This window comes from Polynucleobacter sp., assembly GCF_044342855.1.
In the GTDB taxonomy this organism is placed as follows: Bacteria; Pseudomonadota; Gammaproteobacteria; order Burkholderiales; family Burkholderiaceae; genus Polynucleobacter.
This window is the reverse complement of record NZ_JBIIPA010000003.1, coordinates 57,390-109,784: the sequence shown is the minus strand read 5'-3', so window position 1 is coordinate 109,784 and position 52,395 is coordinate 57,390. Positions and strand designations below refer to the sequence as shown.

At 46.9% G+C, this 52,395-nt stretch carries 61 protein-coding genes, 1 tRNA gene and 1 pseudogene (1 of these 63 cut by a window edge); 37 read left to right on the top strand and 26 right to left on the bottom strand.

What is annotated here, in order from left to right; translation table 11 throughout:
- A pseudogene (locus tag ACIQZ3_RS02250) lies at positions 1 to 662 on the bottom strand (IS3 family transposase); the annotation flags it as partial.
- 268 nt (positions 663 to 930) lie between these two features.
- Here ACIQZ3_RS02250 and ACIQZ3_RS02245 point away from each other — a divergent pair.
- Entirely contained in the window at positions 931 to 1,572 is a 642-nt protein-coding gene (locus ACIQZ3_RS02245) for a hypothetical protein (RefSeq protein WP_397389947.1), read from the top strand.
- Positions 1,573 to 1,597: 25 nt separating this feature from the next.
- Here the strand turns inward: ACIQZ3_RS02245 and ACIQZ3_RS02240 are convergent, their stop codons facing one another.
- A complete protein-coding gene (locus tag ACIQZ3_RS02240) occupies positions 1,598 to 1,852 on the bottom strand; it encodes an accessory factor UbiK family protein (protein WP_015422110.1) in 255 nt (84 codons plus the stop codon).
- 259 nt (positions 1,853 to 2,111) lie between these two features.
- On the opposite strand from ACIQZ3_RS02240, the gene ACIQZ3_RS02235 reads away from it, so the two are divergent.
- From ACIQZ3_RS02235 to ptsP, 8 genes are all read left to right on the top strand, one after another.
- Positions 2,112 to 2,951, top strand: a complete 840-nt coding sequence (locus tag ACIQZ3_RS02235; RefSeq protein ID WP_397389946.1) for a TorF family putative porin — start codon at positions 2,112 to 2,114, stop codon at positions 2,949 to 2,951.
- A gap of 25 nt (positions 2,952 to 2,976) precedes the next feature.
- The gene (locus tag ACIQZ3_RS02230; RefSeq protein WP_011903792.1) at positions 2,977 to 3,315 is read left to right on the top strand and encodes a P-II family nitrogen regulator; all 339 of its coding nucleotides are present in this window, start codon (positions 2,977 to 2,979) and stop codon (positions 3,313 to 3,315) included.
- Positions 3,316 to 3,328: 13 nt separating this feature from the next.
- On the top strand, positions 3,329 to 4,792 hold the full coding sequence (locus tag ACIQZ3_RS02225; protein ID WP_397389945.1) for an ammonium transporter: 1,464 nt from the start codon (positions 3,329 to 3,331) through the stop codon (positions 4,790 to 4,792).
- A 105-nt stretch (positions 4,793 to 4,897) separates the two neighbouring features.
- Entirely contained in the window at positions 4,898 to 6,196 is a 1,299-nt protein-coding gene (gene gshA / locus ACIQZ3_RS02220) for a glutamate--cysteine ligase (protein WP_397389944.1), read from the top strand.
- A gap of 25 nt (positions 6,197 to 6,221) precedes the next feature.
- Positions 6,222 to 7,163, top strand: a complete 942-nt coding sequence (gshB, locus tag ACIQZ3_RS02215) for a glutathione synthase (protein ID WP_397389943.1) — start codon at positions 6,222 to 6,224, stop codon at positions 7,161 to 7,163.
- 2 nt (positions 7,164 to 7,165) lie between these two features.
- Complete coding sequence (locus ACIQZ3_RS02210; RefSeq protein WP_397389942.1) at positions 7,166 to 7,600, top strand: PTS sugar transporter subunit IIA; 435 nt, start codon at positions 7,166 to 7,168, stop codon at positions 7,598 to 7,600.
- Between the two features lie 8 nt (positions 7,601 to 7,608).
- The gene (locus tag ACIQZ3_RS02205; protein WP_015422104.1) at positions 7,609 to 7,878 is read left to right on the top strand and encodes an HPr family phosphocarrier protein; all 270 of its coding nucleotides are present in this window, start codon (positions 7,609 to 7,611) and stop codon (positions 7,876 to 7,878) included.
- 2 nt (positions 7,879 to 7,880) lie between these two features.
- Entirely contained in the window at positions 7,881 to 9,632 is a 1,752-nt protein-coding gene (gene ptsP, locus ACIQZ3_RS02200) for a phosphoenolpyruvate--protein phosphotransferase (protein ID WP_397389941.1), read from the top strand.
- 21 nt (positions 9,633 to 9,653) lie between these two features.
- On the opposite strand, the gene ACIQZ3_RS02195 is transcribed toward ptsP, so the two are convergent.
- The 3 genes from ACIQZ3_RS02195 to gpmA are packed head-to-tail and all read right to left on the bottom strand — an operon-like array spanning position 9,654 to position 12,566.
- Complete coding sequence (locus ACIQZ3_RS02195) at positions 9,654 to 10,406, bottom strand: HesA/MoeB/ThiF family protein (protein ID WP_397389940.1); 753 nt, start codon at positions 10,404 to 10,406, stop codon at positions 9,654 to 9,656.
- Between the two features lie 22 nt (positions 10,407 to 10,428).
- Complete coding sequence (locus ACIQZ3_RS02190; RefSeq protein WP_397389939.1) at positions 10,429 to 11,862, bottom strand: S41 family peptidase; 1,434 nt, start codon at positions 11,860 to 11,862, stop codon at positions 10,429 to 10,431.
- A 14-nt stretch (positions 11,863 to 11,876) separates the two neighbouring features.
- Positions 11,877 to 12,566, bottom strand: coding sequence for a 2,3-diphosphoglycerate-dependent phosphoglycerate mutase (gpmA, locus tag ACIQZ3_RS02185; protein ID WP_397389938.1), 690 nt, complete (start codon positions 12,564 to 12,566; stop codon positions 11,877 to 11,879).
- 22 nt (positions 12,567 to 12,588) lie between these two features.
- Here gpmA and ACIQZ3_RS02180 point away from each other — a divergent pair, with 22 nt between their 5' ends.
- The 4 genes from ACIQZ3_RS02180 to ACIQZ3_RS02165 are packed head-to-tail and all read left to right on the top strand — an operon-like array spanning position 12,589 to position 14,865.
- Positions 12,589 to 13,002: a rhodanese-like domain-containing protein gene (locus tag ACIQZ3_RS02180; protein WP_397389937.1), complete on the top strand. Its 414-nt coding sequence runs from the start codon at positions 12,589 to 12,591 to the stop codon at positions 13,000 to 13,002.
- A 17-nt stretch (positions 13,003 to 13,019) separates the two neighbouring features.
- Positions 13,020 to 13,274, top strand: coding sequence for a glutaredoxin 3 (grxC, locus tag ACIQZ3_RS02175; RefSeq protein WP_215376059.1), 255 nt, complete (start codon positions 13,020 to 13,022; stop codon positions 13,272 to 13,274).
- A 23-nt stretch (positions 13,275 to 13,297) separates the two neighbouring features.
- A complete protein-coding gene (gene secB / locus ACIQZ3_RS02170; protein WP_397389936.1) occupies positions 13,298 to 13,816 on the top strand; it encodes a protein-export chaperone SecB in 519 nt (172 codons plus the stop codon).
- Between the two features lie 26 nt (positions 13,817 to 13,842).
- Positions 13,843 to 14,865 carry an NAD(P)H-dependent glycerol-3-phosphate dehydrogenase gene (locus ACIQZ3_RS02165; RefSeq protein ID WP_397389935.1) on the top strand — a complete coding sequence of 341 codons (1,023 nt, stop codon included), beginning with the start codon at positions 13,843 to 13,845 and terminating at the stop codon, positions 14,863 to 14,865.
- Positions 14,866 to 14,870: 5 nt separating this feature from the next.
- Here the strand turns inward: ACIQZ3_RS02165 and trmL are convergent, their stop codons facing one another.
- Both trmL and ACIQZ3_RS02155 read right to left on the bottom strand, forming a co-directional pair.
- Entirely contained in the window at positions 14,871 to 15,341 is a 471-nt protein-coding gene (gene trmL / locus ACIQZ3_RS02160; RefSeq protein ID WP_397389934.1) for a tRNA (uridine(34)/cytosine(34)/5-carboxymethylaminomethyluridine(34)-2'-O)-methyltransferase TrmL, read from the bottom strand.
- The gene (locus ACIQZ3_RS02155; RefSeq protein ID WP_397389933.1) at positions 15,334 to 15,597 is read right to left on the bottom strand and encodes a ComF family protein; all 264 of its coding nucleotides are present in this window, start codon (positions 15,595 to 15,597) and stop codon (positions 15,334 to 15,336) included. Before ACIQZ3_RS02155 ends, trmL begins: the two co-directional genes overlap by 8 nt.
- A gap of 161 nt (positions 15,598 to 15,758) precedes the next feature.
- Here ACIQZ3_RS02155 and ACIQZ3_RS02150 point away from each other — a divergent pair, with 161 nt between their 5' ends.
- The 8 genes from ACIQZ3_RS02150 (at position 15,759) to ACIQZ3_RS02115 (ending at position 21,706) form a co-directional block, all read left to right on the top strand.
- On the top strand, positions 15,759 to 15,881 hold the full coding sequence (locus ACIQZ3_RS02150) for a hypothetical protein (protein WP_397389932.1): 123 nt from the start codon (positions 15,759 to 15,761) through the stop codon (positions 15,879 to 15,881).
- A 237-nt stretch (positions 15,882 to 16,118) separates the two neighbouring features.
- A complete protein-coding gene (locus ACIQZ3_RS02145; RefSeq protein WP_397389931.1) occupies positions 16,119 to 16,922 on the top strand; it encodes a class I SAM-dependent methyltransferase in 804 nt (267 codons plus the stop codon).
- Positions 16,923 to 17,186: 264 nt separating this feature from the next.
- Complete coding sequence (gene coxB / locus ACIQZ3_RS02140; RefSeq protein WP_397389949.1) at positions 17,187 to 18,260, top strand: cytochrome c oxidase subunit II; 1,074 nt, start codon at positions 17,187 to 17,189, stop codon at positions 18,258 to 18,260.
- A gap of 40 nt (positions 18,261 to 18,300) precedes the next feature.
- Positions 18,301 to 19,908 carry a cytochrome c oxidase subunit I gene (gene ctaD / locus ACIQZ3_RS02135; protein WP_397389930.1) on the top strand — a complete coding sequence of 536 codons (1,608 nt, stop codon included), beginning with the start codon at positions 18,301 to 18,303 and terminating at the stop codon, positions 19,906 to 19,908.
- Position 19,909: 1 nt separating this feature from the next.
- On the top strand, positions 19,910 to 20,023 hold the full coding sequence (locus ACIQZ3_RS02130; protein ID WP_397389929.1) for a cytochrome oxidase small assembly protein: 114 nt from the start codon (positions 19,910 to 19,912) through the stop codon (positions 20,021 to 20,023).
- A gap of 14 nt (positions 20,024 to 20,037) precedes the next feature.
- Positions 20,038 to 20,631 carry a cytochrome c oxidase assembly protein gene (locus tag ACIQZ3_RS02125; RefSeq protein WP_397389928.1) on the top strand — a complete coding sequence of 198 codons (594 nt, stop codon included), beginning with the start codon at positions 20,038 to 20,040 and terminating at the stop codon, positions 20,629 to 20,631.
- Positions 20,628 to 20,822, top strand: coding sequence for a DUF2970 domain-containing protein (locus tag ACIQZ3_RS02120; protein WP_216229745.1), 195 nt, complete (start codon positions 20,628 to 20,630; stop codon positions 20,820 to 20,822). Before ACIQZ3_RS02125 ends, ACIQZ3_RS02120 begins: the two co-directional genes overlap by 4 nt.
- 29 nt (positions 20,823 to 20,851) lie before the next feature.
- Positions 20,852 to 21,706: a cytochrome c oxidase subunit 3 gene (locus tag ACIQZ3_RS02115; RefSeq protein ID WP_397389927.1), complete on the top strand. Its 855-nt coding sequence runs from the start codon at positions 20,852 to 20,854 to the stop codon at positions 21,704 to 21,706.
- Positions 21,707 to 21,766: 60 nt separating this feature from the next.
- Here ACIQZ3_RS02115 and ACIQZ3_RS02110 read toward each other — a convergent pair whose 3' ends face one another.
- On the bottom strand, positions 21,767 to 21,979 hold the full coding sequence (locus ACIQZ3_RS02110; protein WP_397389926.1) for a twin transmembrane helix small protein: 213 nt from the start codon (positions 21,977 to 21,979) through the stop codon (positions 21,767 to 21,769).
- A 20-nt stretch (positions 21,980 to 21,999) separates the two neighbouring features.
- Here ACIQZ3_RS02110 and ACIQZ3_RS02105 point away from each other — a divergent pair, with 20 nt between their 5' ends.
- Genes ACIQZ3_RS02105 through ACIQZ3_RS02085 form a run of 5 tightly spaced genes read left to right on the top strand, consistent with a single transcriptional unit; the run spans position 22,000 to position 26,062 of the window.
- A complete protein-coding gene (locus ACIQZ3_RS02105) occupies positions 22,000 to 22,776 on the top strand; it encodes an SURF1 family protein (RefSeq protein WP_397389948.1) in 777 nt (258 codons plus the stop codon).
- Positions 22,773 to 23,432: a hypothetical protein gene (locus tag ACIQZ3_RS02100; protein ID WP_397389925.1), complete on the top strand. Its 660-nt coding sequence runs from the start codon at positions 22,773 to 22,775 to the stop codon at positions 23,430 to 23,432. The genes ACIQZ3_RS02105 and ACIQZ3_RS02100 overlap by 4 nt, the downstream gene beginning before the upstream one ends.
- A complete protein-coding gene (locus ACIQZ3_RS02095; RefSeq protein ID WP_397389924.1) occupies positions 23,429 to 24,559 on the top strand; it encodes a heme A synthase in 1,131 nt (376 codons plus the stop codon). The genes ACIQZ3_RS02100 and ACIQZ3_RS02095 overlap by 4 nt, the downstream gene beginning before the upstream one ends.
- Positions 24,556 to 25,449, top strand: a complete 894-nt coding sequence (gene cyoE / locus ACIQZ3_RS02090; RefSeq protein WP_397389923.1) for a heme o synthase — start codon at positions 24,556 to 24,558, stop codon at positions 25,447 to 25,449. Before ACIQZ3_RS02095 ends, cyoE begins: the two co-directional genes overlap by 4 nt.
- Positions 25,450 to 25,456: 7 nt before the next feature.
- Complete coding sequence (locus ACIQZ3_RS02085; protein WP_397389922.1) at positions 25,457 to 26,062, top strand: SCO family protein; 606 nt, start codon at positions 25,457 to 25,459, stop codon at positions 26,060 to 26,062.
- An 18-nt stretch (positions 26,063 to 26,080) separates the two neighbouring features.
- On the opposite strand, the gene rpoH is transcribed toward ACIQZ3_RS02085, so the two are convergent.
- Together rpoH and ftsY are read right to left on the bottom strand one after the other, a co-directional pair.
- Positions 26,081 to 27,022, bottom strand: coding sequence for an RNA polymerase sigma factor RpoH (rpoH, locus tag ACIQZ3_RS02080; protein ID WP_397389921.1), 942 nt, complete (start codon positions 27,020 to 27,022; stop codon positions 26,081 to 26,083).
- Positions 27,023 to 27,116: 94 nt separating this feature from the next.
- Positions 27,117 to 28,007, bottom strand: a complete 891-nt coding sequence (gene ftsY, locus ACIQZ3_RS02075; RefSeq protein WP_397389920.1) for a signal recognition particle-docking protein FtsY — start codon at positions 28,005 to 28,007, stop codon at positions 27,117 to 27,119.
- 62 nt (positions 28,008 to 28,069) lie between these two features.
- Between ftsY and ACIQZ3_RS02070 the strand changes: the two genes are divergently transcribed.
- The 5 genes from ACIQZ3_RS02070 to ACIQZ3_RS02050 are packed head-to-tail and all read left to right on the top strand — an operon-like array spanning position 28,070 to position 32,220.
- On the top strand, positions 28,070 to 29,455 hold the full coding sequence (locus ACIQZ3_RS02070; RefSeq protein WP_397389919.1) for a M16 family metallopeptidase: 1,386 nt from the start codon (positions 28,070 to 28,072) through the stop codon (positions 29,453 to 29,455).
- On the top strand, positions 29,442 to 30,788 hold the full coding sequence (locus ACIQZ3_RS02065) for a M16 family metallopeptidase (protein ID WP_397389918.1): 1,347 nt from the start codon (positions 29,442 to 29,444) through the stop codon (positions 30,786 to 30,788). Before ACIQZ3_RS02070 ends, ACIQZ3_RS02065 begins: the two co-directional genes overlap by 14 nt.
- Positions 30,760 to 31,401, top strand: coding sequence for a 16S rRNA (guanine(966)-N(2))-methyltransferase RsmD (gene rsmD, locus ACIQZ3_RS02060; RefSeq protein WP_397389917.1), 642 nt, complete (start codon positions 30,760 to 30,762; stop codon positions 31,399 to 31,401). Before ACIQZ3_RS02065 ends, rsmD begins: the two co-directional genes overlap by 29 nt.
- 36 nt (positions 31,402 to 31,437) lie before the next feature.
- A complete protein-coding gene (coaD, locus tag ACIQZ3_RS02055; RefSeq protein ID WP_216178594.1) occupies positions 31,438 to 31,932 on the top strand; it encodes a pantetheine-phosphate adenylyltransferase in 495 nt (164 codons plus the stop codon).
- An 18-nt stretch (positions 31,933 to 31,950) separates the two neighbouring features.
- Entirely contained in the window at positions 31,951 to 32,220 is a 270-nt protein-coding gene (locus ACIQZ3_RS02050) for a YfhL family 4Fe-4S dicluster ferredoxin (RefSeq protein ID WP_397389916.1), read from the top strand.
- Between the two features lie 4 nt (positions 32,221 to 32,224).
- Here ACIQZ3_RS02050 and pth read toward each other — a convergent pair whose 3' ends face one another.
- The 6 genes from pth to ACIQZ3_RS02020 all read right to left on the bottom strand — a co-directional run bounded on the left by pth (position 32,225) and on the right by ACIQZ3_RS02020 (position 37,157).
- Positions 32,225 to 32,821, bottom strand: coding sequence for an aminoacyl-tRNA hydrolase (gene pth / locus ACIQZ3_RS02045; protein ID WP_397389915.1), 597 nt, complete (start codon positions 32,819 to 32,821; stop codon positions 32,225 to 32,227).
- Between the two features lie 90 nt (positions 32,822 to 32,911).
- Positions 32,912 to 33,538 (bottom strand): 50S ribosomal protein L25/general stress protein Ctc, encoded by a 627-nt coding sequence (locus ACIQZ3_RS02040; protein WP_397389914.1) that lies wholly within the window; start codon positions 33,536 to 33,538, stop codon positions 32,912 to 32,914.
- A 136-nt stretch (positions 33,539 to 33,674) separates the two neighbouring features.
- Positions 33,675 to 34,631 carry a ribose-phosphate pyrophosphokinase gene (locus tag ACIQZ3_RS02035; RefSeq protein WP_397389913.1) on the bottom strand — a complete coding sequence of 319 codons (957 nt, stop codon included), beginning with the start codon at positions 34,629 to 34,631 and terminating at the stop codon, positions 33,675 to 33,677.
- Between the two features lie 73 nt (positions 34,632 to 34,704).
- Positions 34,705 to 34,781, bottom strand: a tRNA-Gln gene (locus tag ACIQZ3_RS02030).
- A 5-nt stretch (positions 34,782 to 34,786) separates the two neighbouring features.
- Positions 34,787 to 35,662, bottom strand: a complete 876-nt coding sequence (gene ispE, locus ACIQZ3_RS02025) for a 4-(cytidine 5'-diphospho)-2-C-methyl-D-erythritol kinase (protein WP_397389912.1) — start codon at positions 35,660 to 35,662, stop codon at positions 34,787 to 34,789.
- 7 nt (positions 35,663 to 35,669) lie between these two features.
- Complete coding sequence (locus ACIQZ3_RS02020) at positions 35,670 to 37,157, bottom strand: lipoprotein insertase outer membrane protein LolB (protein ID WP_397389911.1); 1,488 nt, start codon at positions 37,155 to 37,157, stop codon at positions 35,670 to 35,672.
- A 35-nt stretch (positions 37,158 to 37,192) separates the two neighbouring features.
- On the opposite strand from ACIQZ3_RS02020, the gene mutM reads away from it, so the two are divergent.
- Positions 37,193 to 38,029 carry a bifunctional DNA-formamidopyrimidine glycosylase/DNA-(apurinic or apyrimidinic site) lyase gene (mutM, locus tag ACIQZ3_RS02015; protein WP_397389910.1) on the top strand — a complete coding sequence of 279 codons (837 nt, stop codon included), beginning with the start codon at positions 37,193 to 37,195 and terminating at the stop codon, positions 38,027 to 38,029.
- Positions 38,014 to 39,174 (top strand): A/G-specific adenine glycosylase, encoded by a 1,161-nt coding sequence (gene mutY, locus ACIQZ3_RS02010; protein WP_397389909.1) that lies wholly within the window; start codon positions 38,014 to 38,016, stop codon positions 39,172 to 39,174. Before mutM ends, mutY begins: the two co-directional genes overlap by 16 nt.
- Here the strand turns inward: mutY and rapZ are convergent.
- The 9 genes from rapZ to ACIQZ3_RS01965 form a co-directional block, all read right to left on the bottom strand.
- On the bottom strand, positions 39,119 to 40,009 hold the full coding sequence (gene rapZ, locus ACIQZ3_RS02005; protein ID WP_397389908.1) for an RNase adapter RapZ: 891 nt from the start codon (positions 40,007 to 40,009) through the stop codon (positions 39,119 to 39,121). The genes mutY and rapZ overlap by 56 nt on opposite strands.
- Position 40,010: 1 nt before the next feature.
- Entirely contained in the window at positions 40,011 to 41,000 is a 990-nt protein-coding gene (gene hprK / locus ACIQZ3_RS02000; RefSeq protein ID WP_397389907.1) for an HPr(Ser) kinase/phosphatase, read from the bottom strand.
- Positions 40,997 to 41,455 carry a PTS sugar transporter subunit IIA gene (locus tag ACIQZ3_RS01995; protein WP_397389906.1) on the bottom strand — a complete coding sequence of 153 codons (459 nt, stop codon included), beginning with the start codon at positions 41,453 to 41,455 and terminating at the stop codon, positions 40,997 to 40,999. The genes hprK and ACIQZ3_RS01995 overlap by 4 nt, the downstream gene beginning before the upstream one ends.
- A 33-nt stretch (positions 41,456 to 41,488) precedes the next feature.
- Positions 41,489 to 41,812: a ribosome hibernation-promoting factor, HPF/YfiA family gene (hpf, locus tag ACIQZ3_RS01990; RefSeq protein ID WP_397389905.1), complete on the bottom strand. Its 324-nt coding sequence runs from the start codon at positions 41,810 to 41,812 to the stop codon at positions 41,489 to 41,491.
- 191 nt (positions 41,813 to 42,003) lie between these two features.
- The gene (lptB, locus tag ACIQZ3_RS01985; protein WP_397389904.1) at positions 42,004 to 42,771 is read right to left on the bottom strand and encodes an LPS export ABC transporter ATP-binding protein; all 768 of its coding nucleotides are present in this window, start codon (positions 42,769 to 42,771) and stop codon (positions 42,004 to 42,006) included.
- Positions 42,768 to 43,325, bottom strand: a complete 558-nt coding sequence (gene lptA / locus ACIQZ3_RS01980) for a lipopolysaccharide transport periplasmic protein LptA (RefSeq protein WP_397389903.1) — start codon at positions 43,323 to 43,325, stop codon at positions 42,768 to 42,770. Before lptA ends, lptB begins: the two co-directional genes overlap by 4 nt.
- Positions 43,322 to 43,966 carry an LPS export ABC transporter periplasmic protein LptC gene (gene lptC, locus ACIQZ3_RS01975; RefSeq protein ID WP_397389902.1) on the bottom strand — a complete coding sequence of 215 codons (645 nt, stop codon included), beginning with the start codon at positions 43,964 to 43,966 and terminating at the stop codon, positions 43,322 to 43,324. The genes lptA and lptC overlap by 4 nt, the downstream gene beginning before the upstream one ends.
- Before the next feature lie 11 nt (positions 43,967 to 43,977).
- Positions 43,978 to 44,550 carry a KdsC family phosphatase gene (locus tag ACIQZ3_RS01970; RefSeq protein ID WP_397389901.1) on the bottom strand — a complete coding sequence of 191 codons (573 nt, stop codon included), beginning with the start codon at positions 44,548 to 44,550 and terminating at the stop codon, positions 43,978 to 43,980.
- 35 nt (positions 44,551 to 44,585) lie between these two features.
- A complete protein-coding gene (locus ACIQZ3_RS01965; protein WP_397389900.1) occupies positions 44,586 to 45,578 on the bottom strand; it encodes an SIS domain-containing protein in 993 nt (330 codons plus the stop codon).
- A gap of 11 nt (positions 45,579 to 45,589) precedes the next feature.
- Here ACIQZ3_RS01965 and ACIQZ3_RS01960 point away from each other — a divergent pair, with 11 nt between their 5' ends.
- Positions 45,590 to 47,572, top strand: a complete 1,983-nt coding sequence (locus tag ACIQZ3_RS01960; protein ID WP_397389899.1) for a monovalent cation:proton antiporter-2 (CPA2) family protein — start codon at positions 45,590 to 45,592, stop codon at positions 47,570 to 47,572.
- Between the two features lie 25 nt (positions 47,573 to 47,597).
- Here ACIQZ3_RS01960 and uvrA read toward each other — a convergent pair whose 3' ends face one another.
- Positions 47,598 to 50,486, bottom strand: coding sequence for an excinuclease ABC subunit UvrA (gene uvrA / locus ACIQZ3_RS01955; protein ID WP_397389898.1), 2,889 nt, complete (start codon positions 50,484 to 50,486; stop codon positions 47,598 to 47,600).
- Positions 50,487 to 50,523: 37 nt separating this feature from the next.
- Here uvrA and ACIQZ3_RS01950 point away from each other — a divergent pair, with 37 nt between their 5' ends.
- The 3 genes from ACIQZ3_RS01950 to ACIQZ3_RS01940 form a co-directional block, all read left to right on the top strand.
- On the top strand, positions 50,524 to 51,708 hold the full coding sequence (locus tag ACIQZ3_RS01950; RefSeq protein ID WP_397389897.1) for an MFS transporter: 1,185 nt from the start codon (positions 50,524 to 50,526) through the stop codon (positions 51,706 to 51,708).
- Between the two features lie 80 nt (positions 51,709 to 51,788).
- Positions 51,789 to 52,244 (top strand): single-stranded DNA-binding protein, encoded by a 456-nt coding sequence (gene ssb / locus ACIQZ3_RS01945; protein ID WP_215333974.1) that lies wholly within the window; start codon positions 51,789 to 51,791, stop codon positions 52,242 to 52,244.
- A 127-nt stretch (positions 52,245 to 52,371) separates the two neighbouring features.
- A protein-coding gene (locus tag ACIQZ3_RS01940) for a hypothetical protein (RefSeq protein ID WP_397389896.1) crosses the window boundary here: on the top strand, positions 52,372 to 52,395 show its beginning. 1,212 nt of this gene lie beyond the right edge of the window; 24 of the gene's 1,236 nt are visible here — the first part of the coding sequence; it begins with the start codon at positions 52,372 to 52,374; its stop codon lies off the right edge, out of view.

The window sequence follows — 52,395 nt, the reverse complement described above, 5'->3', positions numbered from 1 at the left end:
ATCTGGATTGAAGTTACGATTCAAAAGATTGGGGGCTACAGGCAGGCGGTGTTTGGAGTCGGTTGTCACCTTGTATTTACGCTTATGTTTGCCATAAATGCCGTTCTCTTGCATCAGGCGCTCCACTCGATCTTTGCCAGCAGGCAAGCCTCTAGCGCGTAGCCCTTTGACCATCCTAGGACTGCCGTAGGCCTGCTTCACTTCTGCGTGGATCGCTTGGATGTGGAACAGCATTTGGCTATCGGTCAAACGCTTGCGGTGGGGCTTGCCGCCTTTGCGCCAAGCGCGATAACCCGCAATGCTGACATCCAATACGGCGCACATTTCAGCTAAAGCAAAGCTGGCTCGATGCTGATCAATCTAGGCGTACTTCACGCTAGTTCTCGCGCAAAGTACGCCGTGGCCTTTTTTAGGATTTCCGCCTCTCGCTTGAGGCGGATGTTCTCGGCGCGTAGGCGTGAGAGCTCCATCTGCTCTGGAGTGACGGTTTTGGTGCCAGCACCAATGAGTCTGCCTTCATTAGAAGCTCTTACCCAGTACCGTAGGGTCTGGCTAAACATTCCGAGTTCATTGGCTACAAGCTCATAGCCCTCGCCAGACTGAATGCGTTTGACTGCTAACTGCTTAAATTCGAGGGGGTACTGCTGTTTTGGGATCTTCATGTGTTTCTCCAATAGTTAGTAATTTAATACGAACTGATTGAGAGTGATTTATCGGGGGAAGGTCAACTAACGTTTCAACTAGTATTATCAAAATGAACAAATCACCAAAAATAAGAGTAATCAAGTTCAGAAATTTTTTTATGGCATAAGTGTTGATTACGAACATAGGACTTTGCCTTTTAAATAAAAATTGAATATGCGGTCTACAATTTCCTTTGCTACTGACACGGTCGCATTAACTACTGCACTTTTTCGCACTAACTTCTGAATGAAATTCATCAAAACTCCTGTATTAATCGCATTAACTTCTGATCTCTTACAATTGTCTAAACCGATGCTCAAAAAGTTTGGTGTAGTCCTCGCATTTGCATTTCTACTTTCCGCTTGTAGCCCCAAATTGGATTGGCGGACTGTGCAAGCCCCGCAAGAGGGCTATAGCGTTTTGTTTCCAGGTAAGCCTGAAAAGATTGAACGAAAACTTCCCTATCAAAGTCAAGAAATTCCACAAACCTTAGAGGCAGTAAAAATTGAGGATGATATTTATTCGGTGAGCACGATTCACTTGGGCAAAGATCAAGTCGCACTCGCGCCTAAATTATTAGAGCAATTGCAAGGCAACTTATTGAGCCGAGCGAATGTCAATTTAGAAAACGCTGTTACTGCAGATGCTTCTTATCAAGCAGCCAATCGGCAGCGTCTTCCCGCAAAAGATTATTTTTTAGAATTTAAATCTACTGGTGCAGTAGAGCAGTCAATGCGTGTGCGTTGGATCACCAGAATTACACCAGACAATGGAGTCTGGATTTATCAGATCTCGGTTTTACATGCTGCGCCAGCACGAGTGCCTGCAAAACAATTTTTTTCTGAAGAGGTTTACTCTAACTTCTTTGATGAGTTTCATCCAGAATAGTTTTTAGATGAAACTCTGATTCTGATTAAGACTTTTCTAAAGCGGCTACTTTAGCTTCGAGGGCTTCTAACTTTTCTCTGGTCTTAGCAAGCACTTTAGATTGCAGATCAAATTCTTCGCGAGTTACCAGGTCCATCTTCTGAAAACCTTGATTCATCATCGCGCGCACATTTTTTTCAATCTCTTGCGCAGGTGAATTGCGAATGGCATCTCCAACCTTGTTTTGCATATCGCTAGCAATGCGTTGGATTTGTTCTAGGATTTCGCCTGGTTTTTGCATAATGCTGCCCGCCGTTCTATTGAAAGTTGCTTAAAAGATATAGATCCTATTTTAAGTTGGGACGCCAAAAACAGGCGAAACCGGCTAAAAATGCTGCAATTGCAACAAAATGAACGAAAGTGGTGCAAATATAAGCACCAAAATTGGGCATAAGCCTTATTTAGGGGAATCGTACCAAATTGAGAAGGCTCCCGAGATTCATGATCACTCCATGCAATAAAGCATTTATCCCTTTTTCATGACCACTAAGGAGTTTTATATGAAAACGAGTCAAAAGACAGCCATCGCTCTTGCAGCATCTGGCTTATTCGCAACAGCAGCATTTGCTCAGTCAGCTCCTGAAGTAAGCCCAGTAACAGCAAACGTGACCATCACCAATGACTACCGTTACCGTGGTATCTCACAATCAAACTATCAGCCAGCAATTCAAGGTGGCTTTGATTACGCGCATGAAAGTGGTCTCTATATTGGTAACTGGAACAGCACAATCAACTGGATCTCAAACTCCACAAACAATGGCATTAAAGCGCCAATCGAAATGGACTTCTATGGTGGTTTTAAGAAGGAGTTGATTGCTGAAGGTTTTGCTTCTGACATTGGTGTATTGCAGTACTACTACCCACAATCTGGTGGCAACTATAACTTGGCTATTGTTAATCCAAATACAACTGAGTTATATGTAGCTCAGAACTTTACTTTTGGGCCAGTAACTGGTTTTGTAAAAGTGAACTATTCACTGACTAATATTTTCGGCATCCCACAAAGTACAGGATCCTTTTATCCAGATTTAACCGCTAACTATGACACTGGTATTTGGGGTATTAGCCTGAATGGTCACGTAGGATATCAATATGTTGCTGGGCAGCCAGGCTCGCAGAACGGAGTTTCGACAGCATATGCTGGGAACAACCTTAGCTACACAGACTTTAAGTTAGGAGCTACTAAAGATTTTGGCGGCGGTCTGTCTCTCTCTGCAGCTTATGTGAGCACTAATGCTAATCCTGCATGGTGGAATACCTATTCCAGCACAACAACCGGAGCACTGACAAGTTCTGCTGGTCGTCCAGGTGCGACCGTTTCCTTGACTAAAGTATTTTAATAATTCCCCCTGAACGGAGAAGCGTATGAAATTAATTACCGCAATCATCAAGCCCTTCAAGCTTGACGAAGTGCGCGAAGCTCTCTCAGAAGTGGGAGTTTCGGGTATTACCGTCACTGAAGTTAAAGGCTTTGGCCGTCAAAAAGGTCACACCGAGTTGTATCGCGGTGCTGAGTATGTTGTCGACTTTTTGCCTAAAGTAAAAATTGAAGCTGCTGTTGAAGATGGCATCTTGGAGCGAGCGATTGAAGCAATTGAAAAATCGGCCCGTACTGGAAAAATTGGCGATGGCAAGATTTTTGTCTCCCCAGTTGAACACGTCATTCGCATTCGTACCGGTGAAACCGGCGCGTCAGCACTTTAAAGAGAGGTTCAAAATGTTAACTTGGATGAAACGACTCCTAGCTGGAAGCGCAATGGCCTTGGCTATTGGTGCAACTAGTGTCATGGTGGCTTCACCGGCTTTTGCTGATGAAGCTAAGCCAGTTGCGGCCGCGGCTGCTGCTGCAGTTGCTGCCGCTCCTGCATTAGTTCCTAACAAGGGTGATACAGCATGGATATTGGTGTGTACAGCACTAGTAATCTTGATGACATTGCCTGGTTTGGCTTTGTTCTACGGTGGTTTGACACGTAGCAAAAACATTCTTTCTGTACTCGTACAGTGTATGTTTGTGTTTGCGTTGATTACAGTGTTGTGGTCTCTCTATGGATACAACTTTGCATTTACTGAAGGCGGCGCATTCATTGGTGGACTCGATCGCTTGTTCTTGCAAGGTATGACTCCAGATTCAGTTGCCGCAACATTTAGTAAGGGCATTGTGATTCCTGAGTATGTATTTATGGCCTTCCAAGCTGCGTTTGCAACTATTACTTGCTGCTTGATCGTTGGTTCATTTGCTGAGCGTGCGAAGTTTTCTGCAATCGTGTTGTTTGTAATTCTTTGGTTCACTTTCAGCTACTTACCAATCGCTCACATGGTTTGGTTCTGGCCTGGTCCTGATGACATCAAAGATGCAGCATCACTTGAAGCAATCACAGCGCGTGCTGGTTGGTTGTGGCAGAAGGGTGTTCTCGACTTTGCTGGCGGTACCGTTGTTCATATCAATGCTGCGATCGCAGGCTTGGTAGGTTCATTCGTGATCGGCAAACGTTTGGGTTACGGCAAAGAAGCAATGAAGCCACACAACTTAGTGTTCGTAATGATCGGTGCTTCACTCTTGTGGTTCGGTTGGTTTGGTTTCAATGCAGGTTCTGCTCTCGAAGCAAATGGCAGTGCAGCCTTGGCATTCGTAAACACATTGTTAGCAACAGCTGCTGCAGTTTTGAGCTGGTCAGTTGCTGAGTGGGTTCACAAAGGTAAGCCTTCCATGTTGGGTGGTGCATCTGGTTGCGTAGCAGGTTTGGTTGCTGTTACTCCTGCTGCTGGTTTCGTTGGCCCAATGGGTGCTCTCGTAATTGGTGCTGCTGCTGGTGTGGTTTGCTTGTGGGGTGTTTCTGGTCTCAAGAAGATTTTGGGTTCAGACGACAGCTTGGACGTATTCGGTGTGCATGGCGTTGGCGGTATCTTGGGCGCTTTGTTAACTGGTGTGTTCGCAGACCCAGCTTTAGGCGGAACAGGTATTTGGGATTATGTGGCGAATGCTGCAGCTCCTGATTACTCTATCGCTAGCCAATTGTGGATTCAGAGCCAAGGTGTCATCGTTACCCTAATTTGGTCTGGCGTGGTTTCTTATATTGCCTACAAATTGGTTGATATGGTGATCGGTCTACGTGTTAAGGAAGATGAAGAGCGCGAAGGCTTGGATATCAGCTCCCACGGTGAGTCCGCTTACGAGTCTTAATTAGCTGTTTTACCCCTCACTGGGCGGCTTTTGTTGGCTGCCCGGTTTTTAAGCGCGGGATCCTCGGATTCCGCGTCTTTCTTTTAAAAATCTTACAATGGTGAAATGGTTCCACATCTCATCACTGCCCTTAGCGGCCCTCTTCTCGATCTCGAGTCGAAGGTATTAGAAGCAACCCCAACTATTGAGCGCTGGTTCAGGCTTGAATGGCAGGAGCACACTCCGCCCTTCTACTGTTCAGTTGATCTGCGTAATGCAGGCTTTAAGCTGGCACCGGTCGACACCAATCTCTTTCCAGGCGGCTTTAATAATCTATCTCCGCAGATGCTGCCTTTGGCAGTTCAGGCCGCAATGGCAGCAATTGAGAAGATTTGCCCTGAAGCAAAAAATTTACTGTTGATACCTGAGCGACATACTCGCAATACCTTCTACTTGCAGAATATTGCGCGCCTATCCTCGATCTTGCGTCAAGCGGGTCTGAATGTGCGCCTCGGTACTTTGTCGGATGAAATTAAAAAGCCAACGTGGATAGATTTACCTGATGGCAATCGTCTCTTGATGGAGCCTTTATCTCGTTTGGGTTTGAAAAAACAGCGATTAGGATTAAAAGATTTCGACCCCTGTTCAATTTTGTTGAACAATGATTTGTCGGCAGGTATTCCTCCGATCTTAGAAAATCTGCATGAGCAATATCTATTGCCGGGCCTGCATGCTGGTTGGCATGTACGCCGCAAGTCAAATCACTTTGCTGCCTACGACGAAGTCGCGAAGAAATTTGCGAAGGTAGTGGATATTGATCCTTGGATGATCAATCCGTATTTTGCTAGTTGCTCTAATGTGAACTTTCATGAGCGCAAGGGCGAGGAAGAATTGCAAGCAGCTGTAGAGAAAGTTCTCAAGAAAACCGCCAAGAAATACCGTGAGTACGGCATCAAAGAAAAACCATATGTCGTTGTAAAAGCAGATGCTGGCACATATGGCATGGGTGTGATGGCAGTAAACGATCCTGCTCAGCTCAAAGGTTTGAATCGCAAAGACCGTAATAAGATGAGCGTCGTTAAAGAGGGCCTCGAGGTAAGCGATGTATTGATTCAGGAAGGTGTTTATACCTTCGAGAAAGTGAATGAAGCTGTTGCCGAGCCAGTGGTGTACATGATTGACCGTTATGTAATCGGCGGCTTCTATCGCGTACACACTGACCGTGGCCCTGATGAGAATCTGAACGCGCCGGGCATGCATTTTGTACCTTTGGCATTTGAGCAAAACTCTATGCCAGACTTAGGTGCTAAGCCTGGTAGCGCGCCGCCTAATCGCTTTTATATGTATGGCGTCGTCGCTCGTCTGGCTTTGCTGGCCGCTTCTTTGGAGCTAGAGCGCTCTGATCCTAATGCTGAAGCTGCTTAACTTTATTTGAATGCTCGGACATAAGATGAACTTTCTTTTCATTGCTGATCCTTTGGAGTCTTTCAAGATTAGTAAAGATTCCACCTTAGCAATGATGCGAGTTGCACAAGAGGCGGGGCATCAACTGTGGTTTTGTCAAAGCCGCAACATTCTTTGGAGGGATGATTTTGTAGTGGCTGATTGCCAATCTCTGGACATTAAGCCAAGCAGTACTGCCTGGTTTGAATTAGGCCCCGCAGAGGATCGCCCATTAAATACTTTTAATGCAGTCATGATGCGCACTGATCCACCATTTGATATTGAATACCTCAATACCACTTGGTTATTGTCTGCTGCAGTTCGTCAGGGCGCGAACGTATTTAACAGTCCAATGGCTATTCGGGATCATTCTGAAAAAATATCGATTACTGAATTTCCAGAACTTATTCCGCCAACTTTGATCACGCGCGAACTCAATGCGATTGAGGTGTTTCATCAAGAGCATCAAGATATTGTGATTAAGCCTTTGGACGGTATGGGCGGTATGGGTGTTTTTCGTGTGGGACCAGATGGCTTGAACCTTGCCAGTATTGTGGAGACGCTTGGTGAGAATGGTGCACGTACTTTGATGGTGCAAAGATTCTTGCCTGAGATAGCTCAAGGTGATAAACGGGTCTTGCTGATTGGTGGTGAGGTAGTACCGTTCGCATTGGCGCGTATTCCGCAGGGTAGTGAGATCCGAGGCAACTTAGCTGCTGGTGGCAAAGGAGTGGCTATGCCGCTGACAGAGGCCGAGCTGAAGGTTGCAGAGCGTCTCGCCCCAATTTTGAATGCCCGGGGCTTGTTCTTGGTAGGATTAGATTTAATTGGTGCTTATGTCACAGAAATTAATGTGACTAGCCCGACATGTTTTGTGGAAATTACTGAGCAAAGTGGCTTTGATGTTCCGAAATTCTGGTTAACAGCGCTTGAAAAGGCATTGGCATAAACATGGTTGGAATCGTAATAGTTGCCCATACCCCAGTAGCAAGCGCGATGCTTGGTTTTGCTGAGCATGCATTTGGTGTAGTGCCTGAGAGAGTCAGGGCTGTCGACATTCCGCCCTACGAAGATACAAAGGCTAGCTTCGATCGAGTGTTAAAGGCGGCTTATGGCGTTAATACAGGTCAGGGCGTTTTGATCCTCACTGATGTGATGGGTGCTACCCCAGCCAACGTGGCATCCAAGCTTGAAGCCCTTGGGCCATTGTCTGGCTTGAATGCACCAGTGATTGTGTTGGCAGGACTCAATTTGCCGATGTTGATGCGTTGCATTTCTCATCGTGGAGAAGGCCTGGAGGGGTTAGCTCACAAGGCGCTTCAAGGTGGTCAAAATGGCATCCTACGATTGGGTTCTAAAACCCCACAAGTCACTACGGAGAGATAGGACTCGCTATGCCTGTTGCTGAAATTGAAATCATTAATAAGTTGGGATTACATGCTCGTGCATCTGCGAAGTTATCCCAACTTGCCGCAGAGTTTCCTTGTGAAATTTTCCTATCGCGCAATGGCCGTCAAATCAATGCCAAAAGTATTATGGGCGTCATGATGTTGGCTGCTGGTATTGGCAGTACAGTCACTTTAGAGACCGTTGGTGAAAAAGAAGATGAAGCAATGCAGGCCTTAACGGCATTAATTAACGATCGATTTGGTGAGGGCGAATAGGGATGACTTTTGCTTTGCATGGAATAGCGGTATCTAAGGGCATTGCCATCGGCAAAGCCGTGCTGATATCACGTGCAGCATTGGAGGTTAGTCATTACCTGATTGAGGCTGGCAAAGAAGAGGCTGAGGCCAAAAAGTTATTAGATGCCTTTGAGCAGGTGCGCCTAGAGTTGGCGCAGTTACGTCAAGGATTGCCCAAAGATGCGCCACAAGAAATGGCCGCCTTCTTAGATGTGCACGGCATGATTCTGGCTGATCCAGCGTTGGCAGAGAAGCCACTCAAACTCATTCGCACCCAACGTTTAAATGCTGCCTGGGCTTTGACCACAGAGCTCAATGATCTCTTGGAGCAATTTGCTGAAATTGAGGACGCCTATTTAAAAGAGCGGGCGAATGATATTCGTCAGGTGGCCGAGCGAGTTTTAAAGGCGCTTAATGCGCAGCAGAAAGATGTTGTTGGCAATTCGGAGTTATTGTCACCAAGCGATGTTGGGGTGGATGCGATTATTGTGGCGCACGATATTGCTCCTCACGATATGCTGCGCTTCAAAGAGCATGCATTTACTGGTTTTGTAACGGATCTAGGTGGCAAGACTTCGCATACTGCGATTGTTGCCCGAAGTATGGAGATACCGGCAGTCGTTGGTGTGCGTCATGCCAGCGAAATGATTCGCCATGGCGATTGGTTGGTGATTGATGGTGAGCACGGTGTAGTTGTGGTTGCTCCTGATGAGCAATTACTAGCTGAGTATCGATTACTTCAAACTAAGGCCATTGAAGAAACCCGCAAGCTGCAGGAGCTTAAACACTCTCGCACTGCAACTGTGGATAACGTTGCAATCGAACTATTAGCCAATATCGAATTGCCAGAAGATGCTACGCAAGCGGTTGATTTAGGCGCAATCGGTGTTGGCCTGTTTCGCTCTGAATTTTTATTCATGGATCGTAAGCAGGCGCTTCCCGATGAAGAGCAGCAATATCAAGAATATCGTCGAGTGGTTGACCTCATGCACGGCTTACCAGTCAATATCCGCACGATCGACGTTGGTGCAGATAAGGCTCTGGGTTCTGGCTCTGATTTATCGGAGACGGGAACTTCGCCTCTAGGTTTACGAGCCATTCGTTGGTCATTAACTGAGCCTGAGATTTTCTTAACGCAATTGCGGGCAATCTTAAGGGCCTCAGCCCATGGCCAGGCGCGAATCATGATCCCGATGCTAGCGCACGTCAAGGAGATTGATGAGACTCTGCGTTTAATTGAGAAGGCGAAGCAGCAGTTGCATCAACGTGGTCAGGCATTTAATCCCAATATCCAAGTGGGCGCCATGATTGAGATTCCTGCGGCTGCTTTGGTATTACCTTTGTTTATTAACCGCTTTGATTTCTTATCTATTGGCACCAATGATTTGATTCAGTACACATTGGCTATTGACCGAGCAGATCATGCTGTTGCCCACCTCTATGATCCTTATCATCCGGCTATTCTAAATTTACTTTTCAACATCATTGATCAAGCTAAACGTGCCAACATTCCTGTAGCAGTGTGTGGTGAGATGGCGGGAGATCCATCAATGACTAAGCTGCTACTCGGATTGGGCTTGACGGATTTCTCAATGCACTTTAGCCAACTGTTATTGGTAAAACGTGAGATCTTGAAGGCGGACGTCGGTTTGCTGAAGTCTCGTATCGGCGCAGTGCTCAAAGCGATTGAGCCTGAAGAGCAGGCTGAGGCACTGGAAAAACTGCTCTCTTAAGTCGGTGTTGGGTTGCTGGATTTAGTGGGTCTGGCCACAAACCGAGCACTCAGGATTCCTAGTAATGCGAATCTCATCAATCTGGGTATTGAGCGCATTCCAAAGCAACATTCTTCCCACTAAAGGTTGGCCAAAGCCAATCAATACCTGTAGGGCTTGGGCTGCTTGCATCGCGCCAATAATGCCAACTAGAGGGGAGAAAATGCCCATGCTGGCACAGCTAACTTCTTCAAATTGTTCTTCCGGAGAAAAAAGGCAGGCATAGCAGGGTGATGTTGCATTCCGAAAATCAAAGACGTTCAATTGACCATCAAATTTGAGAGCAGATCCAGAGACGAGTGGCACCCTGTGATTAAAGCAGGCTGCATTAATGAGTTGGCGGGTGGCAAAGTTATCGGTGCAATCTAAAACGAGATTGACTGATGGCAAGAGTCCTTGCAATAAATTCTCAGTTGCCTTCTCTGCGATTGCGTTAATCGTGAGGGTGGGATTGATGCTTTGCAAAAATTGTTTACCCGATTCCACCTTACTTTTACCGATGGAGTTCTGGCTATGCATGATTTGTCGTTGCAAATTAGTGAGCTCGACTTTGTCATGATCAACCAGGGTAATTTTTCCTGCGCCGGCTGCAGCTATGTACGGTGCGGCAGCACTCCCCAATCCACCGGCACCAATGATGAGGATGTGCGAGCCAAGTAATATTTCTTGGCCAGCAACATCAATTTCTTCTAGCAGTAAATGCCGCGAGTAGCGAAATAGCTGCTCATCATTCATATCTATGCCTAATTGCTAGAACTTACTCTAGCTTAGAGGCGGAGCGTTTTGCGGGCTCACCATTAATAAATGCGACTGCCTGAGAAAGCATAAAGTCATCCGCACTGCCGAGCTCGACAGGCTTCTTAGACTTATCTTTTTCTTTCTCTTCAGGAGTCTTCTTGGCATTTTTTTCTTCAATGCGCTGAAGTTCTTCTAGGCGGCGTTTTTCACGATCGGCAACCAGTTTTTCTTCTGATGATTGCTTGTTACGCAAATGCTTCTCGCTATCAACTTCGCGGGTAATTAATACATCATCCGGATCGCCATCTTTATTTTGATCAACAGCAATATCGGGCTTAATGCCGTAAGCTTGAATCGATTTGCCGCTCGGCGTGTAGTAATAAGCCGTAGTGATTTTCAATGCAGAATCATTGGTGAGTGGGCGGACTGTTTGCACAGAGCCTTTGCCGAAAGTAGTTTTACCAATAATGGTTGCACGCTTGTAGTCCTGCAATGCGCCAGCCACAATTTCAGAGGCGGAAGCGGAGTAGGCGTTTACTAAAACTACCATCGGTAATTTTTTATACATCGCTGGCACGCCAGCCAAAGGATCACCGGACTCGCTCAGACGATACATCGCTGGAGTTGCATTGAACACCTGTTTGGAGTCGGCCGTCTGACCTTTAGTGGAGACGATCACAGCATCCGCTGGCAAGAAGGCGGCAGCAACGCCGACTGCACCTTGTAGTAAGCCACCACCATTGTTTCTGAGGTCAAGAATGATGCCCTTCATTTTGGGGTCTTGATTCGCCAGCTCGGTTAATTTCTTAGCTAGATCAGGAATGGTGCGCTCTTGAAAGCTAGTGACTCTTACCCAGGCAATATCGTTATCCAGAATTTTGGCTTTGACGGACTGCACTTTAATTTCAGCGCGTGTAATTGTTACTGGAAAGCTGCGCTCTTCACTTTTACGGAAGACGGTCAAAGTAATTTTTGTACCTGGTGTGCCACGCATGGTGCGCACCGCTTTATCCAGTGACATGCCGCGAACAGGTTTGTCATCTAAGCGAGTAATCAAATCACCAGCTTGCAAGCCGGCGCGCGCTGCAGGGCTATCTTCAATTGGATTAAGTACCTTAACAACGCCATCTTCTGAAGTGATTTCAATTCCAAGACCAGCAAACTTGCCGCTGGTTTGCTCTTGCATTTCAGCGAAATCTTTTTTATCAAGATAGGTGGAGTGCGGATCAAGACTACTTACCATGCCTTTGACGGCATCGGTCAGTAGCTGTTTATCTTCAATTGGCTCAACGTATTCACGTTTGATTTGAGCAAAGACATTTGATAATGTGCGCAGCTCATCCAAAGGCAGCGTCGCGCCCTGCTGGGCGGTGGCTGATAGTTGGATGGTGGCCGCAACCCCGGCGATGAGGCCGACAGAGACTAGGGCAAAGTTCTTGAAAAATACGCGCATGCTTTTGTTTTACCTTAATCCAAATAAAAATGCTGAATAGGTTTGAGGTTGTCATCGAGCTCATAAACAAGCGGGATGCCATTAGGAACGTTGATTTCCATAATGTCTTCGTCAGAAACCTGGTCGAGATACTTAATTAAAGAGCGAATGCTATTGCCGTGTGCAACGAGTAATACGCGCTTGCCTGCTTTGAGGGCAGGCGCGATAGATTCATTCCAAAGAGGCAGCACGCGCTCGACGTTATCTTTGAGGCACTCGCCTAAGGGAACATCGGATGCACTGAGTTTTTCGTAACGGCGATCTTTTTGAAGATTACGCTCATCACCCTGTTCTAAGAGTGGTGGACGTACATCGTAGGAACGTCGCCAAATATGAACTTGGGCATCTCCGTATTGTTGGGCAGTTTCAGCTTTATTCAGACCAGTGAGGGCGCCATAGTGACGCTCATTCAGTCTCCAGCTGTGGACTACGGGTAGCCACATGAGGTCCATAGTGTCTTGAACATGCCACAGAGTACGGATAGCCCTTCTGAGTACCGAGGTGTAGGCCACATCAAACTCATAGCCTGCTTTGCGAAGGTTTTCACCTGCAGCCAGGGCCTGTTCAGTGCCTTTTGGGGTTAAGTCAACGTCCGCCCAGCCAGTGAAGCGGTTTTCAAGGTTCCAGGCGGATTCGCCATGACGAATAAGGACAAGTTGTTTCATAGAGCCATTCTATAATCCGGTGATGAACTTTCTCACGCAAATTGATAATTTAGCGCTTATCGCCCTCCTGCTTGTTTCGGGCGCAGCACTCTTCTTCCCCACATTATCTACGCTTATTAGCGGAAAAGGCTTATCGCCTACAGAAGCAACAATTTGGATGAATCGCCGCAAAGCAGCTGTTTTGGACTTACGCCCAGAATCTGACTTTAAGGCTGGTCACCTGCCTGGAGCAAAACATCTTTTGGCCGAGCAAATCCCGTCCGGAATCGACAAGCACAAGCTGGACCGTAAAAATCCCATCATTTTGGTTTGTCACTCAGGTATGAGTGCCCGCAAGGTCGTTCCAGAGCTCAAGAAGCTTGGATTCTCTGAGGTCGCAGTTCTGGATGGTGGCGTTCAAGGCTGGCAGGCTGCAGCCCTGCCATTGGTCAAATAATTCAGCGGATCTTCGATATGCCACCAGTCACGATGTATAGCACCCAAGTTTGCCCTTACTGCGTTATGGCAGAGAAGCTATTGCAGAAGAAGGGGGTCGCAAATCTAGAGAAGATCCTCATTGATCGGGATCCTGCTCAGCGCGAGATCATGATGACTCGTACGGGCCGCCGTACTGTGCCGCAAATTTATATTGGCGAAACCCATGTTGGTGGTTACGACGATCTAGTTGCACTAGACCGCGCTGGCCAACTTGACCCATTACTAGCTTAAAAAAATTACTCAGAAAGTTTCCCATGACCGAAAAAACTACTTCCGCACCTGATGCAGCAGATAACTCAAAAGAGCCTGGTTTTCGTATTCAACGGATCTACCTCAAGGATTTATCTTTAGAGCAGCCACACGCACCACAAATTTTATTGGTTTCAGCTGAGCCCCAAGTTGAGGTTGAGGTGGATGTTGCAGTTACTCGTTTGGGTGATGAAATTTTTGAAGTTGCATTAATCGCCACTGTAACTGCCAAAGTAGAGAGCAAAGTACTATTTTTGGTTGAAGCAAAGCAGGCTGGTATTTTTGAATTTAGCAATATTCCTCCAGAGCAAATTGACCCCATGTTAGGCATCGCTTGCCCAACAATTTTGTACCCTTACTTGCGCTCAAATATTGCCGACACCATTAGCCGCGCTGGTTTCCAGCCAATTCATTTGAATGAGATTAACTTCCACGGTATGTACGAGCACCGCATCATGCAGGCGGCGCAAGCTGCTGCAGAGAGTGGCTCAGCCGATGAAAGTAAGATCGTTCTTCCCCACTAATTCGATTTAGTTAAAGCCCACAGATCATGAAAGTTACGCTGCTTGGAGCTGGTTCATGGGGTACTGCTATGGCCGCGCAAGCAGCGCGCCATCTTCAGGTTGGCGATGTTTGCTTGTGGTCGCGAAGCGCTGAGCAGTTAGAGGGTATTCAGCAGTCTGGCGAAAATGCAGACTATCTGCCTGGCGTCATCTTGCCTAAGGGGCTGCAATTAGAGGCGAGTTTTGAACGAGCCATTGAACGCCTTTCTGAAAACGATCTTTCGGTAATCGCTACTCCAATGTCAGGTTTGTCGGAAACGGTGGCACAGGTATTACGCCTCGCTAAACACCCGCTCAATATTGTTTGGTTATGCAAGGGCTTGGAGCCCAGCACAACCTTATTGCCGCACCAAGTAGTAGGACGGGAAGACCAGTTGCATAGTCATGGTCTGTGTCACTCTTACGGAGCTCTATCGGGCCCGAGTTTTGCGCAAGAGGTTGGCAATGGTATGCCTTGTGCATTAACTATCGCCAGCAAATCGAACGCCTTATGTGACATTGTTCAAGGTACGTTTCATCATGGCAATATGCGCATCTATGCCAGCGATGATTTAGTTGGTGTTGAATTAGGTGGCGCGATTAAAAATGTTTTAGCAATTGCGGCCGGCATTGGTGATGGTCTAGACCTTGGTTTAAATGCACGTGCTGCAGTATTAACTCGTGGCCTTGCGGAAATGATGCGTTTGGTAAAAGCTGCAGGCGGCAGACCGGAGACCTGCATGGGTTTAACCGGCGTAGGCGATTTGATTTTGACTGCTACCGGTGATCTCTCGCGTAATCGCCGTGTTGGTTTAGCACTTGCTGCAGGAAAACCTTTGCCTGAAATTTTGGGCAACTTAGGACATGTTGCTGAGGGTGTGCTGTGCGCCTCTGCGGTGGGCAATCTGGCGACACGCCTAGGTGTCGAGATGCCAATTACTGCCATGATGGGGGAGGTCTTATCTGGAAAACTCTCACCACATGAAGCTGTGAAGAAGCTTATGGGGCGCGACCCTAAGGTCGAGGTTTAAGCTTCTTAACTTCCGCCAAGCAATCCGTTTTGGCGCCATGCTTCATAAACAACAATCGCTACCGTATTTGATAGATTCAAACTTCGACTACTATCTTGCATCGCGAGGCGAACTTGATTGGGTATTGGAATCGAGCTTCTGACTTCTTCGGTGATGCCTTTGGTTTCTGAGCCAAAAACAAAATAGTCTTCAGGCAAATATTTGCCATCATGAAACTTTCCTGAGCCTTTGGTGGTGAGAGCAAAAATACGTTCAGGCTGAGGTTTTTCATCAATCAAAAATTGCGCCCAGTTTTTGTGAACCTTTACTCTTGCGAACTCATGATAGTCCAGTCCCGCTCTGCGAAGTTTGGCATCCTCCATGGGGAAGCCGAGGGGTTCAATGAGGTGTAACTTTGCACCCGTGTTTGCGCACAGGCGAATGATGTTGCCTGTATTAGGTGGAATTTCTGGCTCGAATAAAACAATGTTAAACATGCTCTGATCTTTGTGATGGGCGAAGTGTTCTTAGTAGAACCCAGTTAATAACACGAGAAACGCCATTGTCCTTCAATATGCGAGCAATTTCATTTAAGGTTGCCCCGCTAGTCATGACGTCATCAAACACAATGACTGATGCAGACTCTAGCTGCCCCTGATACTGGGGGTGGATGTAAAACATGTCTTGAATGGCTATCTGACGATTAGTGCGGTTCTCGTTGGCTTGATGTTGGGTGTGGTGATAACGCTTCAAAATATGCGGGCTCTTGTGAATGTGCTTCTCACAGTCAATCCGCCTAGCCAATTCCCAGCTTTGGTTAAAACCCCTTTTACATAGTTTTTCTTGGCTCAGTGGTACTGGCAGAAGATAGTCCGCTTGGGTTGTTATTAAGCCCTTTGAAAGCAGTGCATTCCATGTTGCAGCCAGGCCATACGCACATGCAAGTCGACGTTGATATTTCAATTGATGTAAAGCAGACTGAAGTCTGCCATCGTATCGATCGAGGCAGTAAGTTTCATCAAAGTGGGGTGGGTTAGTGATGCACTCTCGACAACGTTTTTCTTTTAACTCCGTTGCATTTAGAGTAAGACCGCATTGCTTGCAACATTCGTAATTTGATAGTTGATCTGATTGAAGTTGGATGAGGCAGTCAAGGCAGAGAGTGCGTTGCTGAAATACCCCGCAAACAATACATGAGTTTGGTAATAGATGAGAACAAATGGATTGAAAAATATTCTCTATTGCGCGCATGGGCCGCTGAGTATACTGAGCCAATGACCCAATCAATCAGATGGCTTCAGGATGAAATTGCAGCGCGCATGCTGCAAAAATTAGACATCGTGAAGTTGGAGGCAAAAGACGTTCTGCTAATTCCAGATTTCCCTGGAGAGCATGCCGCTTTTCTGACAAAACGTTTTCCGGGAATTCGTTTTCACAGTGCGCCAGAATGCGAGCTATCCGGTTTTGATTTACTGAAACTGAGGGTGTCCCGGTTTTGGAATTCAAGAATGAAGTCAGCATCCCATATTTCCTTTGATGACTACAAGAAAACAGGCTGCATTAATCTCCCTAACAATTCTGTAGATTTAGTGGTCAGTGTTCTCTTGATTCAGGACTTAGCTGACCCTAAGCATTTTTTGCAGGAGTGTTGGCGCGTGCTCAAAGAAGGTGGTTTGCTGACTTTGAGTTATTTGGGTCCCGATACCGCCAAAGAACTCAACTCAGAACCTTTGGCGCAACAATTACAGCTTCAAAAGTTAGTCAGCCCCTGGGATATGCACGATATGGGGGATGCCCTACTGGGTGAGCGTTTTTCAGACCCAGTAATGGATATGGAGTTCTTGCACTTGGATTACGACTCCGATGCGCTCTTATTGGCTGATGCTAGAGCCCTCAATTTGCTTGTTCCTGAAGATCAAGATGCTTCTCAATGCGCTCAATTACCAAAAAAGCTGACTTTAGAGGTGGTTTATGGACATGCTTGGGCTTTGGGTAAGCACCTTGCCAAGGCGCAGGATCACGTTGCCTATATTGATCTAAATCAAATCGGACGCAAGACTAGGAGTGATTCTGCTTAAGTGTAAGTGCTTACTATCTTTTAAACCATTACCAAGATTGAGGCGAGCATGGTTAACCCGGTTTGTTGTTGAACTTAATTAACCCTATAATCAGCGCTAGAAGTATTGCTTGATACCGCTTTTTTGGGCTTTCTGGGGCTTTATCGCTGCAGAAGTTCATGACAATAAACAGAGAATAAGATGAATTTATTTGGAAAAGTCACTAGGGCTTCGCTCTATCTAGTAGCAGCCTTCGGCACAGCATTTGCTCATGCAGCTGAAAACATGCCAGGCGGCCCAGCTGTGAATCAGTTGAACTTCACTGCCCCTGCGACAAAAATCATGCAAGAAATCCATTGGTTGCATTGGATGATGTTGATTATTTGCGCACTCATTTTTGTAGGTGTTTTTGGGGTGATGTTCTATTCCATCCTCAAGCATCGCAAATCCTTGGGCGCTAAATCTGCATCTTTCCATGAGAGCACGACTGTTGAGATTATTTGGACAGTGATTCCGCTGTTGATCGTGATCGGTATGGCATTGCCAGCAACAAAAACTGTTGTAGCAATGAAAGACACTACTAACTCTGACATCACTATTAAGACCACTGGTTATCAGTGGAAATGGGGTTATGACTACATTAAAGGTGAAGGTGAGGGCATTAGCTTCTTATCCACAATGTCTACTTCACGAGAAGCTATTAATAACTTGGCGCCAAAATCCAATACGTATTTGATGGAAGTGGATAACGAGATGGTTGTGCCGGTTGGTAAAAAGATTCGTATGATTACCACTGCAAATGACGTCATCCACTCATGGACGATTCCAGCATTTGGCGTTAAACAAGATGCCATTCCTGGTTTCGTTCGTGATGCTTGGTTCCGTGCTGAGACTATTGGCAAATTCCGCGGCCAGTGCTCAGAGCTGTGCGGTGCTGAACATGCATTCATGCCCATCGTGGTGAACGTTGTTTCACAAGAGGACTACACCAAGTGGGTGGCGGAGAAGCAAAAAGAAATGGGTGCAGCCTCTGATGATCCCACTAAGGTTTACACCTTGGATGAGCAAAAAGAGCGTGGCGCCAAAGTCTATGCAGCCAACTGTGCGGCTTGCCATCAGCCTAACGGCAAAGGTGCTGGTACATTCCCGGCGCTTGAAGGTAGCAAAGTGGTGCTTGGACCAAAAGCAGCTCAATACAACATTCTTATCAATGGTAAGGGCGCGATGCCGAAGTGGGCAGGCGTGATTTCTGATGGCGATATTGCTGCAGTGATGACGTATACCCGCAATGCTTGGGGCAATAAAACGGGCGAAATGATTCAGACCCAAGATATTGTTTCTGCGCGCGCTGGCAAGTAATTTATTTATTAATACAGATCAAACTAAACCGGAGTAATCCATGAGCACAGTCTCTACCACCCACGATCACGCACACGATGATCACACGCCACATGGTTGGCGTCGTTGGTTGTTTGCAACCAACCATAAAGACATCGGCACGATGTATCTGATCTTCTCATTCGTCAGCTTATTAGCTGGTGGTGTGATGGCTTTGGGTATTCGTTTGGAATTGTTCCAACCGGGTTTGCAATTTTTGCGCCCTGAGTTCTTCAATCAGCTAACTACCATGCACGGTTTGGTGATGGTGTTCGGTGCGATCATGCCGGCATTCGTTGGATTTGCTAACTGGATGATTCCTGTCCAAATCGGCGCATCCGATATGGCTTTTGCTCGTATGAATAACTTTAGCTTCTGGATTCTTCCAGTAGCAGCTTGCTTGTTGTTTGGTTCGTTCTTGGCTCCTGGTGGTGCTCCTGCTGGTGGTTGGACTTTGTATGCTCCATTGACCTCACAAATGGGCCCTGGCTTGGATATGGGTATTTTTGCACTCCACTTATTGGGTGCATCTTCCATCATGGGTTCGATTAACATCATCGTGACCATCTTGAACATGCGCGCTCCTGGCCTAACATTGATGAAGATGCCAATGTTCTGCTGGACTTGGTTGATCACTGCTTATTTGTTGATTGCTGTAATGCCTGTATTGGCTGGTGCAATCACCATGGTTCTGACAGACCGTCATTTCGGTACTTCTTTCTTCTCCGCAGTTGGTGGTGGCGACCCAATCATGTTCCAGCATATTTTCTGGTTCTTTGGTCACCCTGAGGTGTACATCATGATTCTTCCGGCTTTCGGAATCGTGAGTGAAATCATCCCTGCGTTCTCCAGAAAAACCTTGTTTGGCTATAGCTCAATGGTTTATGCAACAGCATCTATTGCGATCTTGTCATTCATTGTTTGGGCTCACCACATGTTTGCAACTGGTATGCCTGTAACTGGCCAGTTGTTCTTTATGTACGCCACAATGTTGATCGCTGTTCCAACTGGCGTGAAGATTTTTAACTGGGTCGCAACTATGTGGAAGGGTTCGATGACTTTCGAAACTCCAATGTTGTGGGCAGTTGGCTTTATTTTCGTATTCACAATGGGTGGTTTTACAGGCCTGATCTTGGCAATGGCTCCGATTGATATTGGCGTTCAAGATACTTACTACGTTGTTGCCCACTTCCACTATGTATTGGTAGCAGGTTCATTGTTCGCAATGTTTGCTGGCTTCTATTACTGGTGTCCAAAGTGGACTGGCTACATGGCCAATGAAACTCGCGGCAAGATCCACTTCTGGACTTCCATGATTTTCTTCAACATTACTTTCTTCCCAATGCACTTCTTGGGCTTAGCAGGTATGCCACGTCGTTATGCTGACTACCCAACTCAGTTTGCTGATTTCAACATGATCGCTTCTATTGGTGCCCTTGGTTTTGGTTTATCTCAGGTGTACTTCTTGCTATTCGTTGTCTTGCCGGCTTACAACGGCAAAGGTGAAAAAGCATCTATGAAGCCATGGGACGGTGCTAAAGGTTTGGAGTGGACAATTCCATCACCTGCTCCACATCACACATTTGAAACACCTCCTGATGCTAAAGAGTTGCATGCTGCAGGAATCTAAAATGGCCGCACACAAATCCCAATCTGCTAGCAATCGCAGATTGGGTTTTATTCTTTTAAGCGTTGCCCTTGTTTTCTTTGTTGGCATCGTAATTAAACGGAGCGTATTGGGTTAAGGCCCTACATCACCATGTCTGCTATTGCCTCCATCAACCGCCAAATCTTGCTGAAGTTATTGATCGCTTCTGTGATGATGTTTGGTTTTGGTTATGCACTAGTGCCGATGTATAAGGCCTTGTGTGAAGTGACTGGTATTAACGTAGTCACCAGCAAGAATGACTACGGTATCCGAGCGTACAGTGCGAACAAGGTGGGTAATACCCAGGTCGATTATTCCCGTAAGATAACTATCGAGTTTGACTCGAATAGCCGCGGCCCATTTACGTTTCGCCCAGTAAAGAACTTCTTGGAAGTGCATCCTGGCGAGATGACAGAAATTGTCTACGAAGTAACAAATAACTTGAATCGCTCTGTGGAAGCTCAAGCGATACCAAGTTATGCGCCTAAAAGCGCAATGGAGTTCTTCACCAAATTAGAGTGTTTTTGTTTTCAGCAGCAAACCTTGGCGGCACATGAAATGAAGAAGATGCCGGTAGTGTTTGTGATTGATGCGGGACTACCTGCGGATGTGAAAACGATTACCTTGTCGTACACCTTCTTTGAGTTAGGCGTTGGTCAGCAGCCGGCAGGCTCAACAACCCCTAAATCGAAATCGGTGTCATGAGTAAAAAAAGTACTTTTATGCAATCCATGATCGCGGTGTTGTGGGCTTTTTTGGGTGTGCGTAAAAAATCAGGATTGCAGGAAGATGTAGCTTCATTAAGTTTTGTCCATATTGTTATTGCGGGAGTTTTAGGTGCCTTGATTTTTATGGGCATACTCCTTTTGATAGTTAAAGCAGTTGTGTCCCATTGATTATTTTTTGATTGAATAGAGAGAATAAGATGTCATCCAATTCAACCCCTTACTATTTTGTTCCTGGACTATCCAGTCATCCAGCATCAGCAGCCCTAGGCTTGCTTGCTTTTGGCGCTGGTATGTCTGGCTGGGTAAACCATGCAGCGTGGGGCGGCCCAGTAACTGCAGTAGGCGTCCTCTGGGTTTTGTTTGTTCTCTACAACTGGTTTGGCGACACGATTGCCGAGTCTAACTCCGGTAAAAACGGTGTGAACGTTGACATCTCTTATCGCTGGTCGATGGCTTGGTTCATCTTCTCTGAAATTATGTTCTTCGGCGCGTTCTTTGCGGCATTGTTCTACGCACGCAATATTGCGATGCCTTGGATGGGCGATGTGGAGAGTAAATTGCTTTGGCCAGACTTCACGGCAGTTTGGCCTAATGATGGCCCAGCAGGTTTGGTAGAGAAATTTACGACCATGGGCCCATGGCCAATTCCTACCATCAACACATTGTTACTCCTGTCTTCTGGTGTAACCGTTACTTATGCACATCATGCAATTCGTGAGGGTCATATGAAGCAAGCTATTAATGGCTTGGCTGCTACGGTTGGTCTTGGCATCATCTTCTTGGGCTTTCAGATGTATGAGTACTACCATGCTTACCATGCGCTGAACTTGAAATTGACTTCAGGCGTTTATGGTTCAACATTCTTTATGTTGACTGGTTTCCACGGCTTCCACGTATTCCTAGGTGGCTTGATGTTGGCGATTGTGTTGCGTCGTATGATTCGTGGCGACTTTACTGCTGAAAACCATTTTGCGTTTGAAGGTGCTGCTTGGTACTGGCACTTTGTTGACGTAGTCTGGCTTGGTCTCTACATCGCTGTTTACTGGATGTAATGAAATAAAAAATCGGGGCGTTAAGCCCCGATTTGTTTTAGATTGCTACTTTTATATTGCTTAGTTTGTTCCCACCCGAACACCAGTAGCTTCAATATAACCAAAGTAGTGGGCAATCAAGATACCAAGAAACAGTACTATTGAAAGTCCGATACGAAGCATGAGAGACTGAACCATTCTTGAGCTACCACCCTTATCTCTCATCATGAAGTAGAGGGCAGAGCCTAAGCTTCCTACAATCATTAGCAGTGCAACTGGAATAATCCATTTCATCTGAAAGTGCCCTTGTGAATATGTTTTCTAGCTTAATTACTAGTCGTATAGTCGCTACTTTATCAGCCCTGCTGGTGATTTTGGTGGGCTGCGGCGCGGGTATTTGGCAGTTGAATCGGGCAGACCAAAAGATTCGCTTAGGTGACTCTCTGGCTGCCAAACTGCAAATGCCCGTACTGAACGCTAATACCGATAGCTTGAGCTTAGAGCAGGCTTCAGAGCGCCGTATTCTTATCCGCGGGCGCTTTATTCAGGCTGAGGCTATTTGGCTGGATAACCGCCCGCGCCCTATTCCAGATGGTGGGGCTGGCAGCGCAGGGCAATCTGGCTTTTATGTGATGATGCCTTTGAAATTAGATGGTCAGGATGCCATTGTTTGGGTCAATCGAGGCTGGGCTCCTCGAAATAACGAGAATCGCACTGAGCTACCTCCAGTCAATACCGCAGATGAAGCGGTGACTATTGAGGGGGTTGCCTTTCCCCACCCTGGAAGGGTTTATGAATTGGGGCAAAAAGGCGATGCGAAAGCGATTCCTAGAATTGAGCAAAATTTTGATTTGGCGTTCGAGGCCCAAAGCCATGGGTGGAAGCAGTTACCATTTATTGTTCGTGAATCCGATTCAGCTAAAAAAGATGGTTTAGTCAGAAATTGGCCCTCTCCAACAAATGGCGTCGATCGCCATTATGCTTATGCCTTTCAGTGGTTTGCTTTGGCATTGGCTGGATTTTTATTTTGGCTCATCAATGGGCTTATGAAATATCGGCGAGAGCTTGCTGTGAATGGAGATAGAGTGTGAGTGATAAAGAGTTATTGATCCCAGCTTCGCAAATGGATTCCTCGGCAATTAATGCGCAGACTCGCCGCGGCCGCGTGCAGATGCTATTTTTATTGCTTGCTTGCGCGGCGCCAGTTATTGCCTCCTATTTCGCTTACTACGTCTTGAAGCCAGAGGGCGGAAAAACGAATTTCGGAACCCTAGTTCAGCCTGTGCAAGATGTAAATCCTGCTTGGTTTGATATTCCCTTTAACGGCAAGTGGACCCTACTAGTGGCTAGACCAGCAGACGAATGCACCATTAAAAATGAATCTTGCCTTGAGGCTTTATTTTTGATGCGTCAGTTACGTATTGCGGTCGGTCGCGAGAGTAGTCGCGTTCAGTTAGTTTGGGTGAGCACGGATGGCAAGCCAGTAGACCCAGAAGTCTTATTGGCCTACGACCAAAAGACTGCAGGATTTCAGATACTGAGTTTGCCAGCAGATCCTAAGTTGAGGTCTGAATTTGATGCTTGGCTTAATCGTGATGGCGCAGGTCAGAAGATTCAGTTGATTGACCCTAGCCCGGCGAAGATGATGGTTTTCCCAGTGACGAATTCTCCAAAAGAATTTGGCAGTATTAAAAAAGATCTTGAGAAACTGCTGCGCCTCAATCGTAAGGGCGAGCAATTGCAATGAGTAGTTTGTTACTGCTCGCGGAGTTAGCTGCAATTGCAATTGTCTTTGCAGGTCTGCCTTTGGTATATCTCTTGACTAGGCCAGGCTATAACTTTTTCCAAAGGCTAAATTGGGTTTTGGTCTTTATGACCTTCGACCTGATTGTCTTTGGTGCCTTTACCCGCCTTACGGACTCAGGTTTGGGTTGCCCTGATTGGCCTGGTTGTTATGGCACATCAAACCCATGGCATGCGATCGGCGAGATACAGCTTGCTGAAGCCAATATGCCTACGGGCCCAGTGACGGTTATCAAGGCCTGGATTGAAATGATTCATCGCTATTTAGCAATGACAGTCGGAGCCTTAATTTTGATTCAGGTGGTAGTGGCTTGGAGTAAGTTGCGAAGCTTGGGTATGAAACCTTTGCTCGGTAGTCTCGGATTGCTGGTTTTGGTGTGTATTCAGGGCGCGTTTGGTGCTTGGACGGTAACGCTCAAATTGCAACCGATCATTGTGACCATTCACTTAATGCTGGCTTTGGTTTTGCTGGCTTGTTTAACGACTTATGCGCAGCAAGTGTGGAGCGATAAATCTTCCTCAGCGCTTCATCTTCAGCTCAAGCCACTTTCTGCAAAGTTGCTCTTATTTGCTGCAGTTATCTTATTCACACAAGTCTTTCTGGGTGCTTGGGTAAGCACGAATTACGCAGTATTAGCCTGTCCTGATTTTCCGACCTGCATGGGTGCTCTTTGGCCGGAAACAGATTGGCAAGAGGGCTTTACTCTTTGGCGTGCCCTCGGCCTGAATGCTCAAGGCGAGTCCATCTCCCCTGTCGCTTTGCAAACAATCCATTGGGCGCATCGTGTGTTTGCTGTAGTTGCTATTGCGGCTTTAGGGCTTTTGGGAATTAGTGCGCTCCAGTTAAGTAATTCCTCAATGTCAAAAATGGGTCGTATCGCTAAATTGTTGTTAGGTTTGTTATTGCTTCAGGCGATAACTGGTATTTCTAATGTGGTTTTTCAGTGGCCCTTACTTGCAGCTCTATTGCATACCGCCGGCTCTGCTGCATTGGTGTTTTGTTTAGTTCGCCTGACCGAATGGGCTTCCTGGAATGCCCCGATTCATATTAAGATGGTTAAATCATTATGAGTAGCCCCACCTCTTCCGCCCCTGTGGCGATGCCGCGTTGGCGTCAATACTGGGTGCTTACCAAGCCCCGCGTCACTCAGTTGGCCGTATTCTGTGCGGTGATTGGCATGTTCTTAGCTACCCCTGGCATGGTTCCCTATCCAGTTCTGATTGGTGGGATTGTTGGTATATGGTTATTGGCAGGCGCTGCTTTTGCCATGAACTGTTTGATTGAGCAAGCCGTTGATGCGAAGATGAAGCGAACATCTTGGAGGCCGTCTGCAACAGGTGAAGTCACACCTTTCCACATTACTATTTTTTCGATTGTTCTCGGTAGTTTGGGCATGGTCATCTTATGGAACTTTTGTAATCCATTAACCATGTGGCTCACCGTGGCAACCTTTGTTGGTTATGCGGTAATTTATACCTGGTTGCTTAAACCTGCGACACCGCAGAATATTGTGATTGGTGGACTCTCTGGTGCGATGCCGCCTGCCCTGGGTTGGGCGGCAGTCACAAATAGTCTATCGGCAGAAGCTTGGCTCTTAGTGTTGATTATTTTTGTTTGGACGCCACCACACTTCTGGGCGCTTGCACTATATCGTCGCGATGACTATGTACAAAGTGGTTTGCCGATGCTGCCGGTCACACATGGTGAGCGATTTACGCTACTCAATATCCTGTTGTATACCTTGATATTGATAGCCGCGACTTTGCTGCCTTACATTTATGGCATGAGTGGCATGGTGTATTTAGTTTCCGCAATCATTTTAGGTCTGATGTTCTTGGCTTATGTGATTGCTTTATTTGTTTCTTATAGCGATGAGTTGGCGAAGAAAACTTTCCGTTTTTCAATCACTTACTTATCTCTGCTGTTTGCAGCGTTATTAATTGATCACTATTTCATTTGAGATGAGTATGAATTTATCAAAATTTTCTTTTTATGCTTTCCGCATCTTAGCGTTGTCGCTCATTGGTTTCACTTTGATGGCTTGTAGTCCGAAGCAGAGCTTCAAGAATGTCGATATCACTGGAAGTAAGGCATTTGGTACGGACTTTAGCTTGATTGATCCTGATGGCAAAGTTAGAACGCTGGCTGACTTCAAGGGCAAGGCGGTTGTGATGTTCTTTGGTTATACGCAGTGTCCAGATGCATGCCCTACGACCCTGACTGAGATGCAGCAGGTGATGACTCTATTGGGGCCACAGGCTGATAAGGTGCAGGTATTGTTTGTAACAGTAGATCCCGAGCGAGATAGCGCAAGCATTCTGAAACAGTATGTTCCTGCATTTGATTCCCGTTTCTTGGGCTTGCGTCCAGCAGATGAAGCTACCTTAGAAAAGGTTACCAAAGACTTCAAGATTTATTACAAGAAGGTGTCCGGTACTAGCCCTGGTTCGTACACCATAGATCACACAGCAGGGAGCTATGCTTTTGATCCAGAGGGGCATTTACGCCTTTACATCAAGCATGCGCAAGGTCCTGAGACCTTGGCGCAAGACTTGAAGGAACTGCTGAAGTAAAAGTGAGGGAGGGGCTGCTTAAGCAGCTTCAGCTTGCAAGTGACTGCGCATCTTTTTGAGAGCAGCAGTCTCAATCTGACGAACACGCTCTGCAGAGATGCCGTATTCACTGGCGAGATCATGCAATGTTTTTGTGCCATTGCCATCCGCATCCATTGCTAACCAACGTGATTGCACAATGTTACGGCTACGTTCATCTAAAGCCATGAGCGCTTGATCAAGTTGTGGGCCATGCAATGCATCAGTTGCAGCAGCAGCCATCATCTCAGTAGGTTCTTGACTGTTATCAGCTAACCATTGAATTGGTGAATAGGCTGACTCATCATCACTATCATCGCCCTCTAGGGCAATATCGCCACCAGCAAGACGCATTTCCATTTCTTTAACGTCAGAGCCTTTGACATCCAGAGCCTTGGCTAATGCCTCAACTTCATTGGGTGTCAGGGCGGCCAGAGTAGGTTTGTTGCTGCGTAAGTTAAAGAACAATTTACGTTGTGCTTTAGTTGTTGCAACTTTGACTAAGCGCCAGTTCTTGAGGATGTACTCATGAATCTCTGCCTTAATCCAATGGATTGCGTAAGAGACTAAGCGTGCGCCTTGGTTAGGGTCGTAGCGTTTCACGGCCTTCATCAGGCCGATATTGCCTTCTTGAATGAGGTCGGCATGCGGAATGCCATAGCCTAAGTATTGACGTGCAACAGACACTACCAAGCGCAGGTGTGAGAGAACCAAAGTTTTCGCGGCATCCACATTTTCAGTACGACGAAATTCTTGCGCGAGGTGAAGTTCTTCAGCGGCGCTGAGCATGGGCACGCGATTAACGTACGAAATATAAGAGTCGAGTGTGCCAACCCCGAGGGAAGGCAACATCGGAAAGGCAAGCGAAGCCGCAGCAGTCTGCGCTGCTGGCAATGTTTGCCCTGCTTGCAATTGCGGTTTGTATGCTTTCTTTTGAACCATTTTCTTTTTATATATTTTAGGTATTAATAGAGTTTTATTTTAGCACTCTTGTCAAGAGAGTGCTAACGGTTTTTTACTTCTATAAGTCTATGATTTAATTGAATAATTCAGAAGAATATTGGGCGGCTGTAAAGGGGGCTAAATCATCAATTCCCTCGCCTTTGCCTAAGGCTAAAACCGCAGGTTTCGGCCCATCACTGAGGGTGTGGGCGAGTGCGCAGATGACCCCGCCTTTGGCGGTGCCATCTAATTTGGTCACGATTAAGGCAGAAAGCCCTAGGGCAGCATGAAAGGCCTTTACTTGGCTTAAACCGTTTTGACCGGTATTGCCATCAAGAACGAGCAAAGTCTGGTGAGGTGCCCCAGGAAGGGCCTTGCCGATGACTCTTTTGACCTTCTTCAGCTCCTCCATGAGATGGTCTTGAGTAGCAAGCCGGCCGGCGGTATCAATAATCAGGATATCGCTCTTGCGAGAAATCGCCGCATGAATGGCATCGTGTGCCACTGCTGCTGCATCGCCACTCTCTTGCATGATGACGTCGACTTGATTGCGGCCACCCCATTCAAGAAGCTGGTTGCGTGCCGCTGCCCGGAAAGTGTCACCAGCTGCCAGTAAAACGGATTTACCCTGTGATTGAAAGAGTTTGCAGAGTTTGCCGATGGTAGTGGTCTTGCCCGCACCATTAACGCCAATCACAAGCCATACCTCAGGCATGGACTTTTGCTCATGCACATATAAGGGATTATTGTTCGGCTCCAAAGGCTTCAAGAGACTTGCTACCTCTTGAATAAGCAGTTGCTTTAGATCTTCTGGGCTGCTGGCTTTTTCTGATTTGGCAGCTTTACGAAGTTTGCCAATCAGTTGTTCGGTCGTAGGCAGACCCACATCGCTCAGAATGAGAGATTCTTCTAGGGCATCAAACCAGGCTTCATCAGTCTGATTGGATTTGAATAGGGATCCGAGGGTTTTACGTAGGCCGAACATAATCGATACAATTTAATCCTTGCATCTTATCAATTAAATACTTGGGATAGGTGATCTTACAGATGCGCTCCACTTTATTACGTTTTTCTTTCTACTTGATGCTCTGTTGTCCCAGCGCCTGGGCAGCTACAGGCGCAGGTCAAGCAAACACCCACGAGTTTCAACTTTCTAATGGCCTTAAGCTGATTGTGCGTGAAGATCATCGTGCACCGACGGTTGCGCATATGGTTTGGTACCGTGCTGGCTCTATGGATGAAGTGAACGGTAAGACTGGTGTAGCCCATGTGCTCGAGCACATGATGTTTAAGGGTACTGATAAGGTCAAGTCGGGAGAGTTCTCTCGCTTAGTTGCGGCGGTAGGCGGTAGAGAAAATGCTTTCACCTCCCGCGATTACACGGCTTATTTTCAGCAGGTAGAAAAGTCCAAGCTAGATGAGGTGATGAAGCTAGAGGCTGATCGCATGTCTAACCTCAATTTTGATGATGCAGAGTTTTTGAAAGAAATTCAGGTAGTGATGGAAGAGCGTCGTCTGCGTACTGAAGATAATCCAAGTAGCCTTCTAAATGAATCACTCATGGCTACTGCTTACATGAGTTCCCCTTATCGTCATCCAGTAGTAGGGTGGATGAATGACCTGGTCAATATGAAAGCTACAGATGCACGTGATTGGTATCGAAGTTGGTATAAGCCAAATAACGCCACAGTTGTTATTGCAGGTGATGTTGACCCTAAAGCCATTTTGAGGACAGTAGAAAAATATTATGGGGTTGCATCTGAAAGAGTGCTGCCTGAACGTAAACCACAGATCGAGCCACCGCAAAAAGGTATTAAGCGGGTGCAGGTCAAAGCGCCAGCAGATAGCGCACAACTTGCAATGGCTTGGAAGGTTCCCAAGCTACAAGTGGGTAAGCTAGAAGATGATGAGCCGTATGCATTGGAGCTGTTGGCCGCAGTACTCGATGGTTATGACAATGCTCGCTTGAATCGCACTCTGGTTAAGCAGGAGCGGGTAGTTAATGATGTGGGCGTGGGTTACGACATGATCTCAAGAGGGCCCGAACTCTTTTTAATTAGCACTAGTATGGCTAAGGGCAAAACCGTAGAGCAGGCTGAGAGCAGTATTCGGAAGGCTTTGAAAGAAATTGTCGATAAGGGAATTTTGGAGTCAGAGCTTAAGCGCATCAAGGTGCGCATTTTGTCCGATCAAATTTATAAGCGCGATTCGATATTTGGTCAGGCAATGGAAATCGGCAGCACGGAGATGGCTGGATTCTCATGGCGAGATATTGATGTGATGCTGGAGAGGATGCAAGCAATTACTCCTGCACAAGTTCAAGCTGTTGCAAAAAAATATTTGGTCGATGAAGGTTTAACAGTTGCAGTTTTAGATCCGCAGGCGCGTCAATCCAATGAGAGTAAGCAAGGAGACAATCGTGCTGCTAAATAAATTGCTCAAGCAAGCTAGTCTTACATTCGTTCTGATAGCGGGGGTCAGTACCTCTGCCTATGCAATATTGCCGATTGAAAAACTAGAGCCCGTCAAGGGCGCGCAAGCTTACTTAGTCCAAACCAAAGCGTTGCCTATGGTGGATATCGAGATCAGTATTGATGCGGGTGATCGCTATGATCCAGCGGCTAAGAGTGGCTTAGCTACAGTAACTGGTCAACTGATGAACTATGGCGCTAAGTCAGAGAAGGGTTTGCTGACAGAGGCACAGATCGCCGATGAGATTGCAGACTTGGGTGCAAACTTTGGCATTTCTGTCAGCGGTGAGCGTGCCATCATGCGCATTCGAACTTTAAGTCGCAAAGATTTGCGTGATCGCGCTGTTCAGTTGGGGTCAGCCATGTTGAGTGCCCCCACTTACGATGCCAAAATCTTGGTGCGCGAGAAGCAAAGAATGACAACTGCATTGCTAGAGTCAGAGACAAAGCCAGAGTCAGTCCTAGATCGCCGTTTTAGAAAATTGGTTTATGGAAACTATCCATTAGCTAATTCGCCAACAGTACAAAGCATTGCCAATATCAGCGCAACTGACTTGCAGCAGTTCCATAAACAGTTTTACCGCGGCGATCGCATGATCGTCAGCATCGTGGGTGATGTGAGTAAAGCAGAGGCCGCTGAAATTGTTCAGGGTTTATTGCAAAGAGTACCGCAGTCTGGACCTGCTATTGCCAAGTTGCCGGCGTTTGAGCGCTCACCAGTAGAGCCTTTGAGTCAACGTGAGGTCACCATTCCATTTGATTCGCAGCAAGCACATATTGCTATGGGAATGACGGCGGTAACCCGTAGCAATCCCGATTATTTTCCATTGCTAGTGGGGAACTATGTTTTGGGTGGCGGTGGCTTTGTATCCCGCCTCATGTCAGAGGTTCGTGAAAAGCGTGGCCTGGCCTACAGTGTGTTTAGTTACTTTGCGCCTGGAAAGGATGCGGGGCTTTTTCAGGCGGGCTTACAAACGAAGAATGATCAGGCAGCTTTGGCACTGGAGGTGATGAGCTCTTCCATCGCACAATTTATTGCTGATGGGCCCACACAATCTGAGCTCGATGCCGCTAAAGCGAATTTGATGAATGGCTATCCTTTAAGAATTGATAACAACCGTAAGTTGCTGGATAACGTTTCCTCAATTGCTTGGAATGACTTACCTCTCGATACTATGGAGGTATGGACTAAGCAAGTTGAGGCTGTGAATCTAGATCAAGTAAAGGCGGCATTCCAAAAATACTTAGCTATGGATCGAATGAAGATTGCGGTCTTGGGAGCCAAAAATCAATAAGCCAGCAAAGACTACTAAGCAATCAGAGTTGCCACAGAAGATTCGTATTATTGGTGGGGTTTGGCGCAGTCGTTTGCTAAGTGTGCTGGAACTGTCTGGCCTTCGTCCCACCACTGATCGTGTTCGTGAAACCTTATTCAATTGGCTTGGGCAGGATCTGGTGGGTTTGAAGTGCTTGGATTTGTTTGCCGGTACTGGTGCTTTAGGTTTTGAGGCGGCATCACGACACGCTCATGCAGTGACCCTGCTAGAGAAAGATAAGAAGGCCCATGCAAGGCTTTTGGCAAACTTTGCTTTGCTGCAGTCATCTCCCGCTCCTGGAGCGGTCGAAATTTTGCACCGAGATAGCTTGGAGTTTTTAAAGCAACAAGCCGATCGCTCAAGCAACCTAATTTTTATAGATCCACCCTTTCAGGAAGAGGGCTTATTAAACCAAGCGCTGAAAGAGGCTGCTCGCGTTTGCGATGACAGCGCTGGCGGGGGGATTTACGTGGAGTTTCCGGCCAGTCGCTCTCGTGAGCAGATCGAGTCTTTAGTGCCGGACTGGCATTGTGGAAAATACTTAGAGGCTGGGCAGGTAAAAGCCTGTCTATTTCGCTCTAAGAGGGGCTAAACTCTTGCCTGTAGCTGAAAAAGCCTTAGGAGCGTTATGACTGTAGCTGTATACCCCGGAACATTTGATCCCTTTACTCGTGGTCACGAGGACTTGGTGCGTCGCGCCTCAAGCATTTTTGGCGAGCTAATTGTTGGTGTGGCTGATAGTCGTAGCAAACGCCCTTTCTTCAATTTAGAAGAGCGCATTGAAATCGCTAAAGAAGTACTCGGCCATTATTCCAATGTAAAGATTGTTGGCTTTACGGGTTTGTTAAAAGACTTTGCCCGTGAACACAATGCGCGTGTGATTGTGCGTGGTTTGCGCGCAGTGTCTGATTTCGAATATGAATTTCAGATGGCTGGTATGAATCGCTACTTATTGCCTGATGTTGAAACGCTATTCCTTACGCCATCTGATCAATATCAGTTTATCTCCGGTACCTTTGTGCGTGAGATTGCTTCAATGGGTGGAGATGTGAGTAAGTTCGTATTTCCATCTGTAGAAAAGTGGTTGGTCAAAAAGATCGAAGCCAATAAGAGCAAAGAGTAAGGCTGGTAGGCAAACAAGATGGCTTTAATGATTACGGACGAGTGCATCAACTGCGATGTATGTGAGCCAGAATGTCCGAATGATGCAATCTACATGGGTCTAGAGATCTATGAGATTAATCCTAATAAATGTACTGAGTGCGTGGGGCACTACGATGCGCCACAGTGTCAGCAGGTTTGTCCAGTTGACTGCATTCCACTGAACCCCGCTGTTCCGGAAAATCAGACGCAGCTCATGGTGAAGTATCAGACTTTAACTGCTGCCAAAAAAGCCCTAGCTACAAAGTAGTGGCCTAATTCGTTTTTGAATGTAGTTCCAGCATTGCCGACTGAGTATCGCCCTTCATAAATAATCCGAGAATTTTTAAGCCATCTTCAATACTGGCATCAATCTGTTTTTGCTCTGCCTGTAAAGGCCTTCTCAATACATAGTCTGCAACGTCCATAGCGCGCGCACCTTCTGCAGCGAGGTCTCGTGGGTGGCCAATGCCAAGGCGCAGGCGCCAGTATTCAGGGGTTCCTAGGTGAGCTTGGATATCTTTTAGACCATTATGTCCACCAGTGCCACCACCGAGTTTGATGCGTGCTGTGCCGGGCTTGAGATCAAGTTCATCCTGCACAACCAATACATCTTTAGGAAGAATTTTGTGGAAGTGACAAAGCGCGCCTACAGCCTGGCCACTAAGATTCATATAAGTGCTTGGCTTAAGTAAGAAAAGATCTTCACCTTCCCATTTAGCCTTTGCAACTTTCCCATGAAAACGTTTTTCAGTTTCAAAGCGCGCGTTCAATTGTTTGGCAAGGGCGTCAACAAACCAGAAGCCAGCATTGTGCCGTTCTTCTATGTGTTCTTCGCCTGGATTACCGAGGCCAACAATTAATTTAGTCATGATGAGTGCTTAAGGATAAAAGTATTTCCACAAAAAAGAAAACCCGCTTGTAAGCGGGCTTCCTCTGTCGCAAAGATAAGGCTTAAATAATTAAGCTTTATCCTTTGGGGCTTCAGCAGCAGGAGCCGCAGCAGCTTCAGTATCGGCAGATTTCACTGCTGGGATACGTGCGTTAGCTAATACTGGGTTTTCTTGCTCAACATGTAATACCAAGGTAACGCCTTTTGGCAATGCGATGTCTTTAGCATGGATACCATGGCCAACTTCAATCTTGTTCAAGTCCACTTCAATGAACTCTGGCAAGTCTGCTGGTAAGCAAGAAACTTCCAATTCAGTTGAGATGTGGCTGATTACAGCGCCTTGCAATTTCACTGCAGCTGAAGTCTCAGCATTGATGAAGTGCAATGGAACGCGCATGTGAACTTTCTCAGTCGCAGAAACGCGCTGGAAGTCGATGTGCAGAACCAAAGGCTTAAATGGGTGCATCTGGTAATCGCGCAACAACACTTTTTGTGCTTTGCCGCCGATTTCGAGATCAAGGATAGATGAGTGGAATGCTTCCTTACGGAGAGCATGGAACAGTGCGTTGTGATCCAACTCAATTACAGTTACGGCGTCTTTACCGCCATAGATGATGCCCGGAGTTTTACCGGAGTTGCGCAGACGGCGGCTCGCACCCGTTCCCTGTACGCTTCTTTCAAAGGCTACTACTTTCATATCGAATTCCTAAATTAAGGTTAATTTCCGTTCGCGACCAAACAGAAAAGCCTTTGATTATATCGTGGGAATAGCGGTATTTGCCTAGAAAAGGCTCAAAACTGCCAAAAACAGGGGTAGAAACGCTGTTTTTGGCTTATTCAGCGAACATCGACATCACTGAATCACCCTTACTAATTCGGGAAAGGGTCTCAGCAAGGATGGGGGCAACGCTTAACTGACGAATTTTTGCCACTTTCATTGCCTCTGGAGTCAGTGGGATGGTGTTAGTAACGACTAATTCATCTAATTCGGAGGCGGCAATACGGGCCACAGCACCGCCGGAAAGGACGGCATGAGTACAGTAGGCGGTAACGCCCTTAGCACCACGCTCTTTTAGCGCCTCAGCGGCTTTGCAGAGCGTTCCGCCGGTATCAATGATGTCATCCATGATGACGCAATGGCGGCCTTCTACTTCGCCGATAAGGTGCATTACTTCTGATACGTTTGCCTTAGGGCGGCGTTTATCAATAATTGCCAAATCTGTACCCAATTGCTTGGCCATTGCACGGGCGCGAACTACGCCGCCGATATCTGGCGAAACAATAATCAGATCTTTTTTGGTTTTTTGAGCTTCTAAGTCAGCCAATAAAACTGGGGAGGCATAAATGTTATCTACTGGGATATCGAAGAAGCCCTGAATTTGGTCAGCATGGAGATCCATGGTTAAAACGCGCTCAACGCCAGCAACGGACTGGAGCATGTTTGCAACGATTCTGGCTGAGATGGCAACCCGGGCTGAGCGCGGGCGACGATCTTGTCTGGCGTAACCGAAGTAAGGGATCACTGCGGTTATGCGGCTTGCTGATGCTCGTTTTAGGGCATCAATCATGATCATGAGCTCCATCAAACTATCGTTTGTTGGAGCGCAAGTGGATTGGATTACGACAACGTTCTTACCGCGGACGTTTTCTTGAATTTCTACTTGGATTTCACCATCAGAGAATCGACCAACAAATGCTTTTCCCATTGGGAGATTGAGCTCTTTGGCTACCGCATGGGCCAAAACCGGATTTGCATTGCCTGTGAAAAGAGTCAGTAAATCAGCGTTCATTGGGGCGGACATAGGTGATTTTGGAATTTTGGTAGGGGTCGAATGGATGTCTTTTGGTCGTATCTACAGTAGTTGGCAGGGGAAGAAGGATTCGAACCTTCGCATGCTGGAATCAAAATCCAGTGCCTTAACCAGCTTGGCGATTCCCCTACAGGTCAATCTGAAGAAATCAAATTGTAAGCGGGATTTTTATTTAGCCCCCGAACAATTCGACCTATCCATCCTTTTGGAAGATTTTGCAGAAGAATTTCCAGATTCGCAGTGTCCGTCTTAGGGTCTAAGGCGGCAAAAACGCTACTTCCAGAGCCGGACATGCAAGGCGCCGAGCTTGGCACTGCCTTGTAAATCCAATCTAATGCTTGCTTCACTTCAGGACATTTCTGCACCGCTACTGCCTGACAATCATTTGACTGATATGACCTTGGCGATGCAAGAAAGCGATCTATTGTAATCGGAGCGTGATCTCGGGTCAATTGAGGGTCTTGAAAAATCTGAGCAGTGGCAATCCCCTGGTTTGGGAAGATCACCACAAAGTCTTGGGTTTCCAAGGAAATTGCCTGTAATTTCTCTCCGACCCCCTCAACAAAGGCATTTTGGCCAAAGATGAAAAATGGCACGTCGGCACCGAGTTTTAAGCCGAGTTGGCAGAGGGTGGTGGTATCGAGATGCAGATCCCAAAGCGTATTCAGACCGAGGAGGGTAGATGCGGCATCTGAGGATCCGCCCCCGAGGCCTGCTCCCATTGGAATATTTTTCTCGAGGCCAATTTCAACCCCTCGTTCAATTTTGCCGTGTTCTTTGAGGAGTTGGGCTGCGCGAACAACCAAGTCTTGCTCAGGGGGCACTCCGGGAATAGGGTCGATACGACGAACCTCGTTTTCTGGAATGAGCTTCAAGGTCAGTACGTCACACCAGTCAATCAACTGAAAAACAGATTGCAGCAGATGGTAGCCATCATTACGGCGCCCAACAATATGTAGAAAAAGATTGAGCTTTGCGGGGCAACGAAGTTCTATCGCATTACTCATCATTCACACATTACTCATTCGGGGTGTCAAAAACCAAGCGGATATCAATCGACCCGATATTGGAACTGCGAGTCATCGTGAGTTTTTCTAAACGCTGAGCATTGTTCCAGTTGTAATTCAAGGTCCAGCCATCTTGCGTAATTTTGCCGACTTGTCCCTTTGCGTTTCGCTCCACACTCGCAGTGCTACCAGGGCGCGTTTGTCCACGCAACCAGTCAGATAAACCACGAGCAGGTAGAGGAAGTCCTAATGCACTTTGAATAAGGGTGTCAGCATCAATGGCTGTAGTGAATTGACCATCACGTTCAAGAATTGCCTCACCAGGTTTAATCGTAATTTTGGCAATTGATCCACCAATAGGATTGCGAATTTCCAATACATCCGTCAGCGCATCTTGAGTCAAAGTAAATCCACCTGAACCACCTTGATTTTTGCTTTCGGTAAGTCCAGTGACTTTTACCGAGAAACGCCCGTCCCATGCGCCTTTGATGGCGGTATCTGCAACAGACCAATCTGGCTTTAAGCGCTTCAAAGTTTCTTTGAGGGTAGGATTATTGGCATCTAATTGCTGCCCTTTACGCCACATATCTTCGGCTTCGATTGGGCGATTCATGGCCCACAAGACTTCGCCAATATGCGCAGCAATGTCTGCCTCGGGCTTGATGCCAAATGCTTGTTGAAGTTGTTCAAGCGCTAGTGCATTTTTACCCATGCGAAAGCTCACCCAACCAAGACTATCCAAAATAAAACCATCTTTAGGGGAGAGTTGATGCGCTTTGGTAATGAGCTTAAATGCTTCTGGTAATTTCTGATTACGATCAGCTAGCGAGTAGCCAAGTGCATTGAGGCTGTTAACGTCATTTGGATTCTTGCGCAAGATTTCGCGCAGAGTTTTCTCCATAACTTCGATTTGTCCTGACTTTTCAGCAGACATAGCGTAGGTGTAGAGCAGCCCTGGATCTTTTGGCTCTGGTTTCACTGCGGACACTATTTCGTAGAAAGCCCTTAAAGCTTCTGATTCATCAGTGGCCTTAGCTAATAGTGCCTGAATTTGTAACAAAGTAACTTCACGTTGCGCTGGTGTCTGCTGATTCAATAGTGAGATCGTAGGCTTGACTGCATCTGACCAGCGCTGATTCAGAATCAAGAGGGTGATGAGCACTTCTTTAGGCTTGGTTTGTTTTGGCCCCGCCAAGCTATCCCAAGTTTGCGCAGCTTGGAGGGCAAGATCGGGCTCGCCTGCAGTGATAGCAATCTCCATAGCTCTTTGTGCCAAACGGGGGTCATCTAGCTGCCGAGCAAGCTCTAAATAGGTGTTGTAGGCCAGACCAGCTTCACCACGTTGGAGTGCGATCTCTGAGGCTAAGACCTCAAATACAGCTTGGCCGCTATCAAGGCTGCTGGTTTTGACGGCAGCATGACTGGGAGAGAGACTTAATCCAAGTCCGGCTGCGAGCAATAAGGCCTTTAAGGAAGACTTTAATAAAAATTTGGTCATGAGCACATTCTAATCCGCGAATCTACAATCCATTTATGCCAGAACTCCCAGAAGTCGAAGTTACCCGATTGGGTATTGCCCCCCATTTAGAGGGTCGCAGGATGAGTGCAGTCAAAATTATTGATGGCCGCTTGCGTTGGCCAGTACCTAGCAATTTAAATACGCTGCTTTCTGGTCAGAAAGTCTTGGGAATTGAGCGTCGAGGTAAATACCTCTTAATGGAGTTTGATACCGGATATCTGTTGCTACACCTAGGAATGACCGGAACATTGAGAGTGTTGCCTGGTAGTGATCCATTGAAGACGCATGATCGAGTGACCTTTGAGTTTGGCAAACTGAGTTTGCGTTTGCATGATCCCCGAAAGTTTGGTGCCGTCTTGTGGCATCCAAAATCCAAGGGGCCGATTGAGAACAATGCCCTCTTACAAAAACTCGGCGTCGAACCTTTTTCATCCGAGTTTGAGGGTGAGCTTGGCGCAGATGTTTTATATCAATGCTCGCGCAAGCGTAGTATTGCCGTGAAGCAATTTCTATTGGCAGGCCAAGCTGTAGTGGGTGTAGGAAATATCTATTGTTCAGAAAGTTTATTCGAGGCGGAAATTCATCCGGCAAAGGCAGCTGGAAAACTCACGCGTCCGCAGTGCTCTCGACTCGCTGCTGCAGTGAGATTGATTTTGAAAAAAGCGATTGCTGCGGGCGGCAGTACTTTAAAAGACTTTGTGAATAGTGAGGGTGACCGAGGACACTTCATGGTGCAAACCAAAGTCTACGATCGTAAAGATCAACCTTGCAAGGTATGCAAGACGCCGATTAAGCAAATAGTGCAAGGTCAACGATCTACTTACTTTTGTCCCCAATGTCAGAAGCGTTGATTAAGAACTTCGCCACTAAGCTGATTGCTTGGCATGGCAAAGACGGGCGCCAAGGCTTGCCATGGCAAAGTATTCGAGATCCCTACGCAGTATGGGTTTCTGAAATCATGCTGCAACAAACTCAAGTGGCTACTGTTCTGGAGCGCTACCCCCGCTTCATGAAACGCTTTCCGACGGTGAAGAGGTTGGCTGCTGCGCCCTTAGATGATGTCTTGGCAGAGTGGGCGGGACTTGGCTATTACACGCGTGCTCGTAATCTTCATGCCTGTGCCAAGCAAGTTATAGAAGAGTTTGGAGGAAAGTTTCCGGCTGATCCGGAATTACTAGAGCAACTCAAGGGCATTGGTAGATCTACTGCTGGTGCCATTGCTGCTTTTGCATTTTATGAGCGGGCGCCAATTCTGGATGCGAACGTCAAGCGCATTTTGGCAAGACTGTTTAGTATAGAGGGCGCCATCCAAGAAAAAGCGGTGAATGATGAATTATGGCTTCTAGCCAAAACACTCCTGCCTAAAAAAGCTGTGGATATGCCGGTATATACACAGGCCCTGATGGACTTTGGGGCAACGTGGTGCACCTCTCGCAAGCCGGTTTGTTTAAGTGGTGAAAAGAAATGTCCATTTCAAAAAGAATGCCAAGCCAATCTCAGCGATCAAGTTTTGTTGTTGCCTCGCAAAGTAATCAAACCAAAATCCCCTGAATTTAATTGCGATATGTTATTACTTAGACATGGCGATTCGGTTCTGCTGCAAAGGCGTCCAGATAAAGCTATCTGGGGTGGGCTGTGGTCTTTGCCTGAATCCTCTTGGAGAGCGAAAGAAAAAAACTCCCAACCTTCAGCCACTAATTTAGTCAATTTATCTGCGAAAGAATTATTGCAGCTGGTCCTGCCAGATGAAAAGATTTCTAGCGCTTTAAAGAGTTGCAAAACTATTGAGCGAGGAGTGGAGATTAAACATATCTTTACGCATCGACGTTTATGGATGCAGATTTGGCATGTGACTTCAAATGATGCCGTGAAATTTTCAAGCGATGACTTGAAATGGGTTTCTCTGCGTCAGCTCGGAAAGTGCGGCTTACCTCAACCAATCAAATTGCTGTTGCAGGGATTGAATCTAGCTCGCGGTGACGACTTAAGAAATTAATCTGGAGTGCTGCCAAATCCTTTTGCGGCAGAAAATGCGCAATGATGCGACTCACTAGATAGACTGAGCGATGTTGCCCACCAGTACAGCCGATAGCAACAGTAAGATAACTGCGACCATCCGCAATATAGTGGGGTAACCATTTTTCAATAAATTGAATAATGTCAGTTTCCATGCTGACGACTTCAGGAATTTTTTCCAAGAACTTGCGAACAGGCTGGTCTTTCCCAGATAAAGGGCGCAGTGCTTTGTCGTAGTGTGGGTTTGGTAGACAGCGAACATCGAATACGAGATCCGCTTCGCTCGGCAAACCTTTTTTAAATCCAAAAGATTCAAAAATCACTGTAAGCCCTTGAGGCTTATCTTTAAGAAGGTCCTGTATCCACGAGCGCAGCGCATGGGCAGGCAGATTGCTGGTGTCAATACTGTGGGCTTGAGTGCGCAGAGGCTCTAAGAGATTGCGCTCTTTATCAATTGCCTCTATCAGGGTAGCGGCTTGAGTCTGTTGCGTTTTTCCGGAGAGTGGATGACGTCGACGGGTTTCAGAGAAGCGCTGGATCAGCGTATTGGTATCAGCGTTTAAGAAAACAACTCGCACTTGATGGTTGCGTCGTAGGTTTTCTAGGATCTGGGGTAGTTCTGCAATGGATTGACCACGACGGGCGTCAATGGCTACTGCAATGCGCTCACTTTTTTCGTTTTCTAGCGTGGTGATGAGGTTTTCTAAAAGGGTAACCGGAAGGTTATCTACGCAGTCATAGCCTGCATCCTCAAAGGCCCTCAGTGCAACTGATTTACCTGAGCCGGAGATGCCGGTAATCAGATTGATTTGCATATTAAATCAGTCGACCTTGTGACTTAGAGGATTCAGCCTCAGCATTCATTTGCAAGCGCTGGCGCTCCATAAATTCTTTTAAGGTATCAATGCCGCGCAATTGCAAAATAGTATTGCGCACTGCGGCTTCTACGAGAACCGCTAAGTTGCGTCCTGCAGCTACCTGAATTTTGACGGTTCTAATTGGAATGCCCAGCACGCTAATATGCTGTGCTTCCAATGGAAGGCGCTCAAACTCACCATCATTGCGACGAACCAGCTGCACTATCAAGCGTAATTTCAATTTACGGCGTACGGCTGTTTCACCAAATATGGTGCGAATATCTAATAAGCCCAATCCACGAACCTCTAAGAGGTTACGCAAGATCACTGGGCAGCGACCCTCAATGTAGTCTGGACCGAGACGGGCAAAGTCCACCGCATCATCAGCTACCAAGCCATGACCACGAGAAATCAGCTCTAGACCTAATTCGCTTTTGCCTAAGCCAGATTCACCCATGATTAAGACGCCTAAGCCCAAGATGTCCATGAATACACCATGCATGGTGATCTGAGGCGCGCCAATCTTAGTGAGGTAGGTGCGCAGGTGATCAATCACCTCGGCAGCCGAGATGGCCGTTGTGAAAAGTGGGGTGGAGGATCTTTGGCAAAAGAGTTGTAGATCAGCGTCAGCTGCCTTGCCATCAGCCACAATGACACATGGAGGCGTTTTAGAAATTAAGCTGGAGATCTGCTCTTGTCTTTGCTTTGGCTCCAGTTCGGCATGATAGTAAACCTCTTGCTCACCAAAAATCTGAATACGGCTTGGGTGAATTAGATTTAAGTGGCCTACGAGATCCGAGCTAGCTGCAGCTGCTTTAACAGCCTCTGGAGGAAAGGTGCGGTCTGCACCTTCTAGGCCGCCAATCCAAGAGAGCTTTAAGTCAGAGACATTGTCATCAAAGATCTGTTGGGCTGTAACCCCCTCAAGGAGTAAGGGTTGGGTGGTCAAGCTGAGCCCCAGGTTTGTAGCAGCTGGCACACCTTCTCTGGACTATCTTCTAAGGCAAGCGACTTACGGGCGTCTTGGTCAGATAGGAGTTGTGCAATCGAGGACAGAATTTCTAGATGCTGCTGAGTTGCTTTTTCGGGAACAAGCAAAAAAATCAAAATAGAGACTGCTTCACCATCGGGTGCTGCAAATTCAATTGGCTCTTTTAATTTGACGAAGGCGGCAATCGGATGCTTGAGCCCCTTTACGCGGCCATGGGGGATGGCTACGCCAGCACCTAAGGCAGTTGAGCCTAAGTCCTCGCGAGCGTTTAAGAAGCCAACAATGGCTTCAGCTTCCAATCCTGCTTGCTTGGCAAAGAGTTGTCCTGCGGCCGCAAATGCCTCAGCCCGATTTTTACAGGGGCTATTTAAGGCAATGCGTTCTAAAGCGAAAAGATTGGTCAGGGCATTCATGTCGGTTGATTATAGGTGTCCTGACGCTTTACATCACTCAAAATGTTTTTCGTGGTGATGATCTTGGATTTTTTCTTTGTACTTGACTACTTGACGTTCAAGTTTATCAACCACCGCATCCATTGCGTGATAAAGATCGGCGTTATGGGCTTCAGCAAAAATTTCTTTGCCTTTGAGGTGAATGGTGATCTCAGCTGTTTGACGAAGATTTTTTTCTTTGGCGTTATCGACAATCAAAAATGCTGAAGCATCTAGAACGTGGTCAAAGTGTTTGCGAATTTTTGCTAACCCAGCCTCAAGGTGGGAACGCATAGCTGGAGTAACTTCAACATGACGGCTATTAATTTTCAGATTCATCAGCAGCTCCTATTCATAGCAAAACAAAATGCATGCGCAAATAATTACCCGGGGTGCGCAGCATGCCCCTGTAATGTTGTACTTGTTTATATGAAAATGGACTTCATGAGCCTCCAGCGTATCAGCGATTTTGCTGAAAACCAAGGGGGCAGAGCATTTTTATTTAATAAATATTCAAAAACTCTGAATATTTACATGCGGAAGTTTTCGCCTAGGTAAACTCTTCTGACGGCATCATTCTCGATAATTTGGTCTGGCTTGCCTTCTGCCAGCACACTGCCTTCGCTGATGATATAGGCGTGGTCGCAAATACCTAAAGTTTCTCGAACATTGTGGTCGGTGATGAGAACGCCAATCTGGCGGTCTCTTAAGAAGCGCACAATCCGCTGGATCTCTCCAACTGCAATTGGATCAACGCCGGCAAAAGGCTCATCGAGCAAAATAAACTTGGGTTGGGAGGCTAGTGCTCTAGCAATCTCAACACGACGACGTTCGCCACCGGACAGAGAGAGGGCAGGGTTGTTGCGAAGATGGCTGATTTGGAGTTCGCCCAAGAGCTCATCTAAGCGATGTGCTATCTCTGCCTTGCTTAATGGTTTACCGCCTTGTACTTGCAGCTCTAATACAGCCTGAATATTTTCAGCCACATTTAACTTGCGAAATACAGAAGCCTCTTGCGGGAGGTAGGACAAGCCCATGCGGGCGCGTTCATGAATTGGAAGATGAGTGATGTCAGTGCCGTCTAGAACAATGCTGCCACCATCTAAAGGAACCAGTCCAACAATCATGTAGAAGGAGGTTGTTTTACCAGCGCCATTTGGGCCTAGGAGTCCAACTACTTCACCACACTTGACCTCCACTGATACGTCACGCACCACCGTACGAGATCCGTAACGCTTTTGAAGATCCTGCGCGCTTAAGGTTGCCGAGTTTTGATTGTTACTGGAGTCCGTCGTCATTTCTCTAGTGTAGCTTTTCTTCTTGGTGAAAGGATGGCTCTAGCCAGCGGGAGGTCTTCGGCTTTGGCATTTGCCGGCGGCGAGACTTTATAGCTTTGTTGAACATCGTCGTAGTCAATTTTCCAGCCACGCAATTGATCCAGCATCCGCATATTGTGAAGACGCTTTAAGCTGGCATCCCCAGTTAGGATCAGGAGTTCGATTTTTGCATTGTAAGTAACCGTTTGACCGCGGCCCTGCATGAACTCATTGGCAGGCCCTTCACGTCGTTGTCTAAAGCTGGCAGTGGATTCGGGATTACCTTGAACATCAACGTATTCATATCCCTCGGGATCAACTTTGATATTACCTTTCTCGCCGGTAATCAAAATACTGCCTTTGGTTAAGAGTACCTGACCATCCAGCTCATAAACTTGCTGGACATCATTTACGGAAACTTTTTCAGCTTCCAAAATAACTGGTTTATCTTGATCCGCTTTTTCGGCATGAGCATGGGTAATAAAACAGGACGTCAATAGTGAAAAAGATAGAACGAGTTTACGCAGGAAGATCATGGCTGCGCTCCAGGTTGAACGCGCTCGATACGGCCTCTCACCTGGCCAGATAAAACCATGCTTTGTTCGATGTTATTAAAGACGCCACCATCAGTTGAGCGAATAACAGAAAGACCTTGCTCAAGCGCAATGGGTTTATCAGTCTCAATAACGTCGTCATTGATGAGTACTTTGAAATACGAAGAGCGTGCAAGCATGCGAGGTCTTGCTGGCTCAGTTGCTGTAGCAGCTTGCGGTGGTCGAAAGATTTCAGCGTTATCAATCAAGTCGAGAATTGTTAGATCACCATCCAAGTGACCTGTATCTGCTTTAACGGTAACGGGTGATTTTTCAGGTGGGAACAAACGTATCTGAGGCGTTTCAATATCGATTGAAGCATCATCGTCATAGTGAGTCACTGTCTTGCCTAATACTCGATATTTGGTATTGCCAGATTCATTGAGTGCAGATAAAGCACCATTGTTAATAATGTAATCGGGCTCATGTAAGCGGACGCGTTCGATGGCGGACTTTTCTGCCGGAGAATTTTTCTTGACCAGCCAAAATGTGACGAGGGTTAGTGTGCCCATCAAGATCAAAGGCATTAGACGTAATAAGGCGCGCCAGATACTCAGTTTGATTTGTTGGGTATTTAGTTGCATTGCGAAAGACCTTAAGCGCGCGCCTGAGCGAGTAATTCGCCATAGCGGTTTTGTGCTTTCAGGATCAGATCGCACACTTCACGTACCGCGCCACTACCACCGGATCTGGTCGTGACAAAGTGAGCAGTTTCTTTTACAGCATCATGCCCTTGTGAGGGGCATACCTTTAAGCCTGCAGACTTCATCATCTGAAAATCAGGCCAGTCATCACCCATCACAGCGCACTCAGATGACTTCAGTTCAAGTGATTGCAAAATCTTTTCCAGGGCTGCAGCTTTATTTTCAACGCCCATGTGTACGTGCTTTATACCGAGCTCATCGCAGCGCGCTAAAACCATTTTGGAACTACGTCCAGTGATGATGGCTGTTGGGATACCAATTTTTTCTAAGAGCTTGATTCCTAATCCATCTTGAATATCAAAGGCCTTCAGAGATTCTTTGCCGTTTTCACCAATAAATACTTGGCCATTTGTCAGTACACCATCAACATCTAGAACGAGAAGCTTAACTGCCCCAGCGCGTTCCCAAGCTTGTGGATATTGACTCAGGGGGTTAGTGTTGTGAACGTTAAAGGCGCTAGGCATAGGTTGAGTAAATGAATGATTGGTTGGTAAGCGACTTAAATAACTTTAGCGGCAAATAGATCATGGAGGTTCAGTGCGCCAAGCAGTGAACCGGTTGGATCGGTTACTACTAAATGGTTGATGCGATGTTTTTCCATCATCTCAATAGCTTCTTCCGCCAATAACTCCGGAGGAATTGTGCGCGGTGCTGCAGTAATTGCTTTTTCTAAAGTGAGACCATCTAAATTGGTGCTCTTCTCTAATAGGCGGCGCAAGTCACCATCAGTAAAAATGCCAGCAACTTTATTTGACTTGTCTAAAGTAACTACCATACCCATGCGCTTAGCAGTCATCTCAAGTAAAGCATCTTGCAGAGAGGCGGAGATTGCAATCTTAGGAGTCTCATCAAGGCTGCGCATGACTTCACTGACATGCATGAGCTGTTTACGACCCAAGCGACCGCCTGGATGTGAGCGTTGAAAATCTTCCGCCTGAAAGCCGCGAGCATCTAACAGGGCAACAGCTAGAGCGTCGCCCATAGCTAGTGCTGCTGTTGTACTAGTAGTTGGGGCTAAATTAAGGGGGCAGGCTTCTTTTTCAACACTGGTATCTAAATGAGCATCTGCCAACTTTGCTAAAGAAGAATTTGGTGCACCGGTAAGCGCAATCAGTTTTGCGCCAGTACGCTTAACGATCGGTACGATCGTGAGCAGCTCGTCGGTCTCACCAGAATTGGAGAGGGCAACAAAGACATCATCACGAGTCACCATCCCAAGGTCGCCATGACTAGCTTCCGCAGGGTGGACAAAAAAAGCGGGTGAGCCAGTAGAGGCAAAAGTAGCTGCAATCTTGCGAGCAATATGACCCGATTTGCCAATTCCAGAGACGACAATGCGGCCTTTGCAGGAGTGCAGTAGCTCTACTGCCAATACAAGGGCGTCTGCATTAGCGCCTTCAAGGCGATCACGCATTGTGTGCAGTGCAGCAGCCTCAATGGTGAGGGTGTCGCGCGCAAGCTTTAGGGTTCGGTCACGAGTCTTAGCTATCATGGGGTGAGTATATGCCGTCAGTCCTTCAGTTAACTCTCATCTTGCTGGCCTCCGGAGTGGCCGGGGTAGTTATTTTCCGCTATTTTGGGCTACCCCCTATTTTGGGCTATCTAGCCATCGGCGTCCTCATTGGGCCGCACGCCCTTGGTTTGGCCAATGATTCCGCCACAGTCAAGTATTTGGCTGAATTCGGTGTGGTTTTCTTGATGTTCTCGATTGGCCTGGAATTTAATCTCCATAAGTTGCGGGCTATGCGAACCATCGTATTTGGCTTGGGCGGCAGTCAGGTCATTTTGACCATGCTCCTGGCGGTCCCTGCTAGCTTGCTAATGAACTGGATTTACCCCATTTCTTGGCAGGCTGCCATTGCTCTGGGGGGTGCCTTGGCGATGTCCTCAACCGCCATCGTCACCAAACTCATTTCTGATCGCTCAGAAATCGAAACTGAGCATGGACGCAACATCATCGGTATTTTGTTATTCCAGGATTTGGCAGTGGTATTCCTGTTGATTTTGTTGCCCTCGCTGGGCAAGAATCCCGGAGACCTATTCTTGGCGCTCACGGCAGCATCCATCAAGATTACGGTGGCATTGGTTCTGATTTTTGTAATTGGCCAAACCTTGATGAGTCGTTGGTTTAGTTTGGTTGCTAAGTTGCGCTCCCAAGAGCTCTTCATGCTTAACCTCTTACTCATTGTTTTGGGTATGGCAGGTCTTACTGAGCACTTTGGCTTATCGCTAGCGCTTGGGGCTTTCTTGGCAGGCATGTTGATTGCAGAGACGCCTTATCGTCATCAAGTGGAGGAGGACGTCAAGCCATTTAGGGATGTGCTCCTAGGCCTCTTCTTTATTACTGTTGGCATGCTGCTGGATTTTGAGGTGATCTATCAACAGGGGATGCTCGTCCTTCTCTTGCTGATTGGACCTCTGGTCTTTAAGTTTGGTTTGATTGCTTTACTGTCGCGTGCTTTTGGGTCAAGTCCTGGAATCTCTATTCGAACGGGTTTGTGTTTGGCGCAGGCTGGTGAATTCGGTTTCGTTCTCTTAAATCAAATCGATGGCTTGGATTTAATTGATCCCGCTTTGAGTCAGGCGGTATTGGCAGCGATGTTGCTCTCGATGTTTGGTGCACCTTTCTTGATTCAACACAGCGATCGTATTGCGATGCGCTTTTCTAGTAATGAGTGGTTATTGCAATCGTTGGCACTGACACGTGTTGCCGCAAAAAGTGTCCGCACAGAAAACCATGTCGTCATTTGTGGGTTTGGTCGCTCAGGGCAAAGCTTGGCTCGCATGCTCGATCAAGAAAAAATTCCCTACATTGCTTTAGACATGGATCCAGATCGCGTGAAAGAGGCCGCTGCCGCTGGTGACAACGTAGTCTATGGTGATGCCAGCCGAGAAAATTATTTAGTGGCTGCCGGCTTATCGAGAGCAAAAGCAGTGGTGATCACCTACGCGGATACTCCGGCAACATTGAAAGTATTGCATCAAGTCGAGCATCTTCGCCCTGGCATGACTGTATTAGTACGCACAAAAGATGATGCAGATTTAGCAAAGCTGCAAGCTGCCGGCGCAACAGAGGTGGTCCCCGAGTTAATTGAAGGCAGTCTCATGATGGCCTCACACGTCTTGTTGATGATGGGCGTCCCCATGCGTAAGGTCGTACGTCGTATTACAAGTGCACGTGAAGCTCGTTATAGCCTTCTGCGTGGCTACTTCCGTGGTGTTGCCGATGAGGTGGACTCCAAGGAATCGTGGCGTTTGCATTCAGTGACTTTGCTGCCTGAGTCAGCCAGTATTGGGCAGACTCTTGAAGAGTTGCATCTTGAAAATGAAGGTGTGAGCGTACAAGCAGTCAGACGAAAAGTGGGCGGCTCTGACTATGTCAAATTAGAGCTCACCCCAGACTTGCGTTTACAAGCTAACGACATCTTGGTGCTTTCAGGCAATTCAGAGGCGACTGATTTAGCCGAATCTAAATTGCTTGGATGATGTAATTCAACGGATTTAGTTTGAGTTACTTTTTCTTTTTGGCGGGCGCTGGTTTACGAACTAGCAGTGGCGCTAAGTAGTGACCAGTAAAACTAGCTTCGTTCTTAGCAACTTCTTCTGGTGTACCAGTAGCAATAATCTGTCCGCCGCCAGCGCCACCTTTAGGACCCAAGTCAATAATCCAATCGGCAGTTTTGATCACGTCTAAATTGTGCTCAATGATGACAATCGTATTGCCTTGTTTCTTGAGGGTTTGAAGAACACTCAGTAGTAGCTGAATATCATGGAAATGTAAGCCCGTAGTTGGCTCATCCAAGATGTAAAGAGTTCTGCCAGTATCGCGTTTAGAAAGTTCTAGCGAGAGTTTGACGCGTTGCGCTTCACCGCCAGATAAGGTCGTGGCGCTTTGACCTAGCTTGACGTAGCCTAAGCCAACATCGAGCAAGGTTTTGAGTTTACGTTTAACGATGGGAACTGCTTCAAAGAACTCGTGGGCTTGCTCGATAGTCATCGAGAGCACTTCATGAATATTCTTACCTTTGTAGCGAATATCTAAAGTCTCGCGGTTATAACGTTTGCCGTGACAAACGTCGCAAGGTACATAGACATCGGGCAAGAAATGCATTTCTACTTTAATGACGCCATCACCTTCACAGGCATCACAACGACCACCTTTGACGTTGAAAGAAAAACGTCCTGCTTCGTAACCGCGCTCGCGTGAAGCGGGTACGCCGCAAAAGAGCTCTCTGATTGGTGTAAATAATCCGGTATAGGTCGCTGGGTTAGAGCGAGGCGTTCTGCCAATTGGGGATTGATCTACGCTGATGACTTTGTCGAAATTCTCTAAGCCTTTGATTACGTCATGTGCTGCCGGCTCTGCATTCGAGCCGTAGATATGTTGCGCAACTGCGTGGTGCAGCGTGTCGTTAATTAGTGTCGATTTGCCAGAGCCAGATACGCCGGTGACGCAGGTTAGTAGGCCGACTGGAATCTTGGCGTGAACGGATTGCAAGTTGTTGCCACGTGCGCCGATGATTTCTAAAAACTTGTCATTTACTGGAATGCGTTTTTCTGGAACGGCAATCCATTCGCGACCAGATAGGTAGGCACCAGTTAAGGACTTTGGATTGGCCTCAACTTCTGCGGGAGTGCCTTCTGCGACGACTTCACCGCCATGAACGCCAGCACCAGGACCAATGTCAATGACATAGTCAGAGGCGCGAATCATATCTTCATCATGCTCAACTACCAGCACGCTATTACCTAGATCGCGCAAATGCTTCAGAGTGCCGATGAGTCGATCGTTATCGCGCTGATGCAATCCAATGGAGGGCTCATCTAATACATACATGACACCGGTCAGGCCAGAACCAATCTGAGAGGCCAGGCGAATGCGCTGCGCCTCACCACCGGAGAGGGTGTCGGCACTACGCTCTAGAGAGAGATAGTCCAATCCCACGTCATTGAGGAAGCGTAGGCGTGAACCAATCTCTTTGACAATCTTGTCAGCTATTTCTCGTTTGGCACCTTTGAGTTCTAAAGACTCAAAATATTCCTTAGCTTCTTTTAAAGGCAGGGCGCTGATTTCATAAATGGCGCGTGATTGCTTGCCGTCACCCACTTTGACAAAGCGAGCTTCTTTGCGTAAACGACTGCCACTACATGCTGGACAAGTTTGTACATTTTGATAGCGTGACAATTCCTCACGAACTGTTGATGATTCAGTCTCACGATAGCGACGCTCGAAGTTGGCAACAATGCCCTCAAAAGCATGCTCACGAATACTATTCTTGCCGCGCTCATTGATGTATTCAAATGGAATAGTGATATCACCTGAGCCCAGCAAAATGAGATCTTGTTGTTTCTTATTCAGGGTCTCAAAAGGCTTCTCGACATCAAAGCCACCATGCTTGGCCAGTGTCTGTAAGAGTTTGAAGTAAAACTGATTGCGACGATCCCAACCTTTGATAGCGCCAGATGCTAGCGATAAATCGGGGTGAGCAACAATCCGTTTTGGATCGAAGAAAGATTGGTGGCCTAAGCCATCACAGGATGGGCACGCACCCATCGGGTTATTAAACGAGAAGAGGCGTGGCTCTAGTTCTTGTAAGGAATACGAACAAATTGGGCAAGCAAATTTGCTGGAGAAAATCATCTCCTTGCCGGTATCCATATTGACGATCATGGCTTTGCCGTCAGCAAGGCGCAATGCAGTCTCAAACGACTCTGCCAAACGCTGCTGAATATCCGGACGCACTTTAATGCGATCAACAACCACTTCAATAGAGTGCTTATCGTTTTTCTTTAGAGTCGGTAGTTGATCAACTTCAAAGATCTCTGCTTTAGCAGTATTGGTTGTGCCGCCACCAGAGCGGACACGAAAGCGCACAAATCCTTGCGCTTGTAGATCTTGGAATAAATCGACAAACTCACCTTTGCGCTCGCTGACTACTGGAGCCAAGATCATGAGCTTCGTATCTTCCGGCATGGCCAAAACGGTATCTACCATTTGAGAAACGCTTTGTGCCTCTAGTGGCAAATCATGATCTGGGCAATGTGGTGTTCCAGCGCGGGCAAACAATAAACGCAGGTAATCATGAATTTCCGTAACCGTACCTACGGTTGAGCGGGGGTTGTGGCTAGTTGCTTTTTGCTCAATCGAGATTGCGGGGGAGAGGCCTTCGATCGTATCGACATCTGGCTTTTCCATTAACTGCAAAAACTGACGTGCGTAGGCAGATAGTGACTCAACATAGCGACGTTGACCTTCGGCATACAGGGTGTCAAAAGCTAAAGAGCTTTTGCCAGAGCCAGATAGGCCGGTCAAAACGACCAATTTCTCTCTAGGGATATCTAGATTGATGTTTTTGAGGTTGTGCGTGCGCGCACCGCGGATCTTAATTTCGTTATTCATGATTTTTTAGCGTAACTTGTTAATATAGCCCTTTCCCATGAATCCTTCTGAACTTCGCTCCACTCTGGCCTTAGCAGGCATCTTTGGCCTCCGTATGCTGGGCTTTTTCCTGCTTTTGCCGGTTTTCAGCATTCATGCACGGGGCTTGCCTGGTGGCGAGCATGCCCTTTGGGTTGGATTAACCCTTGGAATCTTCAATATTGTTCAGGCCTGCTTCTATATCCCCTTAGGCCGCCTTTCTGACCGCATTGGCCGAAAACCAGTCGTTTTATGGGGACTTTCTTTATTTGTAGCGGGCGCCTTAATTTGCGCAGCTCAAGACGATCTTCTTTGGATTGCTATCGGTCGCGGGGTAATGGGCGCTGGCGCGGTTTCAGCTGCGATCTCCGCCTGGGTTGCTGATTTAACGCGTGAGCAGGTTCGCACTCGTGCCATGGCATTGGTGGGTGGCAGCATTGCACTTTCATTTGCGCTATCGCTTGTGATTGCTGCGCCAATCTATCGCTTAATTAGTTTGAGTGGAATTTTTGTAGTGCTGGCAGTGTTGGGTATTGGGGCGATGTTTGTTGCCTACTGCGTTCTACCAAGCACCAAGCCTGAGGCCAAGCTGCAACAAGCCAGTTTGAAAGAAGTATTTTTGCGTCCTGAGTTAATGCGTCTGAATGCAGGCGTGTTTGTATTGCATGCAACTCAAGTAGCGATGTTCTTGGTAGTGCCGCGTTTATTGGTGCAAGCGGGTCTGCCATTAGCATCCCATTGGCAGGTTTATCTTCCAGTTGTCTTGTTATCTTTTTTCTTGATGGCACCAATTCTGATTTTTGGTGAAAAGAAGCAGCAATTAAGAACCATCCTATTAGTGGCAATTGTTTTGCTTTTGATTGCTGAAGTGTTGTTTACAAATACCGCTTCGATTACATCCATCGCAATTGCTTTATTGATTTACTTTGTGGGCTTTAACTTACTTGAAGCCTTGCAACCATCATTAGTATCCCGCTTTGCCAAAGAATCTAAAGGTACTGCATTGGGCGTTTACAACACAACTCAATCAATTGGCCTCTTTATAGGCGCTGTAATTGGGGGTTATCTGATGGATAGCCATGGTGATTTATCGGTCTTTGTGATGGGCGCGGTGCTACTTTTATGCTGGCTTATAATTGCCTGGTCGATGGGCGAAATGCCAACGAGAGTCACAGCATCAAAGGATATAGCGGCAAAGACATAACCGTAGCTTCATTGGTTTAATTTAAGCGAGCAGTTTATTTTTAGCAGTAATAACAGCAGTATTTTTCTTCGGGAGACAACATGGCTTCGGTAAATAAAGTCATCATCGTAGGTAACGTAGGGCGCGACCCAGAAACACGTTACATGCCAAGCGGCGACGCCGTAACAAACATTTCAGTAGCGACATCAGATCGTTACAAAGATAAGCAGTCTGGCGAAATGAAAGAAACCACAGAATGGCACCGCGTTGCATTCTTTGGAAAGCTTGCAGAGATCGCTGGTCAATATCTCAAAAAAGGTTCACAGGTTTACGTAGAAGGTCGTTTGCGTACACGCAAATGGACTGATGCTAGTGGCCAGGAAAAATATTCCACTGAGATCGTTGCAGAAACAATGCAAATGCTTGGTGGCAAGCCAGTAGGTGGCAGTGGTGATGGTGGTGAAAGCTATAGCCGCTCAAAGCCGGCTGAGCAGTCTGCACCAGCATCTTCAAATGCTGCATCCCTCGGTGCTATGGATGACGATATTCCATTTTAATTAGTACGTAAGCAGTCATTTGACTGCGTAGCGATTAACCCCAGCAAGCATGCGCTTCCTGGGGTTTTCTTTTAGATACAGGTACATGCAAATGCTTGATTCTCAGTATTCACCTTAAAATGTGCCTATGAATTTCCCAGGGATAATCAAA

Coding starts and splice junctions, on each gene's coding strand:
- ACIQZ3_RS02240 (WP_015422110.1), bottom strand. CDS start 1,852: ATGCAAAAACCAGGCGAAATCCTAGAACAAATCCAACGCATTGCTAGC.
- ptsP (WP_397389941.1), top strand. CDS start 7,881: ATGACTTTTGCTTTGCATGGAATAGCGGTATCTAAGGGCATTGCCATC.
- rapZ (WP_397389908.1), bottom strand. CDS start 40,009: ATGCAAATCAATCTGATTACCGGCATCTCCGGCTCAGGTAAATCAGTT.
- ssb (WP_215333974.1), top strand. CDS start 51,789: ATGGCTTCGGTAAATAAAGTCATCATCGTAGGTAACGTAGGGCGCGAC.
- ACIQZ3_RS01995 (WP_397389906.1), bottom strand. CDS start 41,455: ATGAATGCCCTGACCAATCTTTTCGCTTTAGAACGCATTGCCTTAAAT.
- ACIQZ3_RS02040 (WP_397389914.1), bottom strand. CDS start 33,538: ATGAAAGTAGTAGCCTTTGAAAGAAGCGTACAGGGAACGGGTGCGAGC.
- ACIQZ3_RS02225 (WP_397389945.1), top strand. CDS start 3,329: ATGTTAACTTGGATGAAACGACTCCTAGCTGGAAGCGCAATGGCCTTG.
- hpf (WP_397389905.1), bottom strand. CDS start 41,812: ATGAATCTGAAAATTAATAGCCGTCATGTTGAAGTTACTCCAGCTATG.
- lptB (WP_397389904.1), bottom strand. CDS start 42,771: ATGACGACGGACTCCAGTAACAATCAAAACTCGGCAACCTTAAGCGCG.
- ACIQZ3_RS02050 (WP_397389916.1), top strand. CDS start 31,951: ATGGCTTTAATGATTACGGACGAGTGCATCAACTGCGATGTATGTGAG.
- ACIQZ3_RS02235 (WP_397389946.1), top strand. CDS start 2,112: ATGAAAACGAGTCAAAAGACAGCCATCGCTCTTGCAGCATCTGGCTTA.
- ACIQZ3_RS02110 (WP_397389926.1), bottom strand. CDS start 21,979: ATGAAATGGATTATTCCAGTTGCACTGCTAATGATTGTAGGAAGCTTA.
- cyoE (WP_397389923.1), top strand. CDS start 24,556: ATGAGTAGCCCCACCTCTTCCGCCCCTGTGGCGATGCCGCGTTGGCGT.
- ACIQZ3_RS01950 (WP_397389897.1), top strand. CDS start 50,524: ATGAATCCTTCTGAACTTCGCTCCACTCTGGCCTTAGCAGGCATCTTT.
- ACIQZ3_RS02070 (WP_397389919.1), top strand. CDS start 28,070: ATGCGCTCCACTTTATTACGTTTTTCTTTCTACTTGATGCTCTGTTGT.
- ftsY (WP_397389920.1), bottom strand. CDS start 28,007: ATGTTCGGCCTACGTAAAACCCTCGGATCCCTATTCAAATCCAATCAG.
- ACIQZ3_RS02210 (WP_397389942.1), top strand. CDS start 7,166: ATGGTTGGAATCGTAATAGTTGCCCATACCCCAGTAGCAAGCGCGATG.
- grxC (WP_215376059.1), top strand. CDS start 13,020: ATGCCACCAGTCACGATGTATAGCACCCAAGTTTGCCCTTACTGCGTT.
- ACIQZ3_RS02195 (WP_397389940.1), bottom strand. CDS start 10,406: ATGAATGATGAGCAGCTATTTCGCTACTCGCGGCATTTACTGCTAGAA.
- ACIQZ3_RS02165 (WP_397389935.1), top strand. CDS start 13,843: ATGAAAGTTACGCTGCTTGGAGCTGGTTCATGGGGTACTGCTATGGCC.
- ACIQZ3_RS02105 (WP_397389948.1), top strand. CDS start 22,000: ATGTTTTCTAGCTTAATTACTAGTCGTATAGTCGCTACTTTATCAGCC.
- ACIQZ3_RS02020 (WP_397389911.1), bottom strand. CDS start 37,157: ATGACCAAATTTTTATTAAAGTCTTCCTTAAAGGCCTTATTGCTCGCA.
- ctaD (WP_397389930.1), top strand. CDS start 18,301: ATGAGCACAGTCTCTACCACCCACGATCACGCACACGATGATCACACG.
- ACIQZ3_RS01970 (WP_397389901.1), bottom strand. CDS start 44,550: ATGCCTAGCGCCTTTAACGTTCACAACACTAACCCCCTGAGTCAATAT.
- trmL (WP_397389934.1), bottom strand. CDS start 15,341: ATGTTTAACATTGTTTTATTCGAGCCAGAAATTCCACCTAATACAGGC.
- ispE (WP_397389912.1), bottom strand. CDS start 35,662: ATGATGAGTAATGCGATAGAACTTCGTTGCCCCGCAAAGCTCAATCTT.
- ACIQZ3_RS02120 (WP_216229745.1), top strand. CDS start 20,628: ATGAGTAAAAAAAGTACTTTTATGCAATCCATGATCGCGGTGTTGTGG.
- mutM (WP_397389910.1), top strand. CDS start 37,193: ATGCCAGAACTCCCAGAAGTCGAAGTTACCCGATTGGGTATTGCCCCC.
- ACIQZ3_RS02245 (WP_397389947.1), top strand. CDS start 931: ATGAAATTCATCAAAACTCCTGTATTAATCGCATTAACTTCTGATCTC.
- coxB (WP_397389949.1), top strand. CDS start 17,187: ATGCCAGGCGGCCCAGCTGTGAATCAGTTGAACTTCACTGCCCCTGCG.
- ACIQZ3_RS01965 (WP_397389900.1), bottom strand. CDS start 45,578: ATGATAGCTAAGACTCGTGACCGAACCCTAAAGCTTGCGCGCGACACC.
- uvrA (WP_397389898.1), bottom strand. CDS start 50,486: ATGAATAACGAAATTAAGATCCGCGGTGCGCGCACGCACAACCTCAAA.
- ACIQZ3_RS02190 (WP_397389939.1), bottom strand. CDS start 11,862: ATGCGCGTATTTTTCAAGAACTTTGCCCTAGTCTCTGTCGGCCTCATC.
- gshB (WP_397389943.1), top strand. CDS start 6,222: ATGAACTTTCTTTTCATTGCTGATCCTTTGGAGTCTTTCAAGATTAGT.
- ACIQZ3_RS02130 (WP_397389929.1), top strand. CDS start 19,910: ATGGCCGCACACAAATCCCAATCTGCTAGCAATCGCAGATTGGGTTTT.
- ACIQZ3_RS02035 (WP_397389913.1), bottom strand. CDS start 34,631: ATGAACGCTGATTTACTGACTCTTTTCACAGGCAATGCAAATCCGGTT.
- lptC (WP_397389902.1), bottom strand. CDS start 43,966: ATGCAACTAAATACCCAACAAATCAAACTGAGTATCTGGCGCGCCTTA.
- mutY (WP_397389909.1), top strand. CDS start 38,014: ATGTCAGAAGCGTTGATTAAGAACTTCGCCACTAAGCTGATTGCTTGG.
- ACIQZ3_RS02115 (WP_397389927.1), top strand. CDS start 20,852: ATGTCATCCAATTCAACCCCTTACTATTTTGTTCCTGGACTATCCAGT.
- ACIQZ3_RS02230 (WP_011903792.1), top strand. CDS start 2,977: ATGAAATTAATTACCGCAATCATCAAGCCCTTCAAGCTTGACGAAGTG.
- ACIQZ3_RS02150 (WP_397389932.1), top strand. CDS start 15,759: ATGTTGCAGCCAGGCCATACGCACATGCAAGTCGACGTTGATATTTCA.
- coaD (WP_216178594.1), top strand. CDS start 31,438: ATGACTGTAGCTGTATACCCCGGAACATTTGATCCCTTTACTCGTGGT.
- gpmA (WP_397389938.1), bottom strand. CDS start 12,566: ATGAAACAACTTGTCCTTATTCGTCATGGCGAATCCGCCTGGAACCTT.
- secB (WP_397389936.1), top strand. CDS start 13,298: ATGACCGAAAAAACTACTTCCGCACCTGATGCAGCAGATAACTCAAAA.
- gshA (WP_397389944.1), top strand. CDS start 4,898: ATGGTTCCACATCTCATCACTGCCCTTAGCGGCCCTCTTCTCGATCTC.
- ACIQZ3_RS02095 (WP_397389924.1), top strand. CDS start 23,429: ATGAGTAGTTTGTTACTGCTCGCGGAGTTAGCTGCAATTGCAATTGTC.
- pth (WP_397389915.1), bottom strand. CDS start 32,821: ATGACTAAATTAATTGTTGGCCTCGGTAATCCAGGCGAAGAACACATA.
- ACIQZ3_RS02085 (WP_397389922.1), top strand. CDS start 25,457: ATGAATTTATCAAAATTTTCTTTTTATGCTTTCCGCATCTTAGCGTTG.
- lptA (WP_397389903.1), bottom strand. CDS start 43,325: ATGATCTTCCTGCGTAAACTCGTTCTATCTTTTTCACTATTGACGTCC.
- ACIQZ3_RS02125 (WP_397389928.1), top strand. CDS start 20,038: ATGTCTGCTATTGCCTCCATCAACCGCCAAATCTTGCTGAAGTTATTG.
- ACIQZ3_RS01960 (WP_397389899.1), top strand. CDS start 45,590: ATGCCGTCAGTCCTTCAGTTAACTCTCATCTTGCTGGCCTCCGGAGTG.
- ACIQZ3_RS02180 (WP_397389937.1), top strand. CDS start 12,589: ATGAACTTTCTCACGCAAATTGATAATTTAGCGCTTATCGCCCTCCTG.
- rpoH (WP_397389921.1), bottom strand. CDS start 27,022: ATGGTTCAAAAGAAAGCATACAAACCGCAATTGCAAGCAGGGCAAACA.
- ACIQZ3_RS02205 (WP_015422104.1), top strand. CDS start 7,609: ATGCCTGTTGCTGAAATTGAAATCATTAATAAGTTGGGATTACATGCT.
- ACIQZ3_RS02145 (WP_397389931.1), top strand. CDS start 16,119: ATGACCCAATCAATCAGATGGCTTCAGGATGAAATTGCAGCGCGCATG.